Source organism: Paractinoplanes tereljensis (assembly GCF_016862435.1).
Classification (GTDB): Bacteria; Actinomycetota; Actinomycetes; order Mycobacteriales; family Micromonosporaceae; genus Actinoplanes; species Actinoplanes tereljensis.
In genome coordinates this window covers 620,212-663,639 of the sequence record NZ_BOMY01000002.1, presented here as the reverse complement: position 1 = coordinate 663,639, position 43,428 = coordinate 620,212, and the positions used below count along the sequence as shown (strand labels likewise).

General features: G+C 70.4%; 28 protein-coding genes and 1 pseudogene. 18 read left to right on the top strand and 11 right to left on the bottom strand.

Annotated features, from left to right (window positions below; genetic code table 11):
* Positions 1–1,265: M4 family metallopeptidase (locus tag Ate02nite_RS04230; RefSeq protein WP_203798965.1), on the bottom strand; the 1,265-nt coding region annotated here is incomplete at its 3' end.
* A 293-nt stretch (positions 1,266–1,558) separates the two neighbouring features.
* Here Ate02nite_RS04230 and Ate02nite_RS04225 point away from each other — a divergent pair.
* Complete coding sequence (locus Ate02nite_RS04225; protein ID WP_203798879.1) at positions 1,559–2,383, top strand: LLM class flavin-dependent oxidoreductase; 825 nt, start codon at positions 1,559–1,561, stop codon at positions 2,381–2,383.
* Here Ate02nite_RS04225 and Ate02nite_RS04220 read toward each other — a convergent pair.
* Positions 2,370–3,143, bottom strand: a complete 774-nt coding sequence (locus Ate02nite_RS04220; RefSeq protein WP_203798878.1) for a polysaccharide lyase family 7 protein — start codon at positions 3,141–3,143, stop codon at positions 2,370–2,372. The genes Ate02nite_RS04225 and Ate02nite_RS04220 overlap by 14 nt on opposite strands.
* A gap of 131 nt (positions 3,144–3,274) precedes the next feature.
* Positions 3,275–12,142, bottom strand: a complete 8,868-nt coding sequence (locus Ate02nite_RS04215) for a SpvB/TcaC N-terminal domain-containing protein (RefSeq protein ID WP_203798876.1) — start codon at positions 12,140–12,142, stop codon at positions 3,275–3,277.
* A 199-nt stretch (positions 12,143–12,341) separates the two neighbouring features.
* Here Ate02nite_RS04215 and Ate02nite_RS04210 point away from each other — a divergent pair, with 199 nt between their 5' ends.
* Positions 12,342–15,092 carry an AfsR/SARP family transcriptional regulator gene (locus Ate02nite_RS04210; protein ID WP_203798874.1) on the top strand — a complete coding sequence of 917 codons (2,751 nt, stop codon included), beginning with the start codon at positions 12,342–12,344 and terminating at the stop codon, positions 15,090–15,092.
* On the opposite strand, the gene Ate02nite_RS04205 is transcribed toward Ate02nite_RS04210, so the two are convergent.
* Positions 15,045–15,839, bottom strand: a complete 795-nt coding sequence (locus Ate02nite_RS04205; RefSeq protein WP_239147104.1) for a class I SAM-dependent methyltransferase — start codon at positions 15,837–15,839, stop codon at positions 15,045–15,047. The genes Ate02nite_RS04210 and Ate02nite_RS04205 overlap by 48 nt on opposite strands.
* Before the next feature lie 64 nt (positions 15,840–15,903).
* Here Ate02nite_RS04205 and Ate02nite_RS04200 point away from each other — a divergent pair, with 64 nt between their 5' ends.
* Entirely contained in the window at positions 15,904–16,926 is a 1,023-nt protein-coding gene (locus Ate02nite_RS04200; RefSeq protein ID WP_203798873.1) for an alpha/beta hydrolase, read from the top strand.
* Here the strand turns inward: Ate02nite_RS04200 and Ate02nite_RS04195 are convergent.
* From Ate02nite_RS04195 to Ate02nite_RS04170, 6 genes and pseudogenes are all read right to left on the bottom strand, one after another.
* Complete coding sequence (locus tag Ate02nite_RS04195) at positions 16,923–17,288, bottom strand: SDR family NAD(P)-dependent oxidoreductase (protein ID WP_203798871.1); 366 nt, start codon at positions 17,286–17,288, stop codon at positions 16,923–16,925. The two genes, Ate02nite_RS04200 and Ate02nite_RS04195, sit on opposite strands and share 4 nt — an antisense overlap.
* A 43-nt stretch (positions 17,289–17,331) precedes the next feature.
* The gene (locus Ate02nite_RS04190; protein WP_203798869.1) at positions 17,332–17,709 is read right to left on the bottom strand and encodes a helix-turn-helix domain-containing protein; all 378 of its coding nucleotides are present in this window, start codon (positions 17,707–17,709) and stop codon (positions 17,332–17,334) included.
* A gap of 75 nt (positions 17,710–17,784) precedes the next feature.
* Complete coding sequence (locus Ate02nite_RS04185; RefSeq protein ID WP_239147103.1) at positions 17,785–18,978, bottom strand: CynX/NimT family MFS transporter; 1,194 nt, start codon at positions 18,976–18,978, stop codon at positions 17,785–17,787.
* Positions 18,979–19,029: 51 nt separating this feature from the next.
* Positions 19,030–19,851: a siderophore-interacting protein gene (locus Ate02nite_RS04180; protein ID WP_203798868.1), complete on the bottom strand. Its 822-nt coding sequence runs from the start codon at positions 19,849–19,851 to the stop codon at positions 19,030–19,032.
* Positions 19,852–20,670: 819 nt separating this feature from the next.
* Positions 20,671–21,198 (bottom strand): annotated as a pseudogene (locus Ate02nite_RS48600) (hypothetical protein); the annotation flags it as partial.
* 496 nt (positions 21,199–21,694) lie between these two features.
* Positions 21,695–22,456 carry a glycerophosphodiester phosphodiesterase family protein gene (locus Ate02nite_RS04170; RefSeq protein WP_203798866.1) on the bottom strand — a complete coding sequence of 254 codons (762 nt, stop codon included), beginning with the start codon at positions 22,454–22,456 and terminating at the stop codon, positions 21,695–21,697.
* Between the two features lie 151 nt (positions 22,457–22,607).
* Between Ate02nite_RS04170 and Ate02nite_RS04165 the strand changes: the two genes are divergently transcribed.
* The 15 genes from Ate02nite_RS04165 to Ate02nite_RS04095 all read left to right on the top strand — a co-directional run bounded on the left by Ate02nite_RS04165 (position 22,608) and on the right by Ate02nite_RS04095 (position 41,931).
* Positions 22,608–24,092 carry a GMC family oxidoreductase gene (locus Ate02nite_RS04165; RefSeq protein ID WP_203798865.1) on the top strand — a complete coding sequence of 495 codons (1,485 nt, stop codon included), beginning with the start codon at positions 22,608–22,610 and terminating at the stop codon, positions 24,090–24,092.
* A 15-nt stretch (positions 24,093–24,107) separates the two neighbouring features.
* Complete coding sequence (locus Ate02nite_RS04160) at positions 24,108–25,142, top strand: quaternary amine ABC transporter ATP-binding protein (protein WP_203798864.1); 1,035 nt, start codon at positions 24,108–24,110, stop codon at positions 25,140–25,142.
* Positions 25,139–27,058, top strand: a complete 1,920-nt coding sequence (locus Ate02nite_RS04155) for an ABC transporter permease (RefSeq protein WP_203798863.1) — start codon at positions 25,139–25,141, stop codon at positions 27,056–27,058. The genes Ate02nite_RS04160 and Ate02nite_RS04155 overlap by 4 nt, the downstream gene beginning before the upstream one ends.
* A complete protein-coding gene (locus Ate02nite_RS04150; RefSeq protein ID WP_203798862.1) occupies positions 27,059–28,015 on the top strand; it encodes an ABC transporter substrate-binding protein in 957 nt (318 codons plus the stop codon).
* A gap of 3 nt (positions 28,016–28,018) precedes the next feature.
* Complete coding sequence (locus tag Ate02nite_RS04145) at positions 28,019–30,346, top strand: GcvT family protein (protein WP_203798861.1); 2,328 nt, start codon at positions 28,019–28,021, stop codon at positions 30,344–30,346.
* A 10-nt stretch (positions 30,347–30,356) separates the two neighbouring features.
* The gene (solA, locus tag Ate02nite_RS04140) at positions 30,357–31,505 is read left to right on the top strand and encodes an N-methyl-L-tryptophan oxidase (RefSeq protein ID WP_203798859.1); all 1,149 of its coding nucleotides are present in this window, start codon (positions 30,357–30,359) and stop codon (positions 31,503–31,505) included.
* Positions 31,502–32,620, top strand: a complete 1,119-nt coding sequence (locus tag Ate02nite_RS04135) for an aromatic ring-hydroxylating oxygenase subunit alpha (protein ID WP_239147102.1) — start codon at positions 31,502–31,504, stop codon at positions 32,618–32,620. The genes solA and Ate02nite_RS04135 overlap by 4 nt, the downstream gene beginning before the upstream one ends.
* A 129-nt stretch (positions 32,621–32,749) precedes the next feature.
* Complete coding sequence (locus Ate02nite_RS04130; RefSeq protein WP_203798858.1) at positions 32,750–33,487, top strand: L-type lectin-domain containing protein; 738 nt, start codon at positions 32,750–32,752, stop codon at positions 33,485–33,487.
* A 99-nt stretch (positions 33,488–33,586) separates the two neighbouring features.
* Positions 33,587–34,405 (top strand): glycosyltransferase family 2 protein, encoded by an 819-nt coding sequence (locus Ate02nite_RS04125; protein WP_203798856.1) that lies wholly within the window; start codon positions 33,587–33,589, stop codon positions 34,403–34,405.
* Positions 34,402–35,514 carry a glycosyltransferase family 4 protein gene (locus Ate02nite_RS04120; protein WP_203798854.1) on the top strand — a complete coding sequence of 371 codons (1,113 nt, stop codon included), beginning with the start codon at positions 34,402–34,404 and terminating at the stop codon, positions 35,512–35,514. Before Ate02nite_RS04125 ends, Ate02nite_RS04120 begins: the two co-directional genes overlap by 4 nt.
* On the top strand, positions 35,511–37,376 hold the full coding sequence (locus tag Ate02nite_RS04115; protein WP_203798852.1) for a putative glycosyltransferase family protein: 1,866 nt from the start codon (positions 35,511–35,513) through the stop codon (positions 37,374–37,376). The genes Ate02nite_RS04120 and Ate02nite_RS04115 overlap by 4 nt, the downstream gene beginning before the upstream one ends.
* Complete coding sequence (locus Ate02nite_RS04110) at positions 37,373–38,134, top strand: hypothetical protein (protein ID WP_203798850.1); 762 nt, start codon at positions 37,373–37,375, stop codon at positions 38,132–38,134. Before Ate02nite_RS04115 ends, Ate02nite_RS04110 begins: the two co-directional genes overlap by 4 nt.
* Positions 38,128–39,486 carry a lipopolysaccharide biosynthesis protein gene (locus Ate02nite_RS04105; RefSeq protein WP_203798848.1) on the top strand — a complete coding sequence of 453 codons (1,359 nt, stop codon included), beginning with the start codon at positions 38,128–38,130 and terminating at the stop codon, positions 39,484–39,486. The genes Ate02nite_RS04110 and Ate02nite_RS04105 overlap by 7 nt, the downstream gene beginning before the upstream one ends.
* Positions 39,483–40,718 (top strand): glycosyltransferase family 4 protein, encoded by a 1,236-nt coding sequence (locus Ate02nite_RS04100; protein ID WP_203798847.1) that lies wholly within the window; start codon positions 39,483–39,485, stop codon positions 40,716–40,718. Before Ate02nite_RS04105 ends, Ate02nite_RS04100 begins: the two co-directional genes overlap by 4 nt.
* A 25-nt stretch (positions 40,719–40,743) precedes the next feature.
* Positions 40,744–41,931 (top strand): glycosyltransferase family 4 protein, encoded by a 1,188-nt coding sequence (locus Ate02nite_RS04095; protein WP_239147101.1) that lies wholly within the window; start codon positions 40,744–40,746, stop codon positions 41,929–41,931.
* Here the strand turns inward: Ate02nite_RS04095 and Ate02nite_RS04090 are convergent.
* Complete coding sequence (locus Ate02nite_RS04090) at positions 41,865–43,382, bottom strand: glycoside hydrolase 5 family protein (protein WP_239147100.1); 1,518 nt, start codon at positions 43,380–43,382, stop codon at positions 41,865–41,867. The two genes, Ate02nite_RS04095 and Ate02nite_RS04090, sit on opposite strands and share 67 nt — an antisense overlap.
* Positions 43,383–43,428 lie beyond the last annotated feature (46 nt).

Genomic DNA, 43,428 nt, shown 5'->3' with positions numbered 1-43,428 from the left:
CTGTTACAGGTGGTCGACGCGGGCTGGCCGTTGCCGCTGGTGCCCTGCGCGAGCAGGTAGAACCAGTGGTTACCGGGACCGGCCGCGGCGTGCACCTCGTCGCTCGGGGTGCTGCTGGAGTAGCAGTTGTCGTCGCCGAGCGCCGACGGGTTGTACATGTTGCGGATCGCGCCCGAGCCAACCAGGTTGACCTCTTCGCCGACCAGGTAGTCCGGCGGGTCGTTCGCGTTGTTGAGGTACCACTCAGTGGCGGCGCCGAACGTGTCGGCGACGAACTCCTGGGTGCCGCTGGCCGAGATACCACCGGGGGTGGTGTCGTCGATGCCGTGGCCGAGCTCGTGGCCCAGCACGTCGGCCGAGGAGATCCACTGACCGGCGGTGTTCTTGCCGATCTGCACCTGGGTGCCGTCGTAGTACGCGTTCTGGTCGTTCAGGCCGACCCGGATCGGCCACGCGCCGCCGGAGCCGTCCTGGCCGTTACGGCCGAGCCACGCCGAGAGCATCTTGGTCTGGCCCTCGCCGACGTAGAGGCCGTCGACGCAACCGGTCTCCTTGCTGGTGCCGACGCCGGTGCCCCAGACGTTGTCGGTGCCGCTGAACGTCGTGTTGGTCGACGCGTCCTGGCACTGCATCGTGGCCTGGGTGGAGGACTTCATCGAGTACGTCGAGCCGGACAGCGTGGTGTCGATCGACACCGCGCCGTTGATCCAGCCGGTGCCCGTGCCGGCCACGTTGGTGACGTGCTCCTTGGTGCTGAGCACCGCACCGGTCTGCGCGTCCACGTTGACCGTGAGCCGGCTGGCGCCCTCGGCGCCGGTGCCGTTGACCGTGGTCTGCCAGGCCAGCTTCGCGGCCGCGCCCTCGGCGGCGACCACGACGAGCTTGGTGCCCTCCACGCCGGAGACCGTCTTGAGCTGAGCCTTGGCCGTAGCCGCGGCCGCCGTGTCGGCGATCTTCGGGGTGATGGCCAGCTCACCGATCGGGCTGGTCTGGGCGACCGAGGTGTACTTGGTCGCGCCGCTCGCGTCGGTCAGGACGACGAGGTCGCCGCCCTCGACCTTCAGGCCCTTGTAGTACCGGAGGTACGGGGTGTAGTTGAGGCCGTGCGACGAGAGGACGGGCTGACGCTGGAACGTGTCCGCCGTGCTGGCCTGGAGGACGGCAGGCTTGCTGGCGACAAGGGCGTCGGCCTTGGTGGCGGCGAGCTTGGTGGCGGCCGTCGGGTCAATCGGCTCTGCGGTGGCCGGCCCGGCCACCGCAACCATCGCGGAAGCGGCTGCGGTACCAGCAGCCAGCGCGATGATCAGGGGGGTTCGACGTTTCACGCGGGTACTCCTTTTTCTGCCCGGGGGTTTGGGCAGGCTCAAGGTCCGATGGACGATAAGTCACACCGAGACGACTTGAAGTGAGACGCTAGGCATCGATGGGTATCTCCGAATCAGGGAAAACCCTTGCGCCCGCCGTGGGAGCGCTTTCCGGGCCATACTCCCTAGGTCGTACTGCGGAAGTACTCCCTGGTCGGATGACCCGCGCCGGGCGTACGCGAGACGATGCCGCCATGACCGAGCGTGAGTTCCGATTCGGCGTCGTCGCCGGAAGGGCGCCGTCCGGCGCCGAGTGGGCCGCCACCGCGCGGCGGGCCGAGGAGCTGGGCTACGACACCATACTGGTGCCCGACACCCGGAACACTTTCGCGCCGTTCCCGGCGCTGGCGGCGGCCGCCGCCGTGACCACATCACTACACATAGGTACGTACGTGGTGAGCGCTCCCAACCGCGCGCCGGGGCTGGTCGCCTGGGAGTCCGAGACGTTGCAGGAACTCAGCGACGGCCGGTTCGAACTGGGCATCGGTGGTGGGCGGCCGGGCGCGGCCGAGGACGCGGCATCGCTGGGGGCGGATTTCGGTACGCCGGGCGAACGGCTCGACCGGGTCGCGTCGACCATCGAGGCCGTCCGGAAACTGGAGAACGCCCCGCCGGTGATGGTGGCGGCCAGCCGGCCGAGGATGCTGCGGCTCGCGGCGGCACAGGCCGACATCGTGGCGCTGGGCCTGCCGCCGCAGACCACGGAGCCGCTTCTCGCCCGTACCGTCTCGCAATTGCGCGATGCCGCGGGCGAGAGATTCGACGAGCTCGAGTTGCACCTCAATGTCGCGGCCGTGGCCGCGACCGTCGATGCCATTCCGTCCTGGCTGTCCCGGATGGTCGGGGGTGACCCGCGGGACATGGCCTGGAACGGCGGGATCGCGTTCCTCGTCGGCTCGGCAGAGCGGATCGCGGATCTGCTCTGCCGGCGCCGCGAGGAGTTCGACGTGTCCTACATCGGGGTGAGCGGCCTGTTCATGGAACAGTTCGCCCCGGTCATCAAAATCATCCGTGGCTGACGGTGAGGCTGTAGAACTTCACCTTCGCGCCGTTGGACGTGCTCTCCGACGAGGACTGGTTGTACGAGCCGGCCTTGAAGTACTGCTTGTACGGGTTGAAGGACGACGGGATCGTGTACGTCGTCTTCGACCCGTTGACCGTCAGGTTGATCTTGTTGCCGGTCACGTTGATGACGTAGGTCCACTTCACGCCGAGCGCCACGTTGCCGACCTTGTGCAGGGTCTGCCCACCGTCCGGCGAGTTCTCGGTGCCGAGGTAGATGTCACCGTTGGGGCGGTAGTACAGCTCCAGCAGCGGCTTGGTGGACGACCCGCCGGTGCCGAGGTGCACCTGGCCGACGCAGACGTTCTTGGTCACCGAGGGGATGCGCAGCTGGGCGCTGAGCGTGTGGTTGCCGGCCAGGGACCAGTTGGCGGCCGAGCCGTCCCGGTTCATCTCGCGCAGCTCGGACCGGGCGTAGTTGGAGTTGGGCGTGGTCACGCCCTTCTCCGGCGCCCAGAACGTCATCGAGCCGTCGTTCTTGTCGGTCCAGAAGTAGGCCGGGTTGCTGTAGGTCTTCAACTGCGCCGGGGAGATCGTGTCCGGCTTGCCCGGGGAGCCGACGGGCAGCTGGAGCTGCCAGATCGCCAGGTCGAAGTTGCCGCCCGGGGGCAGCGCCGGGTCGAGCGCGGCGGCCGACGCGTTGGTGATGCCGAGGACGCCGAGCGCGCCGACCACGGCGGTGGAGAGGCTGACCGCGAGGAGCTTCCGTCTGTGCATGGGGATACCTACCTATAGCCATCTCGGGGGGATTGGCAAGTTGGCTAACAGTAGGGTGAGACATCGAAGCTCGACTTTAAACAGACCTTAAATAACGGGGTGCGCCCGTACGCCGGGCGCACCCCTCGCGATCAGCGCCAGTAGCCGTCCTTGAGCTGCTGGCGGACCATGTCGAGGGCGGCAGTCGCCTCGGCGGCGTTGGTCGCCTTCGCCAGCAGGTCGTTGACGTAGTTGTAGTAGTAGGGACTGTGGATCACCCGGTGGACCGATGCTCCGGTCGGATTGGCCGAGCTCTTGTTGGCCGGGAGGAACACGCCGTTGGCCGCGTCGTTGATGTCGATACCGAAATGCGCCAGCCGTGTCTGGGCGGTTTTGGCGCCCGCTGCGCCGCTGGCCACGATGTGGTGGGCCTCGGTCTGCGCGGGACGGGTGATCCCCGCCGCGACCATGTTGTCCCCCAGAATCTTGGCCTGCGAACTGCAGGTCGCGTTGTGCACCAGGATCGCGAAGTCCCCGGCCAGCACGTAGAACGTGTGCACCCCGCTCACCGTCAGGTTGAACATGTCCTGCTCGGCCAGCTTCGTGGTGGTCGCGACGACAGTGACCACGGTGCCGTCGGCGGCCCGCAGGAACTCGCCGGACCGCAGGTCGGAGGCGATCACCCAGGCCTTGCGGGTCGCGTCCCAGAACGGGTGACCGGCGGTGGTGTGTACCACCTCGACGTCGCCGTCCCGGTCGCGGACGGTCACGTCGGTCAGGTCGGTGTCCCGGTTGACGTGGGTATCGGTGATCGTCCGGACCGTGGTCCGCCCGGTCGCCGGGTCGGTGGCCAGCACCTTGTCGCCCGGCTTCAGATCGCCGATCCGGGTGGTCGAGCCGTCGGCCCGCAGCACCTTCGTGTCGGCGGTGAACGAGTTGCAGCCGAGCCGGCCACCCGCGGTCTCGGCCGAGGCCGCCGCCGATTCGGTCTTGCCGAAGAAGCGTGTCTTCGCGGCGTCGTAGACCTTGCCGCCGACCTTGCCGACCGCGGTGCCGACGCCGTGGAAGATGACGCCGTTCTCGTAGTCGGCCTTGGTCTGGTCGAGGCTCTGCGCCTCGCCGTTGATGGTGCGGGTGACGCCCTGGCCGACCGCGTTGGCCACCCCGGCGACCTGGCCGCGCACCAGGAAGCCCGCGCCGAGGGTGGCGCCCTCGATCGCGCCGTTGACCGCGCCGCCGGCCGCCGCGCCGACCAGTCTTCGGGCGCTGAACTCGCCCGCTCGGTACTGCGCGTAGCCCTCGAAGCCGGTGCTGATCACCGCGCCGATCGCGGCCCCGGCGGCGATGGTTATCCAGCGTCCGTCGGGATCGGCCAGCCGGACCGGGTTGTTCCCGGCGTAGGTGTAGGCGGCCAGGTTGCCCGGGTTGCCCACGCCGCCGGCCGGTGCGCCGTCGAGGTAGCTGCCGATCATCGGGTCGGGCGTCTGCCAGACCGCGGTGCGTGGGTCGTAGTAGCGGGCGCCGAAGTAGTACAGGCCGGTCTCGGTGTCGAGCTCCTTGCCGGCGAAGCCGTACGGGCTCGGCGACGCGGTCGACCGTTCGGTGGCCCAGCTCTCGCCGGACGGCAGGTAGCGGTTGTGCTCGACGACCTTGCCGGCGGCGTCGGTGCCGTACGCGGTCGAGCCGAGATGGTCGGTCTGGAAGTAGAACTGGGCGCCGGACTGCACGGCCTTGGACACGATCCGGTCGCCGCCGACGAAGACGTGCTTGTAGGAGGTCGAGTTGCGCTGGGTGAAGTTCTGGTTCGGGTAGACGGCCACGTTGCCGGAGCCGCCGTTCTTGACGACCCGGTTGCCCTGGTCGTCGTACAGATAGCGGGTTTCGCAAGAAGAAGTCGAGGCCAGGACCAGGTCGGTGGCCGAGCCGCTGCTGCTCGAGCAGACCAACTGGTTGGCGTCGTTCCAGGTGAGCTGGAGTTTCTGCTTGCCCGGCCCGGAGCGGGAGGTCAGGTTGCCGTTGGCGTCGTACTTGAAGGTGAACGGCCCGGCCTTGGTCGGCGCGTGCGGTTGGGTGCCCTCGTAGGCGTACGCGTACTGATAGCTCGTGTCCTTGACCGCGGCCGCCACGCCTGCGGTGACCAGATCGTGGGTCTGGTTCTTGGCGGTGATGTTGCCGATGCTGTCGTAACCGAGGGTGAGCTGGAACTGGTCGGTCTTGCCCGAGGCCGGGAAGTAGCTGCCCTGGGCCGAGCTCAGCCGGTTGAGGTCGTCGTAGCCGAACGACTCGGTGCCGGTGCCACCGAGGCCGCCGATCGCGCCGGCCGTCTGCGCGATCGAGGTGACGTTGCCGACCTGGTCGTAGCCGTAGTTGGCGTTCTGGAAGGTGGTCCCGTCGGCCTGGGCCGACTGCAGGGTGGCCAGCCGCCGGTCGGCGGTGCTGTAGGTGTACGTCGTGCGCACCCCGTTGCCGGTCTGCATCAGCGTCCGCTGGCCGAAGACGTCGTACTCCATCTTGGCCAGGTAGGTGCTGCTGCCGATGGCGCTGTCGACCAGGCCGCCGTGGTCGTAGTGGTAGGTGAGCACCTCGCCGTCCGGGTAGGTCATCCGCTGTACCCGGTTCCACGTGTCGTACTGGTACTTCGTGGTGTAGCTCTTCTTGACCAGGTCGACCGTTCGGGTCTCGGCGGTCAGCTCGCCGAGCGGTCCGTAACCGCGGGTGACCGTGCCGGCCGGGTCGGCGACCTTGGTGACGCGGTCGGCGGCGTTGTCGGCGGCACCCGGCCCGCCGTACGTGTAGCCGATGTCCTCACCGGACGGGTAGTGGATGCCGGTGACCCGGCCGAAGTCGTAGTCGAACGTGATGGTCGCCTGAGCCGGGGTGATCTCCTTGGTCACGTTGCCGGCCAGGTCGTACGCCGTCCTGGTCTTCCCGGAGTCGGGGTTGTCGACAAGCGTGCGGCGGCCGAGGTTGTCGTAGGCGCTGCGGGTCGTGTTGCCCCGGTCGTCGACGACCGTGGTGAGCTGGCCCAGCGGGTCGTGGGCGTAACTGGTCCAGACCCGGTCGGCCTGCTTGACCGCGGTCTGAAGCATCCGCGCGTCGGTGTAGGCGCGAGTGACCGCGCCCTTGGCGTCGGTGGCCGCCGACTCGAACTGGGTGACCCCGGCCCGATCCGCCCCGAAGCCGTAGGACACGCTGGTCACGGTCTCGTCCGGCAGCGTGGTGCGGGTCGGCCGGTCGAGGATGTCGTACTCGATCCGGGTCGGCGTGACCGGGTCGACCTTGGTGCTGAACCGGGTGTTGAGGACGCCCTTGGCCTCGCTGACCGGGTAGGTCTGGGCGACCATCCGGCCGGCGAAGTCGTGCACGATCCGGCCGGAGACGGTCATCGTCTCGACCCCGCCCAGCGTGGTGTCCTTCTTGGTCTGCAGGATCCGGCCGAGGCCGTCGGTGAAGACGATGGTGTCGATCGAGTTGGTGCGGATGGTGCCGTCGGCGTTGCGGTCGATGTTGCGGGTGATCGCGTACGGGGTGGCCGCCTCCGGGTGGTACTCGATGTCGACGGTCGGGTGGTTGGACGCCGTCTCGTACGGGCCGGTGATCGTGTCCGGCCGGCCGGCCCGGTCGTAGAGCGTGCGCGATTGCTGGCCGTTGACGTCGGTGCTGGTCTCGATCTGCCCGAACTTCAGGTTGTAACTGGCCGTCGAGGTGTAGCCGAAACTGTCCGTGGTCGAGGTGACGTAGGTGGACAGTGCGGGGTCATAGGCGTACGTCAGCTTGTAGCGCTGACCCTTGGCGTTCGGCGGCTCGGTGACTGTTTTGAGATTGCCGTCGGTGAAGTAGGTCAAGTCGGTGGTGGCGATGCTGCCGTCGGCCAGGGCTGCTCGGAACTGCTTGAGGTCGCCGTTGGCGCAGTCCACGGTGGCTTCCCGGTGCCGCATCAGCACCCCGCCGCCGCGCACGTCGACCGACTTGGGCGCGCCGACGATGTTGCTGGTCCGGCAGGTCGCGTCCTCGTAGGTGAACCGGGTCTTGGTCTCCACGTCGTCGGCGGTCCCGGCGTCCCCGGCGTCCAGCTCCCGGGTCACGTTGCCGACGTCGTCGTAGCTCCGCTCGGTGTACGTCGACTTGCCGGCGGTGTCCCGGCCCTCGAAGTAGCGCTCGTCGGTGCGGATCAGAGCCGGGAAGAAGCCGCCGGTCGTCGCCCGCGGCTGGTAGGTGCTGGCCGTCTCCTGGAAGACCCGGCCCTCGGCGTCGGCGGTCCGGGTCGCGGTGAGCAGGCCGCGGGTGTAGTGGCTGTCGGTCGCGAAGGTGCGGGTGGTGGACCGGTAGACCGCGCCGGCCGCGTCGCGCAGCTCGGTGACCACCGTGTGGTAGCCGCGGAACTGCCGTTCGAGCCGGTCGTAGACGCCACCGTCGTACCGGAACGTGGACACCTGGGTGTCCACCCCGTCGCCGGCGTGCCCGTCGGCGACCGTCACCCTGCTGAGCACGAACTGCGAGTGCGGCTGGTCGAACGTGTTGCCGGCCCGGCTGTAGTCGAGGTCGATCCGCGAGCCCAGCGGCCGGCTCACCGTCCTGAGCAGGTTGGTGCGGCCGGTGGTGTTCTCCGCGACGGTGAGCTGGTTGTCGCTGGTGGAGCGCAGCTGATCGGCGAAGCCGTCGCCGTTGATGTCGCGCAGGGCCTGCTCGGTGCGGCCGACGCCGGTGCCGACGCTGGCGCCCGGGTTGATGATCACACAGCCCGCGATGATGAAGAAGCAGGCGTGGAAGGTGACGTACGCGCCCCCGCCGAGCTGGGCGTTCGCGTCGTCGTTGACGCCCGGTGCGCCGCCCGCGAACGGCACCGGCGCGGCGAACCCGGAGCCGGTGTTGATCGCGACCCGCATCGGGTTGCCGTCGAACACCCGGTCGGCCAGGCCGTCGCCGTTGACGTCGGTCAGCGAAGCGTTGGTCGAGCTGTGGCTGGTGCTGAACGAGGCGCCGCCGGCGAAGCCGTAGAAGTCGGTGTTGAAGCCGATGTTCGCGCCGCTGTTGGCGGTGTCGCCGGCGTTGAGCTTGCCGCCCGGCCAGGGCTCCGGAGCGGCGAACCGGTAACCGAGGTTGAGCGCGGCGCGGCCGTCCGCGTACACCCGGTCGGGCAGGTTGTCGCCGTTGATGTCGAGCAGGTCGAACGCGGTGTCCGAGCGACCGGTGCCGAGGTTGCCGCCGACACCGAGCGGTGGCATGTCGTTGCCGATCTGCGCCGAGTTGGCGGCGGTCTCGGCCGGCGGGGCCGCGTAGCCGTTGCCGGTGGTGACAGTGCGGGCGGCGCTGCCGGCGCTGGCGTTGCCGGACTCGGTTCTGGTCTTGCGGACGTCCGAGTCGGGCAGCGTGGCCCGGGTCGCGCCGAGGGTGCCGGTCGGGTCGGTGTACTGGATGCCGGCCGAGCCGATCACGTCGGGGAAGCCGTCGCCGTTGAGGTCGACGTAGTCCATCTCGGCGGTGCTGTCGCCGGTGGCGATGCTGCCGCCGAGGCTGCCGATGCCGCCGGCCACGCCGCCGGTCAGCGAGATCTGGGTGGACCGGGACAGCTTGGGTACGGCGGTGACGGTGGCGAAGTCACCGGCGGTGGGCACGGTGATGGCCTGGGTGCCGAGCCGGGAACTGCTCGCTGTGCCGGGGCCGGCCCAGGTGAAGTTGTCGTTCGCCCAGCGGTTGTTCGCCGGGTCGGGCGCGTACGGGAACGCGTCGGGCGGGCTGACCCGGGGGTCGGCCGCGAACTCGTCCTTCTGCGCCTGCGGGTCGACCGAGGTCGGCAGGTCATCCGTCCAGGACTCGTCGATGACCAGCCGGTTCTGCGCGATCGGGCCGGAGGCGTTGCCGTTGTAGCCGAGCACACCCCAGCCGCGGTACGGGCGCGGGAAAGCACCCTCCTCGGCGGCTCGATGCAGCGCGCTGGGTGCCGGGGCCAGCGTGTCCACCGAGGAGCCGACCTGGACCGAGCTCTCGGTGACCGAGCTGTCGAGCGAGCTGAAGTCGAAGAACAGCTCGTCGCCCTCGGTCACCGGCACCGTGAGGTCTTCCGCGCCGGTGTTCTTGGCCAGCAGCGCGCCGCGCTTCTTCACGGTGAACGTGGCGGTGCCGGTGTGCGCGGGCCGCACGATCAGGTCGCCGGTGAACGGCGCGACGTAGGCGGCCTGCGGCGCGGTCAGGTCGTCGGCGGTGTAGGTGTCGATGTCATAGGGCGCGTTGATCACCGATTCGCCGGAGGTGGCCGTCGGCGCCCAGGCGATCTGCGCGAGGTCGATCGGTGAGTCGGTGCGCACCCGCCAGGCCAGGGCCTGGCCCTTGGTGACCGAGATGTCGGTGTCGATGACTGTCTCGCCGGTCTCCGAAGCCGGGAGGGTCCGGGAGAAGACCGTCGTGCCGTCCCGGGTGATCACCGCGGTGACGTCGTCGGTGGTCGCGCCCTTCTTGGTGAGCACACCCCCGAGGTGCAGCGTGCCGTCGGCGGGTGCGGTGACCGTGCCCGCGCGGCCGGCCAGGGTGAAGTCGGCGGAGGCCTGGTAGACGTACGGATCGAGGCCGTTGACGTCGGTCGTCGGGGTTGTCCCGGTGTATGCGACCTTCGGATCCCAGGCGACCTGGTCGCCGACGCCGTCGAAGCGGGACTGGAGACGGAAGTAGAGCCGGTCGCCGCGCTTGACGGTGACGGCGTCGAGACCCTCGAGCGTGCCGCCCGACCACAGCTCCTCGTCCTCGTGCTGGATCGCGGCCCGGATGCCGTCGGTGGATTCGCCGGTGAGCCGCACGTCGCCGGTGATCGCCACGGTGCCGTCGTAGGGCGCCACCCAGCGCCGCACGGTGTCGACCAGCGGATGCGACTCGATCTCCCGCTGCCGGTCCGCGCTCAGGTCGCCGACCAGACCGTCGGCGTCGACCGGCGCCGAGCCGATCGGCACCGGTGTGTCCGACGAGAGCCCGTACACCGGCGCGCCGTCCGCGCCGATCCGGCCGAACAGCACGTTGCCGCCGTCGACCAGGTCGGTGATCCCGTCCGCGTTCACGTCGGAGAAGTAGCGGGTGGTCGTGGTGAACGTGTCCACGTGGTCGAGCTGGACGGCCACCGCCCCCGGGTAGCTCTCCACGCCGATCGTCGACGAGTTGCTGCGCTGGGAGAAGATGCCGGGCAGGTTGTGCAGCGGTGTGACCTCGTCGGCGAACCGGGCCGAGCCGCCCGGCTTGAACAGGTTCTTGCGGTAGACCACCGCGCCGCCACGGGTGAAGACCTTGTCCGGCAGGTTGTCGCCGTCCACGTCGGCCAGCGCCAGCAGGCCGGTGTCGGTGGTGCGGTTGAAGCCGGTCTTGATGCCGGTCGAGTTGGTCTTCGACCGGGTCGGTCCGAAGCCGACGTACAGGTGGCCGCCGACGGTGGTGCTGGTGGTGCCGTTGAGGGCACCGGCTTCGCCGCTGCCGACCGCGCTGAGCGCGGCGTTGCGCACGTCATCGTCCGGCGAGGTCCACTGAACCTGTTCGAAGGCCTGGTACGCCCCGGCGCCGTCGCGTACGTCGTCGTAGTAGCCGAACGAGTGGGTGACGAACGGCAGGTTGTCGTCGCCGAGTTCGGTCACCGACTTCAGCAGCGTCTTGCCGAACGCGCCGGTGGTGTAGTCCAGCTCGTAGGCCCGGATCGGCAGGTCGTTGAGGGTGACCTCGACCCGGCGCAGCAGGTCGGCGGTGACCCGCTTGAAGCCGCCGCGGGCGTCGATCGAGACGTCGCCCCGACGCGCCTCCTCCAGCTCCCGGTCGCGGATGAAGGTGACCGCGTACGGTCCCTCGGCCGTGGCCGTACCGGTGTAGGTGATCTTCTGCAGGTAGAGATTGCGACCCGGGACGCTACCGCCGGTGATCCCGGCGTCCTCCTGGATCACGGTGTGCAACCGCATCACGTTGCCGTGCGTATCGCGCACCTCGCGCAGCGCCCACTCGAAGAGATGCCCGGCGTCGTCGGCCAGGGCCGACTCCGGCGTGCCGCCGTAGAAGCTGCGGGTGCCGGCCTTGTCGACCACCTCCCAGGAGTACGCCGAGGGCGTCGAGCCGTGCCGCACGATCTTCGCGAACGCCCCTTCAACCCGGGGATGGAAGACCTTCTCGGCCGTACGGGCGACCAGCGGTCCCCGGTTCGCGACCGGGGCGAGCTGCTCGCCGCCGAGCTGATAGGTCTCCGATTCGAGGCCGCCGTCGTAGCGCGGCACGCCCCACCGAGTGTCCACCGCGATGGTCGGCACGGTCAGGTCCCAGCCCTGGCCGAGCCAGCCGTTGGCACTCGCGGAGTTGTATCCGATGGACAGATCGGGCTGTATGCCGCCGCGGCCGGCCGGCACCTCGATCGGGTAGGACAGCCGGGCCTCGCCGGTGCTGGTGGCGCCGGGTGGGCTGATCGTGGTGACCCCGGTGGCCGGGTTGGCGGCCTGCAGGTCTTTGATCTGGGTCGGGTTGAACGAGGTGCCCTGCGGATACTCGGGCAGGCTCAGCACCGCGTTGGCGATGTCGGTGAAGTGGTCGGTCTTCGAGATGACCAGGTGGTTCTTCTCGTCGACCCGGACCCGTTCGAGGGCCTTCCAGCAGTCGGCATGGTCGTCGAAGAAGAACGAGTAGACGTCCTGGGGACTGAACTTCGTGCCCGCGTCGTAGGGCAGGGCGATCTCGATCGGTGCGGCGAACCGGTAGGGGTGCGGGGTGAACCGCCAGCCGCGCTGCGCGCCGCCGGTGACGTTGGTCAGCTCGTCGCCCATCTGCGGGAGCTCGGCCGAGCTCAGCGCGCTGATCCCGATCTCGACCGGGGAGGAGACCGCGCCGGGTCCGATCGTCAGGCGTACGCCCTGGTAGTCGACGTGGGTTGTCTCCGCCGCGAGGGCCGTTACCCGATGGTCGGCCGCGACCACGTCCTGGCCGGTGACGGTGATTTGCTTGGTTGCCGTCCCCGTGCAGCCATCGGGCGGGGTGCTTGCTTCGGCGGGCGCGGGGGCCGGTGCGGCCATTGTGGACAGTTGGCCCACACTGCCCGGCAAACCGGCCAGTATTACGAGTAGTCCGACAAGGCACGCCACGATCCGTCTGGTCCCCATTACTGCCCCCGGCCCGTCGATGAACATCCCGCGACAGGATTGATGGTTGTGATGGTGTGCGACGTTGTGGAAACGTTGTGGCGCCGCGTACATGCACCGTGGGGGCGGGGTCATGACCGAGCTGTTGGTGTTGGGTCCGGTGGAGATTCGCGCGTCCGGAAGACCGGTCGGGCGGCTTCAACCGCGCCAGCACCACGTCCTCGCGGCCCTGCTCGTCGACGCCAACCGTCCGGTCACCTGGTCGACGCTTGTCGATCGGGTCTGGGGCGTCGACGCGCCCGACGGCGCCCGCACCGCGATGCGCGCCCACGTCTCCCGGATCCGGATGGCCCTGCACCTCGCGGCCGAGCTGAGCGGCCGGCCGGTCCGGCTGATCCGCGGCGGTGGCGGCTACCAGGTGCAGGCCGACCTCGACCAGATCGACCTGCACCGGCTACGCCGGCTGGCCGACCGGGCCCGCACCACGACCGGCGACGAGCGGGTGCGGCTGCTCCGCGAGGCCGTCGGGCTGTGGCGCGGCGAACCGCTGGCCGGGCTGCCCGGTGAGTGGGCGAGCCGGGTCCGCTCGGCCTGGCAGCACGAGCACCTCGACGTGGTGGCCGCATGGGCACTGGCCGAGCTGGAGCTGGGCAACGCGGCCACGGTCACCGCGGCGCTGGCCGACCTCACCGAGGAGCACCCGCTGGTCGAGTCGGTCGCGGCCGCCTACGTGCGGGCGCTGCACGCGGCCGGGCGCACCGCCGAGGCCATCGACCGGTACATGCGGGTGACCAACCGGCTCGCCGACGAGCTCGGTGTCGGCCCGGGCACCGAGCTGCGCAAGGCCTACCAGAGCATCCTGCGCGAGGAACGGCCGCCGCCGGTGGCGCCGTTCCGGCCGGCTGTCTCGGCGGGGCCCCGGCAGCTGCCGCTGGACGTGCGCGGCTTCGTCGGCCGGCACGACCAGCTCGCCCGGCTCGACGCCCTGCTCGCCGACCCGGGCCCGCTCGTGCTGCTGCGCGGCACGGCCGGGGTCGGCAAGACCACGCTCGCCGTGCACTGGGCGCACCGGCTCGCCGACCGTTTCCCGGAAGGCCAGCTCTACCTGAACCTTCGCGGCTTCGACCCGGTCGAATCCCCGGTGCAGCCGGCCGCCGCGATCCGGCACTGCCTGGAAGCGCTGGACGTGCCGTCCCGGCGGATCCCCACCGGTCTCGAGGCCGCGGCCGCGCTCTACCGCTCCGAGCTGGCCGGCCGCCGGATGCTGATCGTGCTCGACAACGCCCTCGACGAGATCCAGGTGCGCCCGCTGCTGCCCGGCACCCCCGGCTGCCTGACCGTGGTCACCAGCCGGGACGCACTCGCCGGCCTGGTCGCCGCCGAGGCCGCGCACGCCGTCGACCTCGGCCTGCTCAGCACCGACGAGGCCGCCCAACTGCTGAGCCGCCGGCTCGGCGCCGACCGGGTCGTCAACGAATGGCAGGCGGTCACCGCCCTGATCGAGAGCTGCGCCCGGCTGCCCCTCGCGCTCGCGATCGTCGCGGCCCGGGCCGCCGTCCGCCCGGCCGCACCACTGGCCGTGCTGGCCGGCGAACTTCATCAGGCCCGCCTCAACGTGCTGGGCGGCGACGACCCGCACACCAACCTGCGGGCGGTGATCGGCCACTCCTACGACGCGCTCTCCGCCCCGGCCCAGCGACTGTTCCGGCTGCTCGGGCTGCACCCCGGCCCGGACCTGGCGGCGCCGGCCGCGGCCGCGCTCGCCGCGCTACCGCCGGGCGGGACCGGGGCGCTGCTCGCCGAGCTCACCGGTGCGAACCTGCTCACCGAGCACCGGCCTGGCCGCTACACCCACCACGACCTGCTCCGGGCGTACGCCGCCGAACTGGTCGCCGCCGACCCCGACCACGACATCGCCCGGCTTCGCGTCCTCGACCACTACCTGCACACCGCGTACGCCGCCGACCGCCGCCTCTACCCGGCCCGGGACCCGGTGTCGCTGGCCGCGCCCGAGGCCTGGGTGCGGCCCGGGTCGTTCGCCGACGAGCGGGCCGCCCTCGACTGGTTCACCACCGAACAGGCCACCCTGCTGACCGCGATCGACCACGCCGCCGCGCACGGCCTCGACACCCACGCCTGGCAGCTGGTCTGGACCGTGCGTACCGTCCTCGGCCGGCGCGGGCTCTGGTCCGAGCTGGCCGCCGTCACCGGCACCGCGCTGGCCGTAGCCGTCCGGCTCGGCGACCCCGCGGTGCAGGCCCGGGCCCACCACCAGCTCGGCACCACCTGCGTCCGACTGGGCCGGCTCGACGAGGCCGAACGGGAACTGAACCTCGGCCGCGCGCAGTTCCACGAGCTCGGCAACCGAACCGGCGAGGCTCGGGCGCACCACCACCTGAGCTACCTCTTCGAGCGCCGGCACGAGCCGGAGCAGTCGCGGGCCCACGGCCGGCAGGCGCTCGAGCTCTACCGGCAGGCCGGGCACCGCAACGGCGAGGCGCACGCGCTCAACAGCATCGGCTGGTACAGCGCCCAGCTCGGCGACGAGCCCGAGGCGCTCGCCTCCTGCCGCCGAGCGCTCGCCATCTTCGAGGAGCTGGCCGATGATCATGGCCAGGCCAACACGCTCGACAGCCTCGGGTACGTCCACCACCGGCTCGGGGAGCACGCCGCGGCGGTGGCCTGTTTCCGGCGAGCGCTGGCCCTCTTCCGCAAGCTCGGCAACCGCTACAACGAGGCCGACACGCTGACCCGGCTCGGTGACACCCTCCAGGCCGCCGGTGCGTCGGCCGCGGCCCGCTCGGCGTGGCAGGACGCCCTGACGATCCTCACCGACCTACGCCATCCGGACGTCGGCGCGGTTCGTGCCCGACTCGACCCGTAAGCCGCGGACGGCCCAGGCGACCGCGGTCAGCGCGATCGTGCCGTCCGCCTGTCGTGGCAGTTGGTTTTCCAGGCGGTCGCGGATCGCCCGTTGCCGGTCGGGGTCGAGGCGAGCCAGGTAGGCGGGCGCGGCGCCCTGGCCACCCAGGAACGGCTGCCAGTAGTCGTCGAAATCGGTGAAGACGGTCGGGATCTCGATCGGGCGGACCGACACCTCGCCTAGGCCGGCTGCGGTCCACGCCGCTTCCAAAGCCGGCGGGTGGCAGATCGGGAAGCGTGGGCCCTCGTCGGGGGCGGCCGGGTCGACCTCTCGGGCCGCGTCCCAGAACCAGCGCATCATCTGCATGCCGTCGGTGTAGTCCCAGACGTAGGCGGCTACCGTCGCGCCCGGTTTCGCTACCCGGGCGAACTCGGCTATCGCGTCGCCGGGGCGAGGCACGAAGTTCAGGGCCAGGCCGCTGACCACCGCGCCGAACTCGCCTGTTGCCAGGGGGAGGGCCGCTGCGTCGGCGTTGACCACCGTTGGGCCTTTCAGGAAGCCCAGGGACATGTCGGCGCCCACCACTAGCGCCGGGGCGGCGTTTGCGGTTATCGCGTCGGTCAGGGCGCCCGTGCCGCAGCCCGCGTCCAGCCAGCGGGTGGCTGGGGGCACCGCCAGCCAGCGGACGAACTCCGTTGCGACCGGGCGGCTCCACCGGCCCACATATGCTTCGTAGACGCTTCCGACCGCCCACACGTCACCGGCCATGACTCGCAGGATATGTGGGTTGGCCACACTGTGCGGGCCCGAGCTGCGGTGGGAGGCTTCGGCGATGGAAGAGGTATCCGTCGCCGTCCGCGGCATCTCCCTCAACGTTCTGGTCGACGGGCCGGCCGATGGCACTCCGGTGCTGTTCGTGCACGGTAACTGTTCGTCCGCTGCCTTCTGGCAGCCACTTCTGCGGCATCTGCCGCCTCATCTTCGGATCATCGCGCCGGACCTGCGGGGATACGGCCGGTCGGAGACCGCGCCGGTCGACGCCACCCGCGGGCTCCGGGACTTCGCTGACGACGTGGCCGCGGTTCTCGACGTGCTCGTGCCGTCGGGAAAGGTCGCGCTCGTTGCCCACTCGATGGGGTGCGGCGTCGCGATGCAGCTGCTCGTCGATCACCCGGAGCGGTTCTCGGCGCTGCTCCTGGAGGCGCCGCTCAGCCCTTATGGGTTTGGCGGGACCCGGGGGCTGGACGGAACTCCGCTGGCTGACTTCGCCGGGACCGGTGGGGGCGGGGCGAATCCCGACTTCGTGCAGCGGATCCTTGACGGGGATCGCAGCGTCGACAGCCCGACCAGTCCGCTCAGCGTGCTGCGCACCGCTTATGTGGCCGATCCGGCCAGTCTCGGGGCGGATGAGCAGTTGCTGCTCGATACGGTGTTGAGCACCGCGATCGGGGAGGACAACTACCCGGGGGACAGCAAGCCGGTTGATGCCTGGCCGGGTTTCGGGCCGGGGGATCGGGGGGTGCTGAACACCATGGCGCCCAACCACTTCAACGTGGCCTCGGACCTGGTCGCGGTGCCGGACAAGCCGCCTATCACCTGGGTGCGGGGGGATCGGGACGCGATCGTCTCCGACACCTCGTTCTTCGATCTCGCCTATCTGGGGTCCATCGGCGTGGTTCCGGGCTGGCCTGGAGCTGAGGCGGCGCCGCCGCAGCCGATGGTTTCGCAGACGCGGGCGGTGTTCGAGCGGTATGGGCCTTATGCCGAGGTGGTCTACGAAAACTGTGGGCACTCGCCGCATGTCGAGCGGCCGGCTGACGTTGCCGGGGAGCTCTTGAAGTTGCTTGCGGGCTAGACCTTCAACAGAGCGGTGGCGACGTCCCACAGGTGGGCGGCGTTGTCGGGGTCTACGGCCCAGGCGGCAACGCCCTTGCCGAACATCTCGGGCGGCTCGTCGACCGAGTCGAGGTCGGCCAGATCGAGCGCGGCGGCCTGGACGTTTCCGTCCAGTTCTCCGGCCAGCCGGTGGGCCGCGGCCAGGTTCCGGGTCGCGATGGTGACCTCGGCGCCGGCCGCGGCCAGGGCGCGCGTCGTCTCCCGCCCGATGCCGGTGGCACCGCCGGTCACCACGGCGCGTCGGCCGGTGAGGTCGACACCGGCGAGAATCTCGTCGGCGGTGCTGGTGAAGCCGAAGGGCGTAGTGATCAAGTCGGACATGTCAACGACGGTACGGCGGCCCGGAGCGACGTGCCTGGGGCTGTCATTCACGCTGGCCGGGAAAGAGGGCCTCGGCGAGCGGGTTGGCCGCCAGGACGTCGAGATATTTGCCGTGCACGAAGGCGGGCACCTCGCGCAGCCCCGACAACAGCAGTAGGACGCCGTCCGGCACCTGCTGCGGGTCGGTGCCGGCGACGGCGGTCCGCGGATGGCCGGCGAGTTTCCGGAGATAGCGGGCGCCGTCCTCGTCCAGCTGCAGGGCCCGGGCCAGGGCGTCCACGACCTGCGGCGAAGGGCTGTCGTTGCGGCCCTGCTCGAGGCGCACGTAATAGTCGGGACTGATCGCGGCCAGCTTGGCCACCTCTTCGCGGCGCAGCCCGTGGACTCGTCGCAACTTTCCGTCGCGTTCGACCGGGCGCACGACGGCGCGTCGTGCGCGAAGGAATTAGCCCAGGGGCGTCGGCTGCGGCACGAGATTCAAATTACCGAAAGCGAGCTAGATCTGGCGGTCTCGGCCGGCGTAGACGCCGGCTATCAGCTGGGGGACCATCAAGGCGATCATCAGGGCCAGGGGTACGCGCCAGCCGCCGGTGTGGTCGTGCAGGAGGCCGACCAGGATCGGGCCGGGGATGGCCAGCAGGTAGCCGACGCTCTGGGCGAAGGCCGACAGCTTCACCACCGTGGCGGGGGAGCTTCCGCGTAGGCCGATCATGGTCAGGACCAGGGGGAACGCGGTGTTTACGATGCCCAGCAAGACTACCCACAGCCATGGTGCTGCGGCCGGGTCCCACCACAGGCCGGCGTAGCCGGCTATGCCGAACAGGGCCAGGGTTCCGGCTATGGCGCTCTGGCTGCGGATCCTTCCGGCCAGCGCTGACAAGGCCAGTCCCAGGGGCACGCCCAGCAGGGACGTTGTCGCGAACAGCAGGCCGGCCTCGTCGGCCGAAAGGCCTGCGTCGCGGTAGATCTGGGGGAGCCAGCCGATGATGACGTAGGCCGACGTCGACTGCATTCCGAAGTAGACGGCCAGGGCCCAGGCCACGGGATGTCTGCTTACCCGTACGGCCGCCTCGGCCTTGGTCGGCGGAACGCCGGATGCCTTCTCCCGCACCAGCGGGAGCCAAGCCGGCAGCGCAACCACCGCCAGCAGTGCCCAGCAGGCCAGGCCCAGCTGCCAGCTTCCGCCGAAGGCGTGCGTCAGGGGGACCGTGGTGGCGGCCGCCAAGGTTGCGCCCAGGTTCAGCGCGACCGTGTAGAGGCCGGTCATCGTGCCTACCTGGGTGGGGAACCACTCCTTGACGATCATCGGCAGGAGCACGTTGACCACCGCGATGCCGGCCAGTGACACCAGGCTCAGCAGCAGGAACAGGGTCACGCCGGGGGCGTAGGGGCGCAGCGCAAGGCCCGTCGCCAGGATGGCCAGGCCGGTGATGATTACCCGGTTGGCGCCGAAACGCCGGGCCAGGCGGGGGGCGGCCAGGCCAACCGTGGCGAAGCAGAAGACGGGGACCGACGTCAGCAGGCCGGCCACCGTTGAGCTCATGTCGAGACCCTCGCGGATCTCGTGCAACACCGGGCCGATGCTGGTTACCGCCAGCCGCAGATTTACCGCCGCCAGCAGGAGTGCGGTCAGCATGACCAGCTTGCCGTGAGGCTTGGAAACTGTCAGCTGCTGTTCGGCGGTCACCACTTACACATCATCGGTGTTACACGGTGGAAACGCGCGGTCGAGTGCCCGCGATCACGCCTCCTGCTCGCGCTCCACCTGCTGGTTCCACTCGCGCTTGGTGCCCTGCCAGCCGTCCTCGTTCAGGCCCCGGCGCCAGTAGCCGGAGATCGACAACTGCTCCAGCGGGATGGCGCACTCCTTGCGCAGGAAAGCTCGCGCGTCCTTCACGAAGTTGGCCTCGCCGTGCACGAACGCGTGCACCTTCCCCGCCGGGAATTCGGTGGCTCGGACGGTCTCGGCCAGCAGCTCGCCGACCGTGCGGTGGCCGCGATGCAGCCAGACGATGTCGGCGTCGGTTTCGATCTTCTGTTCCTCGTCGGGGCCGGACACCTCGATGAACGCGCGGACCTCGGCGCCGGGCGGCATCTGCTCGAGAGCTGCCGCGATCGCCGGCAGGGCGCTCTCGTCGCCGGCCAGCAGGTGCCAGTCGGCGGTGGGGCTCGGGGCGTAGCCGCCGCCGGGGCCCATGAACAGCAACTGGTCGCCGGGCTTGGCGCCGGCCGCCCACGGGCCGGCGATGCCCTCGTCGCCGTGCACGACGAAGTCGATCCACATCTCGGGGATCTCGGGGAGCCAGCGGCGGATCGTGTAGGTGCGGGTGACCGGCCACGCCTCGCGCGGCATCGTCTCGCGGACCACGCCGGGGTCGAACGGCTCGGGGTAGTCGAACCCGGGCTGCGGGAACAACACCTTCACGTAGTGATCGCTGCAGGAACCCGCCTCGATCGCCCGCAGGCCCTCGCCACCGACGACCACCCGGACCATGTGCGGGGTGAGCTGCTCCACCCGAGTGACAACCGCCTGATGGGCGGGGCGCGCCGGCCTGTTCGGCATGTTGTTCCTCTTCCGCTCGTATTCGTTGGTAAGGCTACCCTCACTCCTGGCGATCTCGCACACGGCAAAGCGGCCCGGTCGAAATCGACCGGGCCGCTTCGGTGGAATTCTTTACTGCCAGGTGGTACCCGGGCGGCGGCGCCTGGTCAGCGCCATCACCGTGAGACCCACCAGCATCAGGACGACCGCGCCGCCCAGGAAGGCGACGGTGTTGCTGCCGGTCAGGGCCAGCACGCCGCTCTTCTGCTCCTGCGTGGTCTTCGCGGCGACCTGGTCGATCGTCGGCGGCTGCTCGCCCGAGTTCAGCTGGCCGTCGTCGTTCGAGTAGGTGTAGTCGCCGGCCGCGGCCGCCTCGGTGCTCTTGCTCGCCTTCGGCTTCGCGGTGACGGTCTCCGTCGGCTCCGCCTCCGAGTCGCTCTCGCTCTCGGTGGCGTCGGTTTCGCTGCTTTCCGTCGTACGGGTGGAAGTCGGCTTGGCGGTCTTCGTGTCGGTCGGCTTCGTCGTGGTGGTGGTGGCGGCCGGCTTGACGGTGGTGGTGGGGGTCGGGTTCGGGGTGAAGTCGTCCTTCACCGTCGCGCCGGTGGTGCCACCGTTCGTGGGGGCCTTGGTCGTGGCCTTGGTGGTGGGAGCGGTGGTCGGCGGCGTGGCCGGCGTGACCGTGGTGTTGGTGTTGTTGCCGCCCTGCTGGCCGCCGTTGTTGCCGCCCTGCTGCCCGCCGTTGTTCTGGCCGCCGTTGTTGTTCCCGCCTTGCTGGCCGCCGTTGTTGCCGCCCTGCTGGCCGCCGTTGTTGCCGCCTTGCTGGCCGCCGCCGTTCGCGGTGACCCGGATGCGGATGGCGTCGATGGCGGGGGTCTCGTTGGCCCGCTCCATCATCGGCACGCGGTGCGAACCGTCACCGGCCCACGACGCGCACTGGGCGGTGCCCTCCTGCGGCAGGCCCGGCACCGAGATGGTCACCGTGTCGGGCGCCTTGCCACCCTTCTTGTCCTCGGTGGCCACGAAGAACGCGGGCACCGGCGACGGGTCGGGGGCCTCCCGGGTGGAGGTGAGCATGCGGCAGGCGGTGTGGAAGTGGCCGCGCTCGATGCCGTTCTGCAGCACCGAGCTCTCCACGTAGTAACCGCCGGCGCCGGCCGCGAGGAAGCGGTCGCGGATCAGGTTGCGGGTGCTGACCTTGAGCGTGAAGGGCGTGTTGACGTTTACCGTTCGCGGCGACTCGGTGATCAGCAGCGACGAGTTGTTGGCGGCGCTGGAGACCTCACCGAACTCGGTGGAGACGCAGCGGTCGCCCTTCTGGAAGCCGTCGTGCGCCAGCAGCTTGCTGTCCACACAGGTGTCGGTGAGGATCACCTGACCGTTGACCACCTTGCCGGCGCCGCTGCCCGCGGGCACGTCGTTCTCGGCGGCGCTGGAGAGCGTGGTGAACGCGACGACCGCGCCCAGTGCGGCGACCACCGCGCCGACCGCGAGGAGACGTCGGTTGCCGCCGGATGGCGCGGCAGCACGGCGATAAGCCGACCTACGCATGCGCGATACCTCTTCTTCAAAGAATCTGCCCGGTTCCCTGACAACCGGCTCTCAGAAGGTAAGAGCCATCCCGCGAAATAGCAATTAAGGCAGCCAATTTGATGAATTCTTGGCCCAATCTTAAAGAAAAGATATGGGAGATCACTCGAACCCCGAGCATCCTCCGAACGGACGATGCTCGGAGTTCAACAAGATCACCAAAAATTTCACTGACCTGCGGAGATAGAAGATGATCTCCACGCGGTGGCGCTGCCCAAGAAATGTAAACCATCCGCGACTGTGTGAACCTGAGAAGTAGCTTTAAGTATGAGTCAGGTTATGTTTCCGGCCATTGGCCGCGGGCCGAATAGGTGTCGCGTAATGCCGTCAGATCGTCGGTCATGAGGCCGTCGACGCCCAGATCGAGCAGGCGATTCATCTCGGCCGGGGAGTCGACCGTCCACACGTGGACCTGCAGCCCGGAGCGATGGCAGCAGCGGATGAACCGGCGGTCCACCACCGGGAAGCGGCCGTGGCTGACCGGGACCTGGGCGGCGACCACCGAGGCCGGCGGGCGGACCCGGCCGCCGATCAGCGAGGCCAGCCGGAGGCGGGCCACCCCGCGCATGCCGAGCGACGTGGCCACCCGCGGCCCGGCCAGCCGGCGCAGGGTGGCCAGGCGGGCGTCGCTGAAGGAAGCCAGTAAGACCCGGGACTGCGCGCCGGCCCGGTGGATCGTCTCCACCGCGGGCGCGGCGGCCGAGTCGGCCTTGACGTCGATGTTGAAGCGGATCTCCGGCCAGGCCGCCAGCACCTCGTCGAGGCGGGGGATCGCGGCCGCGCCGGCCACCCGGATCGTGGCCAGATCGGCCCAGCGCAGGTCCTCGACGCGGCCGGTGTGCTCGGTGAGCAGGGTCAGCGTGTCGTCGTGGAAGATCACCGGCACGCCGTCCGCGGTGGCGTGCACGTCGGTCTCGACGTACCGATATCCCAGCTTGACGGCCCGCTCGAACGCCTCGGCGGTGTTCTCATCGCCGGCCGCGGCGCCACCCCGGTGCGCGAACGCCAGCGGGGCCGGTCCGTCCAGGTACGGATGCACTACCGGATTCTACGATCGCGATCTTGAAAAGACGCGTTTGTTGCACAGAGGTAAAAGTCCGTCGATCTCATTGACCATCTTCCGGGCGCCTGACAATCCTGTGATCACGGCGCGGGGAGGGTGGCTCAAGCTGGATACAAGCGAGTTCGACGTGGTCATCGTCGGAGGGGGAACGGCCGGTTCGGTCGTCGCCTCCCGGCTGTCGGCCGACCCGGCGGTGCGGGTGTGCCTCATCGAGGGCGGCCCTTCGGACGTGGGTGACCAGCGGGTTCTGCAGTTGCGGAACTGGCTGAACCTGCTGGAGACCGAGTTCGACTACGACTACCCGATCGTCGAACAGCCACGCGGCAACTCGCACCTGCGGCACTCGCGGGCCAAGGTGCTCGGCGGCTGCTCCTCGCACAACACGATGATCAGCTTTCTGCCGCCGCCCGGCGACTTCGCCGACTGGGTGGCGGCCGGCGCGACCGGCTGGTCCTACGACGAGATGCTGCCGTACTGGAAACGCCTCGCCGTCAACATCACCCCGGTGGCCCCGGCCGACCGCAATCCGATCACCGCCGACTTCGTGGCCGCCTGCCACACCGCGCTCGGCGTGCCGGTCCTCGACGACTTCAACGCGGCGCCGTTCGCCGACGGCACCGGCTTCTTCCCGGTCGGTTACCACCCGGAGACCGGCGTCCGATCGTCCGCGTCGGTCAGCTACCTGCACCCGCACCTCGATCGCCCGAACCTCACGATCATGACCGACACCTGGGCGTTCCATCTCGACCCGGAGGCCGGGGTCACCGTCCGGCAGGGCGACCAGATCAAAATCATCAAGGCCACCCATGAGTACGTCCTGAGCGCCGGCGCCATCGACACCCCGCGCCTGCTGCTGTTGTCCGGCATCGGGCCGGCCGCGGATCTGGAACGTCTCGGCATCGCGGTGCGGGCCGACCTGCCCGGGGTCGGCGAGAACCTGCTCGACCACCCGGAGTCGCTGATCCTGTGGGAGGCGAGCCGGCCGATCCCGCCGATGTCGGCGATGGACTCGGACGCCGGCCTGTTCGTGCGGCGTGACGCCTCGGCCGAACGTCCCGACCTGATGTTCCACCTCTATCAGATCCCGTTCACGGTCAACACCGAGCGGCTCGGCTACGACGTACCCCAGCATGGTTTTGGCATGACCCCGAACGTGCCGCGGCCGCACAGTGTGGGCCGGCTGACGCTGGCCGACGCCGACCCGGCGACCAAGCCGCTGCTGGACTTCCGCTACTTCACCGACCCCGACGGCTACGACGAGCGGACCATCGTGGACGGCCTGCGGCTGGCCCGCGAGGTCGCCGCCACCGAGCCGTTCGCCTCCTGGATCGCCCGGGAGATCGCGCCCGGCCCGGCGATCCGCACCGACGAGGAGCTGTCCGCCTACGGCCGGGCCGTGCACCACACCGTCTTCCATCCGGCCGGCACCTGCCGGATGGGCGCGGCCTCGGACGAACTGGCCGTGGTCGACCCGGAGCTGCGGTTGCGCGGGTTCCCCAACGTCCGGATCGCCGACGCCTCGGTCTTCCCGACGATGCTCACGGTCAACCCGATGGTGGCGGTCTTCCTGGTCGGGGAGCGGGCCGCCGACCTGATCAGTGCCGATCTCTAGCTTCTGGGAGGTCCCGTGACGTCCACGATCACCGTCGAGCATCTGTGGAAGGTCTTCGGCCCCAAGCCGGAGCGGGTGGTCGGCACCGAGCTGGCTTCGCTGCCCCGAGCCGAGCTGCGCGAACGCACCGGCTGCCTGGCGGCGGTGCGGGACGTCAGCTTCGCGGTCGAGGCCGGCGAGGTCTTCGTCGTGATGGGCCTGTCCGGCAGCGGCAAGTCGACGCTGGTGCGCTGCCTGACCCGGCTGATCGAACCGACCAGCGGCGAGATCAGCATCGACGGCGAGGCGGTCCGGGCGATGAACGCCCGGCGGCTGCGCGACCTGCGCCGGCACCGGGTGGCCATGGTGTTCCAGCACTTCGGGCTGCTGCCGCACCGCTCGGTGCTGGACAACGTCGGTTACGGCCTGGAGATCCAGGGCATCGGGCGGGCCGAACGGCACCGCCGGGCCGGCGAGATGCTGACCCTGGTCGGCCTGGACGGTCACGAGAATCAATACCCCGAGCAGCTCTCCGGCGGCATGCAGCAGCGGGTCGGCCTGGCCCGGGCGCTGGCCATCGACCCGGCGCTGCTGCTGTTCGACGAGCCGTTCAGCGCCCTGGACCCGTTGATCCGCCGGGACATGCAGACCGAGGTGCGCCGGCTGCACGCCGAGGTCGGCAAGACACTGGTCTTCATCACCCACGACCTGGCCGAGGCGCTGACCCTGGGCGACCGGATCGCGGTCCTGCGCGACGGCGAACTGGTCCAGGTGGGAACCCCGGAAGACCTGGTCGGCGCCCCCGCCGACGACTACGTGGCCGACTTCGTCCGCGATGTGCCGCGCTCCGACGTGCTGACCCTGCGCTGGATCATGCGAGACCCGCTGGCCGGCGAGACCTGCGAGGACCAGCCGCTGCCGGCCACCACGGTGATCCGCGACGCGGTCCCCCGCATCCTGCGCGCGAAGCTCCCGGTCCAGGTGGTGGAGGGCGACCGCGTAGTAGGCGTCGTCGACGCCGACCGCCTGCTCCCGGCCTTGATCAGCCACCACCGCCAGGTCCCGGCATGACTACGACCGCCATCCAGCCCGGAGGGCGGGTGGTCGCGGTGGCGGGGGAGACGGCGCCACGGCGGGTCACCCGGCGGCGGGTGCTCTGGGTGCTGCTGGTGGTCGCGGCCGTGGGGGCCTACCTCGGGTTTCGGACCGCTGGGGCCGCGGACTCGGACGACGCGGCGGCGTTCCGGTTCTTCACCGGCGTGCGCAACTGGGTGGACGACAACCGGGACACCAGCCCGCTCTTTCTCTACGGCGTCAACTATCTGCGGCTGGGGGTGCGGCTGCTTGTCGACGCGGTGCAGGCCGGGCTCTACGGGCTCGGGTTCGCGGGGCTGGTCGCGGCGGCCGGCGCGGTGGCGCTGGTGCTGGCCGGGTGGCGGACGGCGCTGGTCGCGGTCGGCGGGTTTCTGGCGTTCGGGTTTCTCGGGCTCTGGGCGGAGAGCGTCGACACGCTGGTGCTGACCGTCTCGGCGGTGCTGCTGGCGGTGCTGACCGGGGTGCCGATCGGGGTGCTCGCGGCCCGGGTGAACTGGGTGAGCGCGACCCTGCGGCCGGTGCTCGACGTCATGCAGATCATGCCGACCTTCGCGTACCTCGCGCCGATGACCCTGCTCTTCCTGATCGGCGAGCCGGCCGCGGTGATCGCGACCCTGATCTACGCGGTGCCGGCCACCATCCGGATCACCGAACTCGGCCTCCGCGAGGTCTCGCCGACCAGCGTGGAGGCGGCCACCGCGCTCGGCTCGACCGGCCGGCAACTGTTGACCAAGGTGCGGCTGCCGATGGCCCGGCCGACCATCGTGCTCGCGGTCAACCAGACGATCATGATGGCGCTGTCCATGGTGGTGATCACCGCCCTGATCGACGCGCCGGGCCTGGGCCAGAACATCATCCGCGCCCTGGAAAGGGTCAACGTCGGCGTCGCCTTCGATGCCGGCCTGGCCATCGTGATCATGGCGGTGGTCCTGGACCGGATCACCACCGGCGCGGCCCGCCGCCGGCCGGCCACCAGGGGCCGGTCGAGGTGGGTCGTCGCGGGCGGGGCGCTGGTGGCGGTGGTCGTGGTGGCGCTGCTGCCGATCGGCCAGGACCTGCCACGGTTGTCCTTCGCGGGGCCGGTCAACGACCTCACCGGGTGGATCGAGCTGCACTGGTACGACGCCACCGAGTGGATCAAGAACGTGGTCAGTGCGGGGCTGCTCGACCCGCTCGAGAGCGTGCTGACCAGCACGCCGTGGTGGCTCTTCGTGCTCCTGGTGGCCGCGTTCGGGACGCTGGTCAGCGGGGTTCGGTCGGCCGCCGTCGCGGCGCTGGCCGCGGCCGGGATCGCCGGGCTCGGGCTGTGGCAGCACGCCATGCAGACGCTGGCCACCGTGCTGGTCACCATCGTGCTGACGATGGCGGTCGGGATCGTGCTGGGGGTCTGGTCGGCCCGGCACGACTGGTTCGCGGCGGGGCTGCGGCCGGTGCTGGACGCCGCGCAGACCATGCCGTCCTTCGTCTATCTGCTGCCGGCCGTGGCGCTCTTCGGGGCCAGCCGGTTCACCGCGATCATGGCCGGTTTCGTCTACGCGTTTCCGCCGGTGGTGCGGCTCGTCGACCGGGGGCTGCGGGACGTGCCGGCCACCGTGGTCGAGGCCGCGGTCTCGGCCGGCTCCACCCCGCGGCAGCTGCTCTGGAAGGTGCAACTGCCGATGGCCCGCGGCGGCCTGCTGCTCGCCGCGAACCAGGGGATCGTCCTGGTCCTGGCGATGGTCGTGCTCGGTGGCCTGGTCGGTGCGGGCGCCCTCGGTTACGACGTGGTCGCCGGTTTCTCCCAGCGTGAGGACTTCGGCCAGGGCCTCGCGGCCGGTTTCGCCATCGTCCTGCTCGGCATCCTGCTCGACCGTCTCACCCAGGGTTTCCACCACGCGAAGGGACCTCGCTAGATGATGAGATTGCGGACAGTCGCCTCGGCGGCTCTGATATTGACCCTGGCCGCCTGCGGCGGTGCCACCTCGGATGCCGGGGAGTCCACGCCGAGCGCGGGGGCGAAGGGCACCGTCAACCTGGCGGTCAACCCGTGGGTCGGGTACGAGTCCGACGCGGCCGTCGTCACCTATCTGCTGGAGAAGAAGCTCGGTTACACGGTCGAGAAGAAGGAGCTCAAGGAGGAGATCTCCTGGCAGGGCTTCGAGACCGGCGAGGTCGACGCGATCCTGGAGAACTGGGGTCACGCCGATTTGAAGAAGACCTACATCGAGCAGAAGAAGGTTGCGGTGGAGGCCGGTTCGACCGGCAACACGGGCATCATCGGCTGGTACGTGCCGCAGTGGATGGTCGACCAATACCCGGACATCACCGATTACAAGAACCTCAACAAGTACGCCAGTCTGTTCAAGACCTCGGAGTCCAAGGGCAAGGGGCAGTTGCTCGGCGGCGACCCGTCCTACGTCACCAACGACGTGGCGCTGATCAACAACCTGAAACTGGATTACACCGTCGTCTTCTCCGGCAGCGAGGCGGCGATCATCAAGGCGGCCCAGCAGGCCGGGGCGCAGAAGAAGCCGTTGCTCTTCTACTTCTACGAACCGCAGTGGCTGTTCGCCCAGGAGAAGTTCGTCCGGATCAAGCTGCCGCCGTACACCGCCGGGTGCGACGCGGACCCCAAGAAGGTCGCCTGCGATTACCCCGATTACGACCTCGACAAGATCGTCAGCAAGAAGTTCGCGGACGCCAACAGCACCGCTTACCAGCTGATCAAGAACTTCAAGTGGACCAACGACGACCAGAACCTCGTCTCGGATTACCTCACCAACCAGGGCATGAGCGCCGACCAGGCGGCCGAGAAGTGGGTCAACGAGCACGAAGCCACCTGGAAGCCGTGGATCCCGGCCGGGAGCTGACACATGCCAGGACCGAAGGTCGTCATCATCGGCGCCGGCATCGTCGGGTGCGCGCTCGCCGATGAGCTGACCGCGCGCGGGTGGACCGAGGTCACCGTGCTGGAGCGGGGCCCGCTGTTCGTGACCGGCGGGTCCAGCTCGCACGCGCCGGGTCTGGTCTTCCAGACCAACCCGTCGCGGACGATGGCGCGAATGGCGCAGTACACCGTCCAGAAGCTGGCCGAGCTCGACTGTTTCCGCTCGGTCGGCAGCCTCGAGGTGGCCACCACCCCGGAGCGGCTGGCCGAGCTGCATCGCCGTTTCGGTTACGGCCAGTCGTGGGGGATCGGCTCGGCGATCGTCGACCCGGCCGAGTGCGCGCGTCTCTTCCCGCTTCTTGGCAAAGAAGAGCCGAGCAAGGTGCTCGGCGGCCTGCACGTGCCGACGGACGGCCTGGCGCTCGCGGTGAAAGCCTGCGAGTTCCAGGCCGGCCGGGCGGTCGCCCGCGGCGCCCGGTTCGTCGGGGGCGCCGAGGTGGTGGAGATCCTGCAGATGGGCGGCCGGGTGGTCGGCGCGCGCACCACCGGCGGGGATTACCCGGCCGAGATCGTGGTGAGCTGCGCCGGTTTCTGGGGGCCGCGCATCGGCGAGCTGGCCGGGGTGCCGATCCCGCTGCTGCCGATGGCCCACCAATATGTGCACACCGGGCCGGTCGGCGCGGCCGATGACCTGCCGATCGTGCGCCACCAGGACCGCGACCTGTATTTCCGGGCGCACGGCGACACCCTCGGCATCGGGTCGTATCTCCACGAGCCGATGCCGGTGGACCTCGACGACCTGCCCGGCGGTGCGCACCCGTCGATGATGGCCTTCACCCCCGACACTTTTGCCGAGTCCTGGCAGGCGGCCGGGGACCTGCTGCCGGTTCTGCGGGCGACCGAGCGAACGGACGGCTTCAACGGCGTCTTCTCGTTCACCGCCGACGGCTTCCCGCTGCTCGGCGAGTCCCGGGAACTGCAGGGCTTCTGGACGGCCGAGGCCATCTGGGTCACCCACTCGGCGGGCGCGGCGAAAGCCGTCGCGGAGTGGATGGTCACCGGCCGCCCGGAGACCGACCTGCACGAATGCGACCTCAACCGGTTCGACCCGGCGCAACTCGCGCCCGCCTACGTCAAAGAGCGGGCGATCCGCAGCTTCGTCGAGGTCTACGACATCATCCATCCGCTCGACCCGCCGTCCGTTCGCGAGCTGCGGGTGAGCCCGTTCTACGAGCGGCAGAAGGAGTTGGGCGCGGTCTTCGGCGAGGCGGCCGGCTGGGAGCGTCCGCTCTGGTACGCGGCGAACCCGCCGCAGGAAACAAGCCGCGACGCATGGTCGGCCCGGCACTGGTCGTCGATCGCGGGGACCGAAGCTCGCCTGACTCGGGAGAACGTCGCCCTCTACGACATGACCCCGCTGACGAGATTGCACATAGAAGGCCCGGTCGACTTCCTGCAGGGGTTGACCAGCGGAAACGTCGACCGGCCGGTCGGCACGGTGATCTATACGCTGCTGCTCGACCAGGCCGGCGGCATCCGCAGCGACATCACCGTGGCCCGGCTCGGCGAGCATCGTTTCCAGGTCGGCGTCAACGGCCCGCTCGACCTGGACTGGCTGTTGCGGCAGGCCCCGGCGAACGTCACGGTCCGCGACATCACCGGCGGCACCTGCGGTGTCGGCCTCTGGGGGCCGAAGGCCCGCGAGGTAGTAGAAAACCTGACCGACATCGATGTGACAAACCAAGCCTTCAAGTACTTCCAGTGCCGCGAGGGCTTCGTCGGTTCGGTCCCGGTGAGCATGCTGCGTTTGTCGTACGTCGGTGAGCTGGGCTGGGAGATCTACACCCGGGCCGACTACGGCCGCCAGTTGTGGGACACGCTGTGGGAAGCCGGCCGGGACCACGGCCTGATCGCGGCCGGCCGGCACGCCTTCACCAGCCTGCGCCTGGAGAAGGGCTACCGCGCCTGGGGCGTCGACATGACCACCGAGGACGACCCGTGGCAGGCCGGCCTGGGCTTTGCCGTGAGCGGGGACAAGCGGGAACCGGCCGACCGGAAGCTGACCTGCCTGGTGCTGGCCGACCCGGACGCCGTGCCGCTCGGCCGCGAGCCGGTCTACCTCGACGGGCAGCCGGTCGGGCACGTCACGAGCGCGGCCTTCGGGCACACCATCGGGGCACCGATCGCCTACGCCTGGCTCCCGGTGAACGAGCCGGGCACCGAGGTCGAGATCGGCTACTTCGATCGGCGGTTGCGGGCCACCGTGACCGCCGAGCCGCTCTTCGATCCCAAGCACGAGAGATTACGCCGGTAAGGAGCACCATTTGTCCGCGTACGATGTCATCGTTGTTGGTCTTGGTGGCATGGGCAGTGCCACCGCGCTGCAGCTGGCCAGCCGCGGCACCAAGGTGCTCGGCCTGGAGAAATACGGTCCGGCGCACGATCGCGGCGCCAGTCACGGCGGTTCCCGGATCACCCGGCAGTCGTATTTCGAGAGTCCCGAGTACGTCCCGCTGCTGCTCCGCGCCTACGACCTGTTCGACCAGCTGGCGACCGACTCCGGCCGGGACGTGATCACGCTGACCGGCGGGCTGATGATCGGCCATCCGGACACCCGGACGGTGGCCGGCAGCCGGGCCAGCGCCGAGCAGTGGGGTCTCCAGCACGAGATCCTCGACGCCGGCGAGATCCGCCGCCGCTTCCCGACCCTGGCCCCCAAACCCGACGAGATCGCCCTGTACGAGGCCAAGGCCGGCTTCGTCCGACCGGAGGCGACCGTCGCGGCGAACCTCGAGGTGGCCGCGAAGCGGGGCGCCGACCTGCGCTTCCACGAGCCGATGACCAGCTGGGAGGCGGCCGGCGACGGGGTGCGGGTGACCACCGCGAAGGGCAGCTACACCGCCGGCCAACTGGTGATCACGCCCGGACCGTGGGCCCCGGAGCTGCTCGCCGACCTGGGCGTGCCGTTCTCGATCGAGCGGCTGGTGCAGTTCTGGTTCCGGCCGCGCGGCGGGGTGGCCCCCTTCCAGCCGGACCGGCACCCGATCTACATCTGGGAGGACGTCAGCGGCGACCAGATCTACGGCTTCCCGGCCATCGATGGCCCGGACGGCGGCGCCAAGATCGCCTTCTTCCGGCGCGGGACCCCGACCACGCCGGACACCCTGGACACCGAGGTGCACCCGGCCGAGATCGCCGAGATGGTCGAGTACTGCGGTCAGCGGCTGCCGGACCTGCCCGGCGAGTTCCTCCGCGGCGAGCCGTGCATGTACAGCACCACGCCCGACGAGCACTTCGTCATCAGCCGCCACCCGGCGCACGAGGCGGTCACCGTGGCCTGCGGTTTCTCCGGGCACGGCTTCAAGTTCGTGCCGGTGGTCGGCGAGATCGTGGCCGACCTGGCGACCTGCGGTGCGACCGTGCACCCGATCACCCTGTTCGATCCCCGCCGGCTGACCGGAGGAAAACTGTGACCTCGTCGCTGATCCCCACCCTGGCCGGGTCCTACTACACCGACCCGTCGATCTTCGCGGCCGAGCAGGAACTGATCTTCGAGCAGATGTGGTTCTGCGCTGCGCGCGGCGAGGACATCGCGACGCCGGGCGCGTTCCGGACGGTCGAGGTGGGCCGGGAGAGTGTGCTGCTCACCCGGGCCGCGGACGGCGCGGCGCGGGCGTTCCTCAACGTCTGCCGGCACCGCGGCGCGAAGCTGAGCGTCGAGGAGAGCGGCGCGGTGAAGCGCACCTTCCGCTGCATGTACCACGCCTGGGCGTATGACCTGGACGGCAAGCTGGTGGCCGCGCCCAACCTGGTGAAGATGCCGGACGTGGACCGGGTCGAGTACGGCTTGCGCAAGGTATCCGTACGGGAATGGCTGGGTTATGTCTGGGTTTGCCTGGCCGAACAGCCGCCGTCGTTCGAGGACGACGTGATGGGCGCCTGCGTGGAACGGCTCGGCGACCTCGGCTCGATCGAGCGATACGGCCTGGATGCGCTCACCGTGGGCCGCCGGATCCGGTACGACGTAAAGGCCAACTGGAAACTGATCATCGAGAACTTCATGGAGTGCTACCACTGCTCGACCATCCACCCGGAACTGGTGCACGTGCTGCCCGAGTTCGCCGGTGGGTACGCGGCGCAGTACTACGTCGGTCACGGCGCCGAGTTCGGCCGGGACGTGCAGGGCTTCACGGTGGACGGCAGCGCGGGTCTCTCGACGATCTCGACGATCGCGCAGGAGCAGGACCGCCGCTACTACGCGATCACCATCAAGCCGCAGGTCTTCGTCAACCTGGTGCCCGACCACGTGATCTTCCACCGGATGTACCCGGTGGCGGTGGACCGGACGATCGTCGAGTGCGATTGGCTGTATCTACCAGAGGTGGTCGCGTCGGGGGCCGACCTGTCCCGCTCGGTGGAGTTGTTCGACCGGGTGAACCGGCAGGATTTCGAGGCCTGCGAACGCTGCCAGCCGGGGATGAGCTCCCGGGCGTACGCCGAGGGCGGGGTGCTGGTGCCGAGCGAGCACCACATCGCGGAGTTCCACCGGTGGGCACAGGGCCGGATAAGTCCAATTAGAGGTAAATAACCCAGACTCGCTTACGCGGCTCTGCGCACTGTCCTACCTTAGGCCACGTCCAAGTGGGGCAATTCATCCGAAATGGAGCGCAGAACCGTGTTCTCTTCACGTTCTTCGCGAGTCGCACGCGGCGGCCTATTGGCCGCTCTCACCTTCTCGCTAGCGGTCGCCACGGCGCCCGCCAACGCGTTCGGCGCCGACGGCGACGATCTGATCGATTACCAGACGTTCTCCGGCGCCTCCAAGACGCTCGACCGCAACGGCACCGCGGACATCATCACCTCGTCCGGGAGCATGCGACAGCGGATCCTCCGGCTCAGCGCCGGCGGGTTCCGGCAGGCCGGTTCGGCCTGGGACAAGCAGAAGGTCGACCTGACCGACTCGTTCGAATCGACCTTCAAGGTCTACCTGCACCACGGTGCACCGGGCGCGGACGGCATCGCGTTCCTGGTGCAGACCGAGGGCCCGCGCGCGCTCGGCGGCTGGGGCGGCGGTCTCGGTTACCGCGGCATCAAGAAGAGCGTGGCCGTCGAGTTCGACACCTTCCAGAACTCGCCCGACCCGAACAGCAACCACCTCGCCGTGGTGCTGGGCGGCGACGCCGACACGCACCACAGCATCGCCGAGCCGTCGATCCCGCTGTACGGGCGGCCGTTCCAGGCCCGGGTCAGCTACGACGCCTTCACCAACGACATCCGGGTGTACGTGAAGTCGCTGCGGGCCGGGTCCGAGGAGCAGCTGGCGCTCAAGGACAACGTCGACCTGGCCGGCGAGGTCGGTGACTTCTCGGCCTGGGTCGGTTTCACCGCCGCCACCGGCAGCGCCCTGTCGAAGCAGGACATCTACTCCTGGTCGGTCCAGGGCTCCGCAGGCTGACCGGACCAATTACGCGCCGCCGGTACCGCGGATCCCTGCGGTACCGGCCGTGCCTGCCCGCCCGCACGTCATCGCACGACCGAGCCTTGGAGAACTGTCATGTCCACGGTCCCCTACGTTGAGCCATCGGCCGGAACGGGAATCGAGCTGCCACCGCCTTCCGTGGTGGATGCGAGTGAACCACTCGTCAGCGTGATCATTCCGGCGCTCAACGAGGCGCGAAACCTGCCGCATGTAATGGCGGCACTGCCCGAGGTCGACGAGGTGATCCTCGTTGACGGGGGCTCAACGGACGACACGGTCGAGGTCGCCCGCCGGCTGATGCCCGGCATCCGGGTCGTCACCCAGAACCGGCGCGGCAAGGGCAATGCCCTGGCCTGCGGGTTCGCGGCGGCGACCGGAGACATCCTGGTGATGATCGACGCGGATGGCTCGACCGATCCGCGCGAGATCCCGAGCTTCATCGCGGCTCTGCGCGCCGGCGCCGACTTCGCGAAGGGCTCCCGGTTCCACGGCTCGGGCGGCAGCGCCGACATCACCGCGCTGCGCCGGGCCGGCAACAAGTGCCTGAGCCTGCTGGTCAACACCATGTTCCGCACCCGCTACAGCGACCTCTGTTACGGCTACAACGCGTTCTGGGCCCGGCACCTCGACGTCTTCGGCCTGGACTCGACGTCGCCACGGCCGGACGGCGACGGCCGGCTGTGGGGTGACGGCTTCGAGATCGAGACCCTGCTGAACCTGCGGGCGGCCCGGGCCCGGCTGCACATCATCGAGGTGCCCAGCTTCGAACAGGCCCGCATCCACGGCGAGAGCAACCTCAACGCGATGACCGACGGCCTGCGGGTGCTGCGGACCATCGCCCGGGAGTGGCCGCGGCGCCGTAGCGCGGTGAAAACCGCGGAGCACGCCCGGTGAGGATCGGCGTCGTCACCAGCGCCTATCACCCGGAGGTGGGTGGCGTGGAGACGCACGCTCGCCGGCTCTGCGCGGCTCTGGTCGCGGCCGGCGACGAGGTCGAAGTGCTCACCCAGCACGCGGTGAGCACCGACGAGACGATCGACGGGGTGCTGGTGCGGCGCTTCCCGCTCACCGTGGCCGCCTCCAACTACCGCTTCTCCCTCGCCCTCTGGCACTACCTGCGCGGGCACGCCGGTCACTACGACGTGCTGCACGCGCACAGTTACCACGCCCTCGCCGCGGTGCCGGCGGCGCTGACCAACCGGACCCCGCTGGTCTTCACCCCGCACTACCACGGCACCGGGCACAGCCTGCTGCGCCGGGCGCTGCACCCGATCTACCGGCCGGTCGGCCGGCGGGTGGTGGCCCGGTCCAGCCGGCTGATCGCGGTCACCCACGCCGAGCGGGAGTTGCTGGTCCGGCACTTCCCGGAGGCCCGGGACCGGATCGTGGTCATTCCCAACGGGACCGACCCGGCCCGGGCGGCCGAACCCATCGACGAGCCCGGCCGGGGCATCCTGTGCGTCGGCCGGCTCGAGCGGTACAAGCGGGTCGACCGGGTGATCCGGGCGATGACTCACCTGAGCGACGAGCACCGGCTGGACGTGGTCGGTGCCGGCCCGGCCCGGGACGAGCTGGAGCAGCTGGTTCGCCGGCTGGACCTGTCCGACCGGGTGCGGTTCCACGGGCGGCTGCCCGAGGACGCGTTCGCGGCCCGGATGGCGGCGGCCGCCGCCGCGATCTCGGCCTCGGCGCACGAGGCGTTCGGGATGACGGTGGCCGACGCGCTCGCGGCCGGCCTGCCGACCGTGGCGTCGTTCATCCCGGCACACCGGGAACTGGCCGTGATGGCCGGTTCCGGTGTGCCGCTCTGGCTGGTCAACCCGGACGACGAGGTCGCGCTGGCCGACGCGCTGCGGGTCGCGGCCGCCACCGAGCGGGCCGACCTCGGCCACCATCCGCTGCCCACCTGGAGCGACGTAGTGCTGGAGACCCGGGAGGTCTACGCGAGCGTCGCGCCGCGGGTGCGACTGATCCAACATCGAGCGGGAGCCGCCGACCGATGACCCTGACCGCGCCCGCCGCCGTACTACCGGAAACCGCCGAGCCCGCCCCGGGCCGGGATCACAGCGCCGTCTGGTGCGCCGTCTCGCTGACGGTCGCGGGTGCGGCCGGGGCGGTGGCGCTGGTCGCGGCGGACCGGGCCGCCGAGTGGGGGCACGGCCGGCCGTTCGAGCTGTTCTGGCTCGGCATGCTGGTCTTCACGCTGCCCGCCGCGTACTGGGCCGGGCGGCGGGCGACCAGCTCCCGGCTGCGGCTGGCCGTGATCGTCGCGTACGCCTGCTTCACCTACCTGCCCAAACTCCTGCGCAACCCGACCGGTCCGCTGTACCACGACGAGTTCGCGCATTGGCGGCAGAGCCGCGAGATCCTGCTCGACGGCCGGCTGTTCGAGGCGAACCCGATCGTCCGGGTGGTCGGCGACTTCCCCGGACTGCACTCCGCGGTGGCCTCGGTCGCCTCGCTCACCGGGATCTCGGTGTGGCATGCCGCGCTGGCCGTGCTGATCGGCGCGCACCTGCTGCTGGTGCTGGGCGTGACCGTGCTGGCCCAGGAGATCTGGCGGGACGGCCGGACCGCCGCGATCGCCGCCCTCGCGTACGGCCTGAACAGCTCTTTTCTGTTCTTCGACACCCAGTTCGGCTATGAGTCGCTGGCCATCGCCCTGTGGGTGTGGACGCTTGTCGCGCTGGTCCGGGCGATGCGTGCGCCGGCCAAGGCGCCGATCGCGGTGCTGCTTATCGCGGCCACCGTGGTCACCCACCACCTGACCGCGCTCGGCCTGATCGCCACCATGCTGATCATCGCGGTGGCGGCGACGATCAAACGGCGCGACGCGGTGGCCGCGACGGCCTGGCTGCTGACCCTGACCGCCGCGGTGCTGACCACGTCCTGGCTGCTGTGGGTGGCGCCGAAGACCGCCGGATACCTCGATCCCTACCTGGCCAAGGCGCTCAACCAGTTCGCCGGGATGTTCAGCGACAACGGGGAGAGCGGCCGCACGCTGTTCAAGCAGTCGATCGCGCCGTGGTGGGAGCAGAAGACCGCGTTCGTCGCGCAGGGCTGCGCGCTGGCCGCGATGACCGCGGCCGCCGTCCACCTGTACCGGACGCGGAACCGCGATCCGCTGGCGCTGGCCATGCTGGTGCTCGGCGTCTGCTACTTCCCGGCCGTCCTGCTGATCCTGACCCCGTCCGGGGCCGAGGGCGCCCGCCGGTCCTGGGCGTTCAGCTACCTCGGCATCGCCCTGGTGGTGGCGCCGCTCGCGGTCCGGCTGCTCGACCGGTGGGCCGGAAAGGCGGCCGCCGCGCTGCTCACCGTGTTCGCGATCGTCATGGTCGGCAACACCGCGGCCGGGATGAACCCGTCCTACCGGTTCCCCGGCCCGCCGGTGTACGGCTCGGACACCCGCGCGCTCATCCCCGAGGTGGCCGCCGCGGCCGACTGGCTGCGCGCGACCCAGGGCCGCGGGCTGCGGATCGTCGCCGACCGTTACTCCGGGCTGATCTTCGGCTCGTTCGGCGGCCAGGACCCGGTCACCGGCTCGGTCACCTTCCCCACCTACGACGTCTACCTCACCCAGCCCGGCCAGCCGGTCAACCCGGCCCTGATCGGGCAGCTCAGCGCGTGGCGGTTCGGCTATCTGGTGGTCGACCGGCGGATGGCCCGGGAGGTTCCGGAGATCGGCATCTACTTCGAGAACAACGAGCCGATCGCGCACAACGGCCGGCCCGGGTTCACCCTCGGTCAGCTCACCAAGTTCGACCACACACCGTGGACCATCAAGATCTACGACAGCGGGAACATCGCCATCTACCGCTTCGACTTCGCCTCGCTGAACGTCCCGGCGATCGGGGGCGGCAAGTGACCACCCTGCGGGTTCTCGCCGCCGCCCTCGCCACCTTCGGCCTCCTCGCTCTCGTTGGTGGTGGCGGTTGGTGGCCGGCGGCCGTTCTGCTGATCGGCCTGCTCGCGCTCGGTGAGCTCTGGCTGCGCGCGCTGGTCGCCGAGACGGTCGCGCCGGCCGCCCGGATCGGCCTCGGCGCGGTGTCCGGGCTGGTCAGCCTGCCGATGGTGGCGGTCACCCTGCACCTGCTCGGGGTGCCGCTGCGCAGTTCGCAGCTCGCCGCCGGGCTCGCCGTGCTGGCGGTTCTGCTGGGCGGGGTGGCGCTGCTGCGGGAACGGTCCGGCCCGGTGCCGGACGACCCGCGCTTCGCGCGCACGCTCCCGGCGATCGCCATCCCGGTGGTGGTCGCGCTGGTCGTCGGGGGTGCGGCCACCATGGCGTACGTCCGGATGCCGCACCCGCAGCAGCCGGGGTTCACCAGCGTCGCCCTCGGCGGCTGGGCGGCCGGCATCGACGGCCCGGTCACCTTCCCGCGAGCCGGCCTCGACGTCCCGATCCGGGTAGCCAGCGCCGGCGAGCCGGCCGCGGTGGCCCAGCTGCGGGTCAGCGTCGGGTCCCGGCCCGCCGCCCCGGCCCGCCCGGTGACCGTCGACGCCGACACCATCCAGTCGATCGCCGTGCACGTCCCGGCGCCGCTCACCGGCTGCCTGCACCGCATCGAGATCAGCGTGGGCGCGGCCAGCACCATCTTCTACGGCCGCGGGCCGGCCAAGTGCTGAGGGCGGTCGGCCGGGACTCGCTGGCCCGCAACAGCGTCCTGATCATGGCGAGCACCGTCGGGACCAGCGGGCTCGGCTACCTCTACTGGATGGTCGCGGCCCGCGAACTGCCGCGCGCGGTGATCGGCACCGCCACCGCGCTGATCTCGGCGGCCACCGTGGTCAGCATGGTGGCCAACCTGGGCGTCGGGCACATGTTCATCCAGCGGCTGCCGGAGGCCGCGACCGCCGCCTGGTCCCGGATCGTCAGCGCCGGCCTGCTGCTCGGCTGCGCCGCCACGGCCGCCGCGTCGCTGGCGGCGGCCCTGGTGCTGCCCCGGGCGGTCGGCAACTTCGCCTTCCTGGCCGGGGCGCGCGGGGTGGTCGCGCTGGTCCTGACGGCCGTCGCGCTGACCGCCTCGATGCTGCTCGACTACGTCTTCGTGGCTCACCGGGCCAGCCAGGGCATGCTCTGGCGCAACCTGGCCCTGGCGGCCGGCAAGGTGGCCGCGCTGGCCGGGCTCACCGCGGCCGGGCTGGCGACTCCGGCGGCGGTGGTGCTCGCCTGGACGGTGCCGTCGCTGCTCGTCTCGGCCTGCACCCTGCGCTGGAGCCTGTCCCGGCTGCGGCCCGGGTGGCGGCTCACCGGGACCGGTCTCGGCGCCGAGCTGCGCCACGTGCGCGGCTCGATGACCGGGCACCACCTGGTCAACCTGGCCCAGGCCGGGCCGAGCGCGCTGCTTCCGGTGCTGGTCACCGCGCATCTCGGGGCGGCCGAGAACGCCCACTTCTACGTGGCCTGGATGACCGCGTCGGTGCTGTTCATGGTCTCGCCGGCGGTGGCCTCCGCGCTGTACGCCGAGCGCACCAACGCGGCCGGCCGGTCGGCGTCGCTGCCCCGGGCCGCGCTCGTCGTCCTCGTCGTGATCGGCCTCCCGGCCGTGGTCCTCTTCCTGGCCGGCGGCTGGATCCTCGGCCTGTTCAGCCCGGCCTACGCCGCCGCCGGCGGCCTGCTGCTGAAGATCCTGGTGCTGGCGGCGATCCCGGACGCGATCACCAACCTGGCCGTGGCGCACTGGCGCTCGCTCGGCAAACTGCGCCGCTGTCGACGGCTGAACCTGGCGATGGCGGCGGTCTGCCTCGGCCTGACCTGGCTGTGGCTGCCGGCGATGGGAATCGAGGCGGCCGGCCTGGCCTGGCTGGTCGGCCAGTCACTGGGCGCGGCCCTGGTCGCCGTGCACGCCGGTTACACCCGCCTGCGGCGCCGGCCCGCCCCGCGTTACGCCGCGGCGCCGCGTCCCCGGCGGCCGCGGCCGTCGCCTCATCCGGTCGGTCCTTCCCATTCCCGCCCGCGTTCCCGGAGAGTCCCGTGAAGATCCTGCACCTGGCCAACCTGTACGCGCCGATCATCGGCGGTCTCGAGCGCAGCGTCGCCACCAGCAGCGAAGAACTGGTGCGGCGCGGCCACGAGGTGACCGTGCTGACCCTGGCCACCCCGGGCGTTCCACCGGAGGAACGGATAGGCGATGTCCGGGTGGTCCGGGTGCGCAGCATCGCCAACCGGCTGCTGCCCCGGATCAACCAGGACCGGGCCAAACCGTTCCACCCGACCGCGGCCGACCCGCTCACCGTCGCCGACATCCGGCGCGAGCTGCGGGCCCACCGCTACGACGTGGTGCACAGCCACGACTGGCTGATGTACAGCTACCTGCCGCTGCGCTTCGGCCCGGACGGGGTGCCGCACGTGCACACCGCCCACGACTTCGGGCTGGCCTGCGTGAAGAAGACCTTCGCCCGGGACGGCCGGGGCTGCGCCACCGGACCCCGGCTCTCGCACTGCCTGCCCTGCGCGTCCGGGCAGTACGGCCGGCCCAAGGCGGCGGCGCTGACCGCGGCCCTGCGCGCGCACCGGCACCGGGGGATCGACGCGCTCACCGCGATCTCGCCGTCGGTGGCCCGCGCCCTGGAACAGGCCCGGCTCCCGGCCGGCCTGCCGGTGCAGGTGGTCTCCAGCCTGGTGCCGGACGGGCTGGACGAGCTGGCCCGCCGCACGCCCCGGCCGGACTGGCTGCCGGACCGGCCGTACCTGCTGTTCGTCGGGGCGCTCGGGCCGCACAAGGGGGTGGACGTCCTGTTCACCGCGTACCGGAAGCTGGTTGACCAGTGGCACGGCGCCGAGCCGGCCCCGGCGCTGGTCTGCATCGGGACCTGGCGCCCGGACACCCCGCCGGTCCCGCCCGGGGTGCTGGTGCGGCACGACGTGCCGCACGCGCAGGTGATGGCGGCCTGGCACGGCGCGGCGGTCGGCGTGGTGCCGTCGATCAACGAGGCGATGGGGCAGGTGGCGGTCGAGGCGCTGCTCGCCCGCACGCCGCTGATCGCCTCCCGGGTCGGCGGGCTGGCCGACATGATCCGCGACGGGGAGAGCGGCCTGCACGTGCCGGCCGGTGACCCGGAGGCCCTGCACGCGGCGCTGATCCGGGTGCTCACCGACGACGCCCTGGCCGACCGGTTGCGCACGGCCGGCTATCACCGCGGGCTCGATTTCACCGCCGCCCGCGTGGTCCCGCAGATCGAGGAGGTCTACCGTGCCTGCCGCGCCTAGTCCAATTTGTCAGGAAAAGCCGCGAGTGCTGGTGGTCGGCTCGGGCTGGCGGTTCCTCTCCGGGATCAGCTACTACACCTGCCGGCTCGCGAACGCGCTCAACACCCGCTACGACGTCGGCACGGTGCTGATGCGGCAGCTGCTTCCGGCACGCCTCTATCCCGGCCGGGAACGGGTCGGCCGGCCGCTGTGCGACCTGCGCTACGACGACAGCATCCCGGTGTTCGACGGGGTGGATTGGTGGGGCCTGCCGTCGCTTGCGCGAGCCGTCCAATTTATGCGCAAATTTCGTCCTGAAGTGCTCGTCCTGCAGTGGTGGACCGGCACCGTGCTGCACTCCTACCTGGTCCTCTGCCTCGCCGCCCGGCTCACCGGGGTGCGGGTGATCATCGAGTTCCACGAGGTCCAGGACACCGGCGAGGCCGAGCACCGGTGGGCCGCGGCCTACGTCCGCAAATTCATCAAGCCGCTGCTGCGGCGCACCGACGGCGTGGTGGTCCACTCACGCTTCGATCAAAAGACCCTTCGGGAGACGTACGGCCTCAGCACGGTCCCGCTGGTGATCGCCCGGCACGGGCCCTTCGACCACCACGACGCCGTGGTACCGGAGCCACGCACCCCGGGCGGTCCACGCCGGCTGCTGTTCTTCGGCACGATCCGCCCGTACAAGGGACTCGAGGATCTGATCGAGGCGTTCGCGACGCTGCCCGGCGACTACCACCTGACCGTGGTGGGGGAGACCTGGGAGGGCTGGACGCTACCGGCCGAACTGATCGCCGCCTCGCCCGCCGCCGGCCGCATGGAGTTCGTCAACCGCTACGTCGCCGACGCCGAGGTGGACGCCTACTTCGCCGCCGCCGACCTGGTCGTGCTGCCCTATCGGCGCAGCTCGGCGAGCGGGCCGCTGCACATCGCGATGAGCCACGGCCTGCCGGTCGTGGTGACCGCGGTCGGTGGCCTGGTCGAGGCGGCCGAGGACTACCCGGGCGCCCGGTTCGCGCCGGCCGGCGATCCGGCGGCGCTGTCGGCCGCGATCCGCGACGCCGACCGGTTGATCGGCCGGCGGCACGCCGACCCGTCGTCCTGGGACAGGACCGTCGCCGCGTACGACGAGCTCCTGTCCCGGATCGGCGTGCCGCTGCCCCTTCAGGAGGCCGACACCACCACGTCGTCGAACCAGACGGTGCCGGTGTTCTCCGCCGACTTGAGGTGAATCTGCATGCTGACCGAACCGGCCGGGGCGACCCCGTCCACGACCAGCTTCGTCCAGTTGGTGGTGCCGGTCGGCAGCAGCGCCGAGGCGCCGCCACCCAGCCACTTGTCGTTGATGTCGAACCAGCTCAGCGCGATCTGAGTGGCGCCGGTGGCGGCGTTGCCGCGGGCCCACGCCTCGCCGTGCCACTTCTGGCCGGAGACCACCGGCGCGAGCGGGGCGACCCGGAAGGACGGGGCGCCGGACGCGGTCTTGCCGGTGTTGGTCAGGGTGACCGACCACTTGCCGGTGCGAGCCTGCGTCTGGGTCTTGACCGCCTGGCCCAGTTCGGGCAGGTAGGCCCGCCACGGGCTGAGGCCGGTCCCGTTCTCGAAGCTGGTGTCCATCAGCGTGCCCGGCTGGGCGATCCCGGTCCAGGCCGCCTTCACCACGGCCGCGGCCGCCTTGGCCACGCCGTTGGTGCGGTACAGGCCGTAGGTGTACTGGGCCGGGATCTTCGAGACCTGGGACTCGGGGATCGCGCCGGTGGCGAAGTCGGTAAGCGTCCACGGGGCCACCGACTGCACGCCGGCCGCCTTCGCGGCCTGGAACACCCGGGCCAGGAAGGCCGCCTGCTCGCCCTCGGTGTTCTGCAGGGTGTTCAGGCCGACCTCGCCGATCACCATCGGGGTCGGCGCGACCGTGGCCTGCGCCTGCTTGATCACCGCGAGGGCCCGCTCCGAGCTGGTGTAGAAGTGGAAGTCGTAGTAGTCGAGCGGGTTCGCGACGAGCGCGGCCTTGATCTTGCCCATCCCGACGGCGCCGTCGTCGCCGTTCACCGAGAAGGTCAGCGGCATCGTCGGGTACGCGGCCCGGACCAGCGGGACGATCTTCTTGGCCCAGATGATCCCGCCCACGTCGTCCGGGTCGAACTCGTTCTGCAGCTCGACCGAGATGATCCGGGGGTCGTCCTTGTACGCCCGGAGCAGGTTGTTCGCCCAGTTGAAGCTGTTGGCGACCTCGCTGTACTGGCCCCACCAGTCGAAGAGCGTGAACTTGACGGTCATCCCGTACTTGTCGGCGATCTTCACGAAGGTGGCGAGCCGGCTGGTGTAGGTGGAGTTCAGCGTCGGGTAGCCGAACGTCGACGGGAAGATGATCGCCCGGGCGCTGGTGGCGCCGAGGGCGTCCGCCTTCGCCATGTCGGCGTCGATCTGGGCGGCGTCGAAGTCGGTCCACATCTTCGCCCACCCGGCCTTGGCCGGGTAGTAGTTGATCGTCTTGGCGGCCTTGACGGCGGCCATCCGGGAGGCCAGCGTCGGCACTTCGGTGACGGCCTTGGCGGAGACCGTGGTGGTCGCGGGCTTGACCGCGGTGGGCTTGGCAATCGCCGGGGCGGCGGCGGGAGCGGCAAAGCCGAGCAGAACCGTCGAGGCGATGACGGCGGCGCGGTGGCGGCGGGAGAGGTTCAACGCGGTCCCTTCCGTGGGACGGAGTCAGTTTGTTGAGCGGCCCTCC

Bases quoted from the DNA above. Each gene is read 5' to 3' on its own strand.
- Ate02nite_RS04225 (WP_203798879.1), top strand. From the start codon at position 1,559: ATGACCGAGCGTGAGTTCCGATTCGGCGTCGTCGCCGGAAGGGCGCCG.
- Ate02nite_RS04205 (WP_239147104.1), bottom strand. From the start codon at position 15,839: ATGGCCGGTGACGTGTGGGCGGTCGGAAGCGTCTACGAAGCATATGTG.
- Ate02nite_RS04215 (WP_203798876.1), bottom strand. From the start codon at position 12,142: ATGGCCGCACCGGCCCCCGCGCCCGCCGAAGCAAGCACCCCGCCCGAT.
- Ate02nite_RS04195 (WP_203798871.1), bottom strand. From the start codon at position 17,288: ATGTCCGACTTGATCACTACGCCCTTCGGCTTCACCAGCACCGCCGAC.
- Ate02nite_RS04115 (WP_203798852.1), top strand. From the start codon at position 35,511: ATGACCCTGACCGCGCCCGCCGCCGTACTACCGGAAACCGCCGAGCCC.
- Ate02nite_RS04220 (WP_203798878.1), bottom strand. From the start codon at position 3,143: ATGCACAGACGGAAGCTCCTCGCGGTCAGCCTCTCCACCGCCGTGGTC.
- Ate02nite_RS04155 (WP_203798863.1), top strand. From the start codon at position 25,139: ATGACTACGACCGCCATCCAGCCCGGAGGGCGGGTGGTCGCGGTGGCG.
- Ate02nite_RS04150 (WP_203798862.1), top strand. From the start codon at position 27,059: ATGATGAGATTGCGGACAGTCGCCTCGGCGGCTCTGATATTGACCCTG.
- Ate02nite_RS04200 (WP_203798873.1), top strand. From the start codon at position 15,904: ATGGAAGAGGTATCCGTCGCCGTCCGCGGCATCTCCCTCAACGTTCTG.
- Ate02nite_RS04145 (WP_203798861.1), top strand. From the start codon at position 28,019: ATGCCAGGACCGAAGGTCGTCATCATCGGCGCCGGCATCGTCGGGTGC.
- Ate02nite_RS04210 (WP_203798874.1), top strand. From the start codon at position 12,342: ATGACCGAGCTGTTGGTGTTGGGTCCGGTGGAGATTCGCGCGTCCGGA.
- Ate02nite_RS04180 (WP_203798868.1), bottom strand. From the start codon at position 19,851: ATGCCGAACAGGCCGGCGCGCCCCGCCCATCAGGCGGTTGTCACTCGG.
- Ate02nite_RS04125 (WP_203798856.1), top strand. From the start codon at position 33,587: ATGTCCACGGTCCCCTACGTTGAGCCATCGGCCGGAACGGGAATCGAG.